We start from the raw sequence: 57,274 nt of genomic DNA on the forward strand, positions 1-57,274 counted from the left end.
GGCGATGGTGGCGCTCCCGATGACGACGAGCGATAAGCCCTACCCCGGCACGAGCGACCACCATCATCGGATCGGGGTGGCCACCCCGATCCGATACCAGCATTATCACTGCCAGCACGCTATGATTACCAGATTTTAAACAGACAACCCCGGCCCCCTTTTCTTACGTCATCCCGGGCGCAGACCCGGGATCCACTCTTTGCCACGCTCAGCCCTTCACCAGATGGACCCCGGGTCTGCGCCCGGGGTGACGAAAGAGGGGGGGGCCCCGAGCCGGAATTCACTCTTTGGCACGCTGAGCCCTTCACGAGATGGACCCCGGGTCTGCGCCCGGGGTGACGATTCTTGTGGGGTGACGAAAGAAAGGGTCTGGGACGATGAAGGCGACGGCCATCCCCTAATCCCGCGCTATCAAAAGCCGGGCGATTGCTCGTAAAGATCGGGCAGGTTGTTCTCATATAAAATCACATCATCGGCCCGGGCGTGATCCTTGATCCAGCTTTGGGCCTCGTCTTGGGTTGCAAAGCGCAAGAGTTGGGCCTGTTCGCTTTTGCGGCTGTTGAACCCTTCGATGAACGATAAAATCCGATCCGGGGTAACGATGAGGGCGATATCCACATGCTGGCCCGCCAATTCCCCTAAGGTGCGATGCTCTTCATCATGGCGGCTGCCCAATTCAACCATGCCGGGGGTGATCAGCAGGCGTCGCCCACCGGGCTTTTGCAGGATATCGAGCAGTTCCAGCCCCGAGGCAAAGCCCGATGGATTGGAATTATAGGCATCATCGATGATGGTGATGCCCTTTCCTTCAATCACTTCCAATCGATGGCGGCTTTGCGGCACGGTGGCAAGGGCTGCCTTGATCGATGAAATGGGCATCCCCAATTGCAGGGCGGCTGCGGTGGCGCAGGCGATATTTTGCGCCTGATGAAGGCCATAGAGAGGGGCCCTGAGGCTGATCTCGCCAAAATCAGGGCCGCTGATCACAAGGCTGATGCCATCCCGGTCCTGCTTGGCGGATTGTACCGAAAGCCCGGTAATGGTTTCATGCGCAACTTCGGCGTGCGGATTGGTTTTGACAAGGATCAGGCTGTCATCGCGGGACAGGCGCTCATCCAGCTTGTTTTGGGGCACGGCATTGCGATTGACGATGGTTTTGCCGCCATTGGCGCGGGCGGCATCGGCCATTTCAAATTTGGCCTCAAACACCCGATCAACAGTTTTGAAACGTTCATAATGCGCCCAGCCCACAGCCGTGATGATGGCGAGTTTCGGCGGGGCCAAACGGCAGAGCCGGGCGATGGACCCGGGGCCATAGGCCCCCATTTCGACGATGAAATAACGATGCTCGGACTTGAGTTGTTCGCGCACCACCCGGGTGATGCCCATATCGGTATTGATGCTGCCGGGGGTGGCCAAAGTGGGGGCGGCGCTCGACAGAATATGCGCCAGAACAGATTTGGTGGATGTTTTGCCATAGCTGCCGGTGATGGCAATGATATAGGGCTGCAAATGGGCCAGTTTGTCTTTGGCTTCACCCAGATAGCGGGCCTTTACCCGCCGCTCGAACGGGCTTAACAGCCGATTGGCGGCAAGAAGGGCATAAGGCGCGATCTGGGCCGCAATCAGGCTAAATAAAACCAGCATCGCAATCAGCGGTACCGGCTGCCAATGGGCGATGATCAGAAAGCCACTGCCGAGAAAGGCCATAAGGGCGAGATAAACAACAAGGATGCGGCGCGCCCGTTCGGTTGATACCAAAGGTTTTTTCGCGGTCAAAAGCGCCTTTCGGCTGCGGCGGAAGCCCTCATACAAACCCGCGATCAGGATCACCAGCGCCGGCGCATCGAGCCATGAAAGCCCATAGGCAGCGCCAAAGCTAAGGCCCCCTGCCAGAATGGCTGCGAGGCTTGTGAGGCGATCCCGGCCATGGCGATCCTTCAACCAATGGCGAAAGCGGCTGCCATCATATTCTTCCTGCTGGAAATACATCAGATAGGCCCGGCCCCGGTCGAGCATGAAAAACACCATGGCCAGGGTCCAAAGGAAAACCAGCAGAGCTTGAAGGATAAAGGAAATGCTCATTCACAGCCGCTCCAGAAAATGCGCGATGCGCTGCTGACATTGAAAAGCCCCACGGCTGAGAATATCAAGATGCCCAAAGCCATCGAGGCAGTGAAAATCCGCCCCCCTGATCAGCTTTTGATAGTGCTGGCCCATGCTGGGCGGGGTGGCATCATCAAGGGCACCATAAAGCAATAAACAAGGCGCTAAAATCCGCGCCGCCTGCGGGCTTAAATCTTCATTCACCACGGACAGGAGCGTGGGGCGCAAAGCCCCGGCGGCGCGATAATCGGCACTGCCAAAGCGGGCTTTATAGCGATCTTCAAAATGGCTGCCAACCAGCCCATCGATGCGGCGGGCCAGCCGCCCCAATTGTTTCAGGCCCAAAGCCCGCAGGCGGAAAGGCAGGCTGCGCGGGCGTTTCAGCCCGGCCCCGGCAATCAGGATCAGGCCCGCAATATGATCGGGATAGCGGGCCGCAAAGCGCACCGCAATCCGCGCCCCAAAGGAATGACCCACCAGGATCACCGGGCGATTGTGATCAAGCTGTTGATAAAGGACTTCGGCATAATCATCGCTGCCCGCACCGCTTTGGAGCATGGGGGTTTTGCCAAAGCCGGGCAGATCATAAACCCGGTTTTCGGCCTCGGCGGCAAACAGCCGGGCCAAAGGCAAAAGGCTGGCCCCGCTTTGCCCCCAGCCATGCAGCCAGATGATCAGGGGGAGGCGCTTTTGGGAATCGGGCCTATTTTGGGGAACAGGTAAGGGATGGCAATACCATAAAGCCGATGTCGGCTGATCGCTTAGGGCCGCCGCTTTAACCATGGCCAAAAATCCGGGCATTGCCGGTGGCGGTATTGGTATCGGCGCGTTCCTGTTGGCTCAGCGCGAAACCTTCCTCCACCAGATGGCTTAAAAGATCGCTGAAGCTCAGCGCCGGGTTTGCATCCTGCCACAGGAAATAGGCAAAAGAGCCGGGGATGGAATTGATTTCATTGAGCCACAGATCACCGGTTTGGCCATTGCACAGAAAATCGATGCGCACCGTTCCCGCCAGATCGAGCAGATCGAAAGCCGTGCTGGCGGCGCTGCGCAGCAGGCTTTCATTGGCGGGGCTCAGATCCTGCGGATTGATATCCCGGCTCAAGGATGCCATCCCCAGACTGGGGGCATCATCAAGCTTGGGCCCGCCCCCTTCGCCCGCCCGGTATTTGGTGTTGAAATCGAGAAAGTCGCTCGATTTCAAAGGCTTTTCGATGGCCGATGTGCAGATCTCGCCATCCCGGCGCATGACCGCCACATTATATTCCACCAGATGGGGCACCAAAGGTTCGATCAGGGCCCCATGATCCATGCGAAAAATCAGCGACAGGGCGGCCTCAAGATCATCGATAGTCCGGGCGATCTGCACCCCCACACTGGACCCAAGGCGGCGCGGCTTGGCGATCACCGGAAAGGGCTGATCGCCCAATATGGCTTCCAGCCGGGGCAAAAGATCGCTGCGATCGAGAAACTGCCCTTCAGATGGACGATCCAGCAGCAGATGGGGCAAAAGCGGCAGATTACGCAGGCCCAGCATCTGTTTGGTGATGTGCTTATCCATGGTTGCCGCCGATCCCAGCGCCCGCGATCCGGCAAAGGGAATCCCGGCAAAGGCCAAAAGCCCCTGCAGGCTGCCATCTTCGCCATTGCTGCCATGAATGGCCGGCAGCATCAGATCAAAGGGGATGGTTTCCACTTTTTCCCCGAACAGCCCTTTTTTCATGGTCAGCAGATGGGGCCGCCCGTGGGTGGCGGTGCCCAAGGGCAAAGTGATGGCGGAAAGCTGTTTGCGGGTTGCTTCGCTATGGGGATAAAGGCTTCGCTTCAATAAAAGATCGCCGGTCCACCATTGGCCTTCGGGGTCCACATAAACGGGCAGGCCCTGATAGTGGCTTTGATCAAGGGCATCAAGGCACTGTAAACCGGTCAGCACGCTGACATCATGCTCCACACTGCGTCCGCCGAAAATAACGGCAATGATCTTTCTGTTACTGGTCATCAATCCGGCCTGCCTCAAAACTGTTTATGATTGCCTTTAAGACATTGAAAGGCGGCATCATAGGGGCATGTTTTGCAAATGGCGACAAGGAGCTGCAGCGTCTTCACTTTTGGCCGGGATCAACTGGGGGGGTATCGGCGATGGGCAGCCTGAGACAGGCGCAGGCCCCGGCTTTGGGTTCATTATAAAGCTTAAGGCTGCCGCCATGCCTGAGCGCAAGGGATCGGGCAATGGCCAATCCCAGCCCCATGCCGCCGGGATTGCTCAATTGGCTTTGATTGCCCCGCCAAAAGCGATCAAAAACATAGAGAAGCTGGGATTCGGGGATGCCCGGGCCCTGATCGATGATCCTGATGATCACCTCATCGGCCTGTTGTTCCATATAAATTCTGATGCCGCTGTGGGGCGGAGAAAATTTGATCGCATTATCAATCAGATTGAGCAGGATCTGCAAAAGCCGGTGATAATCGGCAAGGGCATGGAGATTTTTTAGAGGGGCAATCAGATCGATGGTGATCTGTTTGGCATCGGCTTTTGGCTGCACCATGCGGCAGGCCTCGCACAGGATATGATGCAGATCATGGGGCTTCATATCCAGCGGCAGATCATCATGATCATCCATCGAGGCGCTATCCAAAAGATCCCCCACCAGGGATAAAAGATGATGCCCCGCCTTGTTGATATCATGGGCATATTCGGCATATTTCCGGTGCCCCAGGGGGCCGAGTTCTTCACGGCGCAGCATTTCGGAAAAGCCGATCACCGCATTGAGCGGGGTGCGCAATTCATGGTTCATATTGTGCAGGAATTGGGATTTGGCATCATTGGCCCGTTCGGCGCGAACAAGGGCATCCTTCAGGGCACTGGTGCGGTCCAGAACGCGCTGTTCCAGCTTTTCATTCATCCGGCGCAGATTATGTTCGGCTTTTTGTCTTTCGCTATTTTCCTTGATCAGGGCGTAGGTGCGGCGTTTGACAGTTTCTTCCAGATTGGATTTTTGCCCTTCGATGATGGCGCGGGCGCGGTCGAGTTCATCCACCGCCATGCCCAGAATGTAGCTGACCAGCACCAGCACCAGCAAAAAAAGCTGAAAGATATGGATTTCCGTGCGGCTGGGCATGATCAGCATGGGATCGACCAGATAAACCGCGATCCCCAGCCCGGCGATGGCCACCAGAGTGGCGCTGATCATTGCCCCCGGAAAGCCATAGCGCAAGGCGGCCCAAATGGGCGGCAGGAAACACAAAAACAGCAGATTTTGGGTTTTCCCGATGGGCGAAAGAAAAACCACATAAAGAATGAGGGCGGTTGCGAAGGTGATCGCCAGCGGGATCATCAGCGGATGCTGGAGCCAGCCGCTTTTGGGGCGGATCAGAGGATGCAGCAGCCCCTGAAGGGAGGCATGGCCCCCTCCGGGGCTTAAAAATCTGGTCATCAGCGGGGCCATCATCACCAAAAGCAATGGGGTGAGGATGAGAATACCGATGACATCCCCCAAAAGCCATTCCGCCATAGCATTGGCAGCACGCCACAATGACATACGGCCCAATCCATACCACAGGCCGATGATGCTGATCCCCGATAGGCTGGCGGCGATCAATGCGCCGCCCAGCAGCCGTGCCAGATGATAAAAGGTCCAATCATGGGGTTTGAGCCGGGCGAGGGGGACGAGAAACCAGGCCGCAAGCGCCACCGCAGCGCTGTTGGCGAATGCGGGCAGCACGGTGATCAGGCTGATTTGCCAATCTTCCCAGATCCCGATATTGCCGATCAAAAAGCCTAAGCACACGATCCAGATCAGCCGCGCCCCAAAACACAGGATAAAGGCAATGGCCAGCCCCATGGCCGGATACCATGTGGTGACCGATAAAGGCGTTTGAAACGCTTTGGCGTGCAGATCAAGCCCATAATGAAAAGCACAATAGGCAATCAGCAGAAACAGGATCAGCGACCATGACAAAGCCAAAGCTTTTTCCCCGGCATAAAAACCGGGTTGGGGCCCGATGCGCGGTTGCGGATTTTGTTCCTTTTGGGGTGCTGACATAAGGGGGCTTTTCATGGGACGTGTTATCAATGGCGATGGGGGGCTGTTTTTTGCTGTTGATCAGGCTTTCGAGGCTTTAAAAGGATCAATGCAAAAGGATGCGGCACCTTCATGCAGGGGCATTTCTTTTACAAATGGTGGTGGAGTATAAAAATCGTGCGGTCAATCCTTTTCAATCTCGCATTTTACACTTTTACCTTGTTATGGGCGACAGGTTTATTGATCACCATTCCTTTACCGGGCAGGCGGGCGATGAGCCGGGGCATCTGGCTCTGGACCCATGCGGTTTTATGGATGGCGCGGGTGATTGCCGGGATCACGGTCGAGGTGCGGGGGGCTGAACATCTGCGCCCCAATGAAGCCTTGATCATTGTTTCAAAGCATATGTCGGATCTGGATGCCATCGTGATTTTCCACCATCTGCCCGATATGACGGCACTGGCCAAAAAAGAATTATTTCGGGTGCCGGTGATCGGTTTGTTGCTGCGTAAGCTGGATATCGTGCGCATCGATCGGCAATCGGGGCAGGCGCATCAGGAAATGCCCCGGGTCATCCGTGCGATCCGCGAAGGCAAACGGCCGCTGGTGGTTTTTCCCGAAGGCACCCGCACATTGCCGGGGCAGCATCGCCCTTTGAAAAGCGGGGCCTATTATCTGCAGGAAGATGGCAGCCTGCCGGTGGTGCCGATGGCCACCAATTCCGGCCTGCACTGGCCCCGGGGCTTGGGCAAAAGGCGGCCGGGGCGGGTGGTTTATATCATTGGTGCCCCGCTGGCCCACAGCACCGATAAAGCCCATTTCATGAAGCAGGTGAATATGCAGGTCATGGATTTATCCGATCAACTGATGCGCGATGATCCCGCCCATCAGCATTATCCTGCGCTTTCGGGCTGATCCCTTGCGCCCTGATTGGCCCGGCTTTCTGGTCACGCTCTTGTGACCATGGCTTTGCTGTGCCTTGCGTATCGCGATCTGGCTCCTTAATAAATGGATGTGCGCTCAGATTGTGATAAGGATTTAGGGCTTATGCCCTTAAAGCAGGATTTTCGCTGATGGATAAGGTCATGCAAAATGCGCCGCCGGATCTTTTGGGTGTGGCCAAAGCGCTCATTGAACGGCATGGCCATTATGGCCAGATCCCCGATATCCATATGGAAGAGGCGGGTCGCCTGCTTGATGATTGCATGGGTCTGATCTTTCCGCATCTATCGCCCAATCGGCCCAAATCAGCGCGCGAGATTGAAGCCCGGATGATCCAGATGATCGGGCGCTTGCGCTATGTGCTGTGCGAAGTGATGCCCGAACAGTGCGCCGAGGCTGCGGGCATTGCCCTGCGGTTTGCCCGCGCTTTGCCCGAAATTGCCGATACGGTGCGCGAAGATGCCGAAGCCGCCTTGGCCGGAGACCCGGCAGCGGGATCCCTGGATGAAGTGATTTTAGCCTATCCCAGCATTTATGCAGTGGCGGCCTATCGGCTGGCCAATCGGCTGGTGCGCGAAAATGTGCCGCTTTTGCCACGTTTGATGAGCGAATATGCCCACCGCCTGACAGGGGTTGATATCAATCCCGGGGCCACCATCGGCCATGGCCTGTTTCTGGATCATGCAACATCGGTGGTCATTGGCCAATCGGCAGTGATTGGCAATCATGTGAAAATTTATCAAGGGGTGACCCTGGGCGCTTTGAGCGTGAAGCGGGATTATCAGAATACCAAGCGGCACCCCACCATCGAGGATGATGTGGTGATCTATGCCAATGCAACGATTTTGGGCGGGGAAACGGTGATTGGCCGGGGATCGGTGATCGGCGGCAATGTCTGGCTCACCAAAAGCGTGCCGCCGGGCAGCCGGGTGATGTATCGCTCGGTGGGCTGGCAGGGTTTGGCCGAGCCCGAACCCGAACGATCCGATGATTTTACCATCTGAACTCTGATCAGCAGACACAACCGCGCGCGCCGCGTGCGGCACCAATGATGACCTTGATTGACAGGAGACGACAGCCATGCGCGCGAAAACGATTTTAGAAACCATCGGCAATACCCCCCATGTGCGGATCAACCGGTTATTCGGCGATAGCCACGAGGTTTGGATCAAGCAGGAGCGGGTCAATCCCGGCGGCTCGATCAAGGATCGGATCGCCCTTGCCATGGTCGAGGCAGCGGAAGAATCGGGGGCGCTCAAAGCTGGCGGGGTGATCATCGAACCCACCTCGGGCAATACCGGCATTGGTTTGGCGATTGTGGCGGCGGTGAAGGGCTATAAGCTCATTTTAGTGATGCCGGAAAGCATGTCGATCGAACGTCGGCGGCTGATGCTGGCTTATGGGGCCGAATTTGTGCTGACCCCACGGGAAAAAGGCATGTCGGGGGCGATTGCCCGCGCCAAGGAGCTGGTTGAAAGTACCCCCGGCGCCTGGATGCCGCAGCAATTCACCAATCCTGCCAATCTGGATGCTCATCGCAAGCACACGGCGCAGGAAATTCTCGCCGATTTCCCCAATGGCCTTGATTATATGATCACCGGCGTGGGCACCGGGGGGCATATTGGCGGCTGCGCGGAAATTTTGAAAAAATCCTATCCCGATCTGCAGGTTCTGGCGGTCGAGCCGGAAGCCTCGCCGGTGCTTTCAGGGGGCAAGCCCGGCCCGCATCCCATTCAGGGCATTGGTGCCGGTTTTGTGCCCGATATTCTCGATGTGTCGCTGCTCGATGGGGTGGTCGAGGTCAATCCGCAGGAATCGATGGAAATGGCCCGCCGGGCCGCCCGTGAAGAAGGGATGCTGATCGGGATTTCATCGGGGGCGACTTTGGCGGCGATTGCCAAAAAACTGCCCTCAATCGATAAGGGCAGCACCATCCTCGGCTTTTGCTATGATACCGGCGAGCGGTATCTGTCCATCGAAGGCTTTTTGCCCACCGAATGAGCCGGGCGCGAACCTAATCGGTATAATAGCTCAGCTGCCAGACCATTTCGTCCTCATCCATCGGATAGTCTTTCCCGTCTTGCGCGGCAATGCGCTGGGCGGGCGAGACGAGGGCGATTTCGGTTTGCATCTGGAAAGCCGTGCGCATGGAAAGCCCGGCCTTCCAAACGAGCGCCGTGACCGCCCGGCCGCTTTTGGAAAACAGAATCTGGCGCACGATGCGTGGTTCCAGTTCGCTCATCACCGCCAGACACTGGATCAAAAGCTCGCGCCGATTGGCGGTGATGCTATCGGCGATGAAGTCATCGGTGAGCATCCCCCGCCGGTGATGATCGCGGGCCTGTTCCGCCAGCCTTTGGGCTTCGCTATCATCCACCCGTTCGGTCATGATCCGCTTGCGCACCTCATCCAAAAGGCCATCGGCGGCCTGATGGTCGAGGCCACTGCTTTCGATCATCTGATGCACCAAAGCGCTGGCGACAAAGCTGGCGATGCGCTTCATCGCCCGGATTGAAAGCGCGGGCTTCAGGGCCAGGGGTTTGTGGAGCGCGCTGACCTTGCGCGCCTGCTCGATGATCTGATCCAAAGTCTCTTCGCGGATCTGGGCGCTGGGATTGGCCAGAAGGGCAGCAACGGCGGGGATTTCAAGGCTTCCGGCAATATCATCGGAGACGTTTTCGCTCAATTGATCGCGCCGGGCGATGGAAACCAGCGCCTGTTGCGATAGCCCGGCAGCGATGATTTCACGCAGATCATCATCATCTAAAAGCGGCGAATATTCCAAAATCGGACAGGAAACGGTTTCCTCAAGATCGCGCGCCAGTTTCAGGATCACCGGTTTCGGCACCAGTGCGGATCGCTTGATTTCCTCGGCCAGAATGGCCCGCACCTTGGGCAGGCTGTCTTTGGCGAGTTGATCGAGCATCGTCAGCACATGATCATGAAGGCGGCCGCTTTCCATAGCATCGAGGCCGGGCACGAGCCGGGCGATCTTGCGCGCCAGTTCCGCCCGCACCCCATCATCATCATCACCAACCAATAAAAGATCGGCCTGATGAGGCGTGTTGGCATTGGCGGCCACATCCCGGCGCACATCGGGGCTTTCATCTTCGGCCAGAAAATAGAGCACCTCGGGCCGGGTTTTGTGATCCTTGGCAAGGGTGATGCGATCTTCCACCTCGCCCTCCACCAGTAGCCTGCGGGCTTTCAGATACTCCTCATCCATGGGGGGAAGATCGGTGCTCATCAGGCGGCGCCTTCCTTTTGGGGATGATCCACATCGTCGGGGGCGATGACAATCGCCGCCCGGCCCTGTTGCTTGGCGGCATAAAGGGCATGATCGGCGCGATCCGCCAAATGTTCGGGGCTATCGGGATGATCGGGGCGGCTGCGGGCAATGCCGATTGACATGGACAGGGGTGAGTCTCGATCCCCCGCGGTTTCCCGCAGAAGGGGCACCAGTTCCAGCAGGTTTTTCGCCTTGATCTCGGCGCCATCAAGGTCGGTATCTTGCAGCCACAGGCCGAATTCATCGCCGCCGATCCGGCCTTCCAGATCGCCCACCCGGCTTTTGTTGCGCAGCAAAGACCCCAGCTTGCGCAGCACGGCATCGCCGGCGGCATGGCCCAAACGATCATTCACCTGCTTGAAATGATCCAGATCGATGAACAAAAAACAGCCCTCCCTGCGGCTGCGTTTCTGATGCCCCAGCCGGGCACTCATCTCTTCAAACAAGGCGCGGCGATTGAGCAGCCCGGTCAGATCATCAACGCGCGACAGGATGCGCAGCTTGTGCACCATATCGGCCTGTTTCAACGCAATCGCCAGATGCCCGCAAATGCCATGCACCAGTTCCACCTCATGAGCGCGCCATGGCTCTGCCGAGGCATCGCGGGTAAAAATGATTGTTGCGGAAATGCCCTGTGCCGGCCCCGCCCAGGCGATCAGGCAGGGGATATCGCCATGGCCCAGTTCAACGCGCGCATCCTCGTCCCCGTTCTGGCCCCCTTCCTGAGCAGATCGATCAAGGGCCGAAAGCGCCATTTCAACCAGTTCTCCGCCTTTATCCAGGGGGCTATGGCGGATCATGGGGGTGTCATCATCTGACGTTTCATGGCGCAGGGCCCAGCCATGATGGGATCGCAGGGCCTGAGCCGCCGCCTCGGCAGCAGAGGCGACGATTTCCGCCGGATCGGCTTCCATGCGGATATCGAGCACGATGCGGGCCAAAAGCGATTGCCGCGCCTGATCGAGCTTCTGGGCGATCTCGCGCTCATTTTCACGGCTGATATCGCGGGCCACGCCGCGCGCCCCGCACCATGCACCTTCAGGATCGGTCACCGGAACGCAGGAGACAGAGAGCAAGACCGGATGGCCCTGATGATCGCAGGCCCGCACTTTTGTCATGCGCTGGGGCAGGCGGGTGGAAAAGACGATGCGGGCATCTTCGGGGCTCAATTGAAACAGGCTTTCCGCGCGGCGGCCATTCATATCCTTGGCGGAAAACCCCAATGCCCCGCTGGGGCTGACATAGCTAAAGGCCCCTTGGGCATCGGTTTCCCAGCCGAAATCCGCCGAGCAATGCATCAGATCCTTGTAAAGATCGCGGCTTTTGAGCAAGGCCCGGGTGAGATTGTTTTCAAAGGTCACCTCGCGTGCGGTGATCAGTAAAGCGCTGCTTTCATAAGGCATCACCTGAATTTCATAAACCAGATGCTGCGCTTCAGGCTCGCCCAGGATCACCCGCCCGGTGGTCGGCGCTCCATTGGCGGCGGCGCTGAAGATGAGACCCCTGAGATCGGGATCGCGATCATCCATCGCCCGGGCCAACGGCTGGGCCTGTTCATTGGATTGGATGACCGCGCCATTGACATGCACCAGCATGGCCGGACATTCGGCGCGGGCGATCAAAAGCGAGGCATTTTCACCTTCGCCCTTGAAGCCTTTGCCGCTCTTATCCATTTTCGATAGATGTCCGGATGTGTTCATAATGCGTGGTTTTAAGGGATTTGATCTTAAAGCGGGCTTAATATCATGCGGCAAGAATGAACGATGAAACGCGCATAAGCGAGCAGATATTGGCAGAAAATATGGTATTTCCCAAAATACAGAATGTTGAAACCTGGGTTTTTGATCTGGATAATACGCTCTATTCACCAAGCTGTGATCTTTTCAGCCAGATCGATGTGAAGATGAGCGCCTTTGTTGCCGATCTTTTGGGCCTTGATCTGGAGGCTGCCCGGGCCTTGCAAAAGAAATATTTTCTGAGCCACGGCACCACTTTGCGCGGTTTGATGGATCATCATGATGTGCACCCCGAAAGCTTTCTTGATCAGGTGCATGATATTGATGTCAGCCCGGTTCCGCCCAACCCTGAGCTGGCGGATGTTTTGTCGGCACTGCCGGGGCGCAAGATCGTGTTCACCAATGGCTCGGTGCCCCATGCCGGGCGGGTGATGGCGCGGTTGGGGATCGATCATCTGATCGAGGATGTTTTCGATATCGCGGCAGCCGATTATCATCCCAAACCGGCGGGCGTGACCTATGATCGCTTTTTAGAGCATTACAAGATCAATCCGCAAAAAGCGGTGATGTTTGAAGATATGGCCCGCAATCTGGTGCCTGCCGCCGCCCGGGGCATGACCACGGTGTGGCTGCGCACCGGCTATGCCTATGGGGCGATGGAGCATGAGCCAAAGGCCGTGCATCATGAAACCGATGATCTGGCGGCTTTTTTGCAAGCCCAGCTTTAAACTCTGGCCCTCCGCTTCCGATTGGCGGTCCATGGGCAACAGGGATGATTGACAGTCGGCCTTCGGTGGCTATGCTCCGGGCTTTAAGGATTGCGTTCAACATCAGCCTTTTACGAGAAGCCCCGACCCATGTCCCATCAAGACCTTTCTTCTCAGGATTTGCGCCACACGATCGAAGAGGCCTTCGAGGCGCGCGACAGCATCGGCCCCCAAACCACAGGGGCGGTGCGCGATGCGGTGGCGGCCTGCCTTGCGGGGCTTGATGAGGGGCGCTTGAGGGTCGCCTCCCGGGAGGGGAATGACGGCCCATGGCTGGTGCATGAATGGCTGAAAAAAGCGGTTTTATTATCCTTTCGCCTCAATGATATGGTTTTGATCGAAGGCGGGCCGGGCACCAATACGGCCTGGTTTGATAAGGTTCCCTCGAAATTCGAGGGCTGGACGGCGGCGCATTTTCGGCGGGCCGGTTTTCGCGCTGTGCCCGGGTCCATCGTTCGTCATTCCGCCTTCATCGGCAAGGGGGCGGTGCTGATGCCGTCCTTTGTCAATCTTGGTGCCCATGTGGGGCCGGGGACCATGGTCGATAGCTGGGCCACTGTTGGCTCCTGCGCGCAGATCGGGGCCAATGTGCATTTATCGGGCGGCGTTGGCATCGGCGGCGTTCTGGAACCTTTGCAGGCCACCCCGGTGATCATCGAGGATGATTGCTTCATCGGGGCCCGCGCCGAAGTGGCGGAAGGGGTGATCGTGGAACGGGGCGCGGTTTTGTCGATGGGCGTTTATCTGGGGGCGTCCACCAAAATCATCGACCGGGAAAGCGGCGAGATTTTCATGGGCCGGGTGCCCGCCTACTCGGTGGTGGTGCCGGGAACCTTGCCGGGCAAACCCCTGGCCGATGGATCGCCGGGGCCGGGGCTTTATTGCGCGGTGATCGTGAAGCGGGTGGATGCCCGTACCCGGGCGAAAACCTCGGTCAATGCCTTGTTGCGCAGTTGATGGCATGATGAACATGTCGGATATCTCGCTTGATGGCGGCGGGCTGGATGCGGTGCGCCTGGCGCAGGCTTTGATCCGCTGCCCATCGGTTACCCCGCGCGATGAGGGGGCGCTCGATCTGGTGCAGGCGGTGCTCACCGATCTGGGATTCGAGTGCACCCGCCTGCCCTTTGAATCGCCGGGCACGGCGCGGGTGGATAATCTCTTTGCCCGGATCGGTACGGGGTCGCCCCATATCTGTTTTGCCGGGCATACCGATGTGGTGCCGGTGGGCCATCCCGAACGCTGGCAGGTCGATCCTTTTGCCGCGATCATTGAAGATGATGTGCTGATGGGCCGGGGGGCTGCCGATATGAAGGGCGCGATTGCCGCCTTTATCTGCGCCGCCCGCGATTATCTGGCCGAGGCGGGGGGCGGCTTTTCCGGCTCGCTCAGCTTTTTGATCACCGGCGATGAAGAAGGCCCGGCGATCAATGGCACGGTGAAGGTGCTGGAGTGGATGGCCGACCATGGCCATATCCCCGATATGTGCCTGGTGGGGGAGCCGACCAATCCCTCGAAATTGGGGGAAATGGTGAAAATCGGTCGGCGGGGCAGTTTCAATGCACGGCTTTTGGTGCAGGGCCAACAGGGCCATGTGGCCTATCCCCATCTGGCCCATAATCCCATCCCCGGTTTGATCCGCCTGCTCGATGCCTTGGGGGCCGAACGGCTCGATGAAGGAACACCCCATTTCCAGCCCTCCAATCTTGAGATTACCAGCATCGAAGTGGGCAATCATGCCACCAATGTGATCCCCGGCATGGCCGAAGCGGCGTTCAATATCCGCTTCAATGATCTCTATACGGGCGAAAGCCTTGAACGCTGGGTGCGCGACCGGCTTGATGCGGTGGGTGTGCCCTATGATCTGACGATTGCCATATCGGGTGAGGCCTTTCTCACCCCGCCCGGGCCTTTTTCCGAAGCCATTTCCCAAGCCATTAAAGCCCGGCTGGGCTACCGCCCGGAGCTTTCTACCACTGGCGGCACATCCGATGCCCGCTTCATCAAAAATTATTGCCCGGTGGCGGAATTTGGTCTGGTGGGGGCCAGTATGCACAAGGCCAATGAATGCGTTTCGTTGTCTGATCTTGCCGCCCTTGGCGATATTTATGGCGATATCCTGCGTCGGTTATTCGCCTCGGGCTGAGCGGAACGCAGGCTCACTCAGGCGATGAGCGACAGGGAGAGGCCGGGAGCCGGGGTCCCGGAAGCGATGGCACCGGGGGCATTGGCGGTGATCGCCTCACCGGATGCGGGATTTTCATTGCGCAATTCGGCGCGCTCAAGGGCTGCGGCTTCGGCGCGGGCGATCTGTAATTGCGCCCGGGCCTGGGCAGCCACCGCCCGATCCTGCGGCGATGGTTCTGCCGGGGCCAAGGCGGCACGCAGAACCTGCTCCATCTTTTCAGCGGTGGCCTCAGGGTCACCGGCCACCGGGCTGGTATCGATGGCCACCTCACCGGCGATGGCATATTGGCGGCCATCGGGGCCGGTGGTGAATTCAAATTGCGGCTGGCCGGCGATCCCCGCACCGGCGGTGGCATGGGCGGCTTCATGGGCGCGCACCTCGCGATCCCGCGCCCGCAGATCATTCACCACGGCGCGTTCTTCATCGCTTAATTGGGTGGGCAGACGCACGGCGGCCGTGTCTGGCTCCGTTGTTTGGGCATCGGCTGCTTGGGCTGCGGGCGTTTCAGGCCCGGCTGCGGGGGGCGAAACCTGCTGGGCAGCGATGGCGGTGGCCCCCGCGATCAGATTGCCCTGATTACCCTGATTGGTTTGATTGAAGGCGCGGGGATTATCCGCAGCATTTTGTTGTTGCGCCGTGGCATCATTGCCTGGCTGTGCGACATCGCCCACCGCCACAGAGCTGGCCACCGGGGCAAAGGCCGCAACAGGAAATGCAGACGCCGCATTGATGATCATGGCGCCATCATAGCCCGGATTGCGTTAAAAATCTCCCCATCATGATGGATATTTGATAAGGGCTGTTAGGCAGAATAACCAAGGGCCGTTTGGCTAGGCCTAATGACGGGGAGACTGGCATGAAAGAGATTCTTCAGGAACTGGAACGTCGGCGTCAGGATGCGCGCCTGGGCGGCGGGCAGAAACGCATCGATGCCCAGCATGCGCGGGGCAAGCTTACGGCGCGGGAACGCCTCGATGTTCTGCTCGATGAAGGATCTTTTGAAGAAACGGATATGTTCGTCACCCATCGCTGCACGGATTTTGGCATGGAAAACCAGAAAGTGCCGGGCGATGGCGTGGTCACCGGATCGGGCACCATCAATGGTCGGCTGGTTTATGTGTTCAGTCAGGATTTTACGGTTTTTGGCGGGGCCTTATCCGAAACCCATGCCCAGAAAATCTGCAAGATCATGGATATGGCCATGAAAACCGGGGCGCCGGTGATCGGCCTCAATGATTCGGGCGGGGCGCGGATTCAGGAAGGCGTGGCCTCATTGGCGGGCTATGCGGATGTGTTTCAGCGCAATGTTCTGGCGTCTGGCGTGGTGCCGCAAATCTCGGTGATTATGGGGCCGTGCGCGGGTGGGGCGGTTTATTCTCCGGCCATGACCGATATGATCTTCATGGTGAAGGATTCGAGCTATATGTTCGTCACCGGCCCCGATGTGGTGAAAACCGTGACCAATGAGGTGGTGACGCAGGAAGAACTGGGGGGCGCGATCACCCACAGCACGAAATCCTCGGTGGCCGATGTGGCCTTTGAAAATGATGTGGAAGCCCTGATCCAGACCCGGCGGGTTTTTGATTTTCTGCCCCTGAGCAATCGGCAGGCGGCCCCGCAGCGGCCCAGCTTCGATGATCCCGATCGGCTGGAAATATCGCTGGATAGTGTGGTGCCATCCAATGCCAATAAGCCCTATGATATGCATGAAGTGATTGAAAAAATCGTCGATGAGGGCGATTTTTTCGAGCTTCAGCCCAATCATGCCCGCAATATGATCATCGGATTTGCCCGCATGGATGGCCAAACTGTGGGGGTGGTGGCCAATCAGCCGATGGTGCTGGCGGGCTGCCTTGATATCGATAGCTCGAAAAAAGCGGCGCGGTTCGTGCGTTTTTGCGATTGCTTTAATATCCCCATCCTCACCTTCGTGGATGTGCCCGGATTTTTGCCCGGCACAGCACAAGAACATGGCGGGATCATCAAGCATGGGGCGAAGCTTTTATTCGCCTTTGGGGAAGCCACGGTGCCGAAAATCACCGTCATCACCCGCAAAGCCTATGGCGGCGCTTATGATGTGATGAGCTCGAAACATCTGCGCGGCGATGTGAATTATGCCTGGCCCACCGCCGAAATCGCGGTGATGGGGGCCAAGGGTGCGGTGGAGATCATTTATCGGGCCGAGCGCGGCAATGCCGATAAAATCGCCGAACACACCCGGGCTTATGAAGATTTGTTCGCCAATCCCTTCGTGGCGGCGTCGAAAGGCTTTATCGACGAGGTGATCATGCCCCATTCCACGCGGAAGCGGATCTGCCGGTCCTTGCGCATTCTGGCCAGTAAAAAGCTCGAAAATCCATGGAAGAAGCACGATAATATCCCGCTTTGAGGGTGCAGTTTTTCTGAGGGCGATCGGGTTTATGGCGCGCCGAAAATCTTTTGCAGCAGAACGCTGCCGCGCTTCAAGGGATCGGCACGGATGGCGGCTTCCTCGATGGCCAGAGTGTGGAACAGGCCATCCATCGCCTTTTCTGTACTATAGGCGATCAGATCGCCCTTCACATCGGGCATGAAGGGGATGTCGCCATAGGTTTCAAGGCTTTTGTCATAAAGGGCGATGGCCCCCACATCGCGCAGGCTGCCTTCGATAATCGGGTGCATTGCTTTTGACAATTCAGGCGACATCTGCGCCTTGAAATAGCGGGTGGCGGCATCATCGGGGCCGGTGATGATCGCTTTGGCATCCTTGATGGAGAGATCGGCGATGGCCTGCATGAAAAGCGCCCGGCCCGCCGGGGCGGCGGCTTCGGCAGCCCGATTGAGGCGGATTTCAAGATCCTGGGTCAGATCATTCTGGCCGATGCGCCCAAGGGCCTTATCCACCTTTCCCAAAAAGCGCGGCAAAGGGATATGCACGCTGGGATTTTCCAGATAGCCCCCAGCGGCCCCAAGCTTTGATACCGTGCGATCAGTGGCGATGGAAAGAGCTTCCAGCAGGCCTTTGGTCATGTCGCTGTCGGTTAAATCCTTAAACGACGAGGTGGATGGGGATTTCTGCATCCATGCTTTTGATCGATCCAGCAGGCTTTGCCCGGCCTCCAGCGCAAAAGCAGGGGTGAAGGCTGGGGCCATAAAGGATAGGGCCAGCACAAAAACCGGCAGAAGCCTTAAAACAATGAAGTTCATTGCGATCATCCTCGCAGCCCATAACCATCCGCATCCTGCGCCTTTAGGGCCGAGGCGTCAAAGCCCAAAAAAGACCTGTTTCACGCATGATTATTGTTATTTCTTTTAGCGACCCTGATTTAATGGAATTGTAAGAATTCCAGCCTAGAAAATAGGGCCTGTCACCACAGCCATATGCTGTGAGTGATCGGTGTTTAACATCTCATAGTTTAAGGATTTATGATGCAGGTCGTTGCTTTTGGCGAAGATAATATTGAAAACAGCCTCGCGAAATTAAAAGAGGGCGAAATTGACAAACTGGCCTTTGGGGCCATTCAACTCGATAAAAATGGCACGGTCATCCAATATAATGCCGCTGAAGGCGAGATTACCGGCCGGGACCCGAGCGCTGTTCTGGGCAAGAATTTTTTCAAGGAAGTGGCCCCTTGCACCGCCACCCCCGAATTTGAAGGCAAATTCAAAAAGGGTGTTGCGGCGGGTGATCTCAATGTGATGTTTGAATATATTTTCGATTATCAGATGCAGCCAACCAAGGTGAAAGTGCATATGAAAAAAGCCCTGATGGGCGATAGCTATTGGGTTTTTGTCAAGCGCCTGTGAGACAACACAGCCGCACAAAACCCGTGCTTTTATCCCAAGGCACTGCGCCGCCTGCTTTGGTCTGGTGGCGCAGGCCCCTGATCCGCCAGCTTTTATGTGATATATTGATCGATGAATTGGCGCATCTCAGGCCCGGCCATCGGGGCCTTGCGGATTTATTTCACGATTGTTTAGCCAAGGGTCAGGGGGCAGCGCTGGATGCTTTGCCCCTTGATGATCGGGCGGCAGATGGCCCCCGGGCTTTGGCCCTTGATTCTATGGAATTATTGAGCATCGCCGGGGCGGTTTCTCAGCGCTTTGGCCTCGATCTTTTGGGGATCGATGATTATCTGCTGGCCCGGCGGCGCTTTGGGGATTGGATCGATCTGATCATCCATGGCCGGGAAAAACTGGCGGGCACGGCTGATGATAGCATGGTTTTCTTCAGCTCGGGCAGCACGGGCACGCCCAAGCCGGTGCGCCATCGCCTCGATGATTTGCGGGTTGAAATCGATGGCCTGATCCAAGGGATGGGTGCACCCCGGCGCATTTTGGCGCTGGTACCATCGCACCATATCTATGGCTTTATTTTCACGATTTTGGGCGCGGCGCGGGCGTTTCCCGCTGCCCCTTCCTCCGATCATGATGGGGATGCGCTGCATCGTCTTGATCTGCGTCGCCAAACCCCTGCGGCTTTGGCGCGGCAGGTGCAGGCCGGGGATTGGATCATCGCCCATCCCGGCTTTTGGCGGCTCGCGGCCCCGCGATTGGGGGCCATGCCGCAGGCTGTGGCGATCAGTTCAACCGCCCCGCTTGATCGGGATGTGGCCGCGCAGATCATGGCCAGCGGCCTGAGGGGCTATGAAATCTATGGCTCCACCGAAACGGCGGGCCTTGGCCTGCGGCGGATGGATGAACCCTCTTTTCGCCTGATGGCCGGATGGCAGCGATCCGCTGGCGAGGACGATATCCGCCGCGCCGATGGCCGGGTGGCGGATGTGCAGGATCATCTCATCTGGGATGAGGATGGCCGTTTCCGCCCCAATGGCCGCCGGGATGAAGCCATTCAGGTGCTGGGGATCAATGTTTATCCTGTTGAAATCGCCAGGTTTATCGAAACCCATCCCAGGGTTTCAAAAGCCGCCGTGCGTCTGATGCGGCCCGATGAAGGGGATCGGCTCAAAGCCTTTGTGGTGCCGGTCGATGATCCTGATCCGCGATCCGCTGAAAATCTGGGCGAAGATCTGATGCATTGGTGTGCCCAAAAGCTTGCCCCGGCGCAATGCCCGCGATCCTTTAAAATGGGACCGGCCTTGCCCCGCACCGGGATGGGAAAAATAATGGATTGGGTGATTTGATGGTGTCGCGCGCGATCGATCTGGGGGGCGCCCCAAATCCAGCCGATATCGAGGCTATTGCCCTAGGTGCAAAGGCTATCGTTTCGGATGCGGCACGATTGCGGATAAAGCAGGCCTCAGACCTGTTGGATGATCTGATCGCCCAAAGGCGGCGGGTTTATGGGGTGACCACCGGCTTTGGCCCCCTGGCCCAGCATTATATCGCCCCGGATCAAACCGCATTGCTGCAACGGCAGTTGATTTATCATCTGGCAAGCGGGGTGGGCCAGCCGCTGCCGCCCGTGCAGGTGCGCGCCATCATGGCGGCGCGGATCGCCAGCCTTTCCCAAGGGGGATCGGGGGTCAGCGGATCGGTGATCGATCTGATGCTGGGGTGCCTTGATCATGGGATCATCCCCTGCATTCCCGAAATGGGCACGGTGGGGGCGAGCGGCGATCTCACCCCACTGGCCCATATGGCCCTGTGTTTGATGGGAGAGGGGGAGGTTCTGGCGGATGGCCGGAAAAGGCCGGCGGGCGAGGCGCTGGCGAAGGCCGGGTTGGTCCCTCTTGATCCCGGGCGCAAGGATGGGTTGGCTTTGGTCAATGGCACCTCGGCGATGACCGGGATTGCCGCCCTGAATGATGGCGGTGCGGCCCGGGCTTTCGATCAGGCGCTTCTCATTGCGGCCTTGATCGCAGATGTGAGCAAAGCCCGGATGGAGGCTTATGATGATGCCTTGTCAAGGGCGCGGCCCCATCCCGGTCAGGCCAAGGCGGCCACCCGCTTGCGCCATATTTTGCACGATAGCCAAAGGGTGATGGCCCCGGAATGGCCCAATCCGGTGTTAAAAGCCGGGATCGAAGCCTCAGGCGATGGGGTTCTGGCGGCCCAAACCTGCCCGCAGGATGCTTATAGCCTGCGCTGTTTACCTCAGGAATTGGGTGCGGCTTTCGATCTGTTGCAGTTTCATCATGATGTGGTGACACGGGAATTGGCGGCAGTCAGCGATAATCCTCTGATCGATGTGGCGGCGGGCCATGCCGTTCATGGCGGCAATTTTTATGGCCAGCATGTGGCCTATGTCAGCGATTGCCTGATGCTGGTGCTGATCAAGCTGGCAGTGCATGGGGAAAGGTTGATCAATCGGCTCACCGATCCTGTGCGCAATGGCGGGCTGCCCGCCTTTTTGAGCGCCGGCACGGTGGGAATGTCGAGCGGGCTGATGGGGGCGCAGGTCACCGCCACGGCGCTGGTTGCAGAAATGCGGGGGCTGGCAACCCCAATGTCGATCCAATCCATCGCCACCAATGCCGATAATCAGGATGTGGTGACCATGGGCACCATCGCGGCCCGAAAAGCCGCGCGTCTGCTGGATATTTTATGGCGGCTACTGGCGATCGAGGCGATCACCGCCAGCCATGCCATGGCCCTGTATCGGGCGCGGGGCGAGGATGGCTTTGCCGGCGCCACCGGGGCATTTGGCGAACGGATTTTGGATATCTGCCCGCCTTTATCGCAGGATCGGCCCTTGGGGGCTGAGATCGAGCGGGTGGCAGCGGAACTCAGCCTTCCCCACCCGCCCGACGACGGCTTTCGGTGATGGCGATATTATGTTCCACAACCTGAGCTTCCATGCTGCCGGGGGCCAGATTGGCCAAAGCGATCTGGAAATCATCAAGGGCCAGATCATAGCGCCCCTGCATCAGATAGACATTGGCGCGGGAATTGCGGGCCATCCAATGGCGGGGGCGGATGGCGATGGCTTTTTCGCAGGCTTCTAAAGCGCCATCCCACTGATTATCCTTGCTGCGTGCGGCACAAAGGGCATTCCATGCGGAATATTGGATGGCCGGGGTTTTATCGCGCTCTAAAAGGGTGAGGGCGAGATCAATGGCATCGCCATGCGCCCCTTGTTCCAGTAAGGAACGGATTTCAGCGATTTCCGCAGGCTCATCGAAACGGATAATGTTAAGGGGCCGGTCGGGGGCCTTCTCGATCCGCGTGCCCGTACTTTGCGCCAGAGCATGGGGCATGGTCTGGAGCAGCATCAGGGCGAGGAAGGTGACGATCAGTCCTTTTTGGCGAAGAGGGGGTGAAAACGGGAGCAGCTTGGTCATCGAAGCCTCCACAAAAGAACAAAAGGCTACAGCATAAGGGTCGGGATCATAGCACATTTTGCGGGCCTCGTCCCCTTTCATGAAGGCGTCCCCACATCCTTCAGCAGGATGGATGATCAAAAAGCCAGTGCGATGCGTATGGGATAGGCAGGGTTCAATAAAGGCAGAGGATGCATGCGGATTTTTTATGGATGTTTGGCGCTGGCCATGAGCCTGATCGTTCTGGCGGCTCTGTGGGCTGATCCATTTTTTGCCCATACGGGCGGCTTTCTCGCTACATGGTGGGGGGCCACCTTATTCGCCGATGTGATCGTGGGGTTCATCGTTTTTGGCGGAGTGATCTGGCTTTTCGAGCCGCGCAAGAGCCGGGCGTTTTTGTGGATCGCCGCTCTTTGTATTCTCGGCAATCTGGTGGCGGCCCTTTGGATCGCCCTTAATTGGCAGGGTTTATCCCGCCATTTGAGGGGGCAAAGCTCATCCGGCGCTTGAATACATTGATATCGGCGCGGCGAGCAAACAGCTCCAGCGCCCGCGTTCCGGCCAAAGAATTGCCTGCCGCATTAAGGGGCGGCGACCAGGCGCATAAGCTGCCCACACCGGGGATGATGCACAAAATGCCGCCACCCACGCCCGATTTTCCCGGCAGCCCGACCCGAAAGGCGAAATCGCCCGACATGTCATAATGGCCGCAGGTCATCATCAGGGCATTGATCCGGGTGGCCCGTTCGGCCCGGGTGATTTTTTCATCGCTGTGGGGCAGTTTTCCGGCATTGGCCAGATACAGTCCGGCGCGGGATAATTCGGTGGCCGTTGTCTCTAGTGCGCATTGGCAGAAATAGGTGTTGAGCACCTGATCCACATCATTTTCAATCACCCCGAAGCTTTTCATGAAATGCGCAAGGCTGGTATTGCGATGCCCCCATTGGCGTTCGCTTTGCGCCACATCGGGATTGATGCGCACCCGATCCGATTGGCTGGCCCGTCGCACCAAAGTCAGCAGATCATCAAGGGCACCACGTTCGCCCGCCTTGGAAATCACGGCATCGGTCACCGCCAGCGCCCCGGCATTGATAAAGGGATTGCGCGGCACGCCCTGTTCATATTCCAACTGGGCAATGGAATTGAACGATGATCCCGAAGGTTCCCGGCCCACCCGTTTCCACAGTCGCCCGCCCCAGGCTTCCAGGGCGAGGGTCAGCATGAAAACTTTCGAGATGGATTGGCTTGAAAAGGGGATATCGGCCTGGCCCGTGGCATAGCTTTTGCCATCCAGCGTGGTGAGCACCAAAGCAAAATATTTGGGATCAACAGTGGCCAAAGCAGGGATATAGCTCGCCACCTTGCCCTTGCCCAGAATGGGTTCCACCTCTCGGTGTACCGCTTTTATGATCCGATCCCATCGCATGGCCGCACAGTAACGGGGCCGATCAAGGGCGGCCATGCTTTTCTGTGTCTTTCGCGGCTTTTTTGGCAGGGAGGCGGGAACGGCAGGGGCAATGGCTCTAAGGGGGGTGAAAATGTTCCGTAAAAGCCTTGTTTTTATATCATGCCAATATATTATAGTTCTCAATATACTGAGGGGGCGGCGCATCTCGCCGCTTCATCTTTGTGGGGAGATTAAAGTGATCATCATCAAATCAATGGCCATGGCTCTGCTGTGCACTCTTGCGCTTTTCTCGATGGAGCCATCCGCCTTTGTCCAAACTGCCTTGGCCCAAACCGGGGATTCAGCGCCCCCTCAGCGCCCGGCTGAGGCTGATGGTCCTTTGGCGCAGGCCATTGCCCATGCGGCGGATAACAAGCCTGAGCGCAGCCAGTACAGCTATCAGCATCATCTGGTGATGGTGGCTAAAGACAAAAAGACCGACCGGCGCACCCGCTTTGATCCGCGCCAGCCCGATGGAGCCCATTGGGAATTGCTGGCGGTGGATGGGGCGGCGCCCTCAGCCGAGGATCTGGCGGATTATAAGCAGCCTGATCTGGGGTCTGGCAAGAGTTCGGATAGCTTTGCTTTATATGGCGAGATGATTGCAAAGCTGGATTGGCAGGATGCGACCCTCGTCTCGATCAATGATCGAGAAGCGCATTACCGCATAGAGGGACAGTTGGATCAATGGCTCGATGCGGAGAGCGCCGCATTTGCCGAGCATTTGAAAAGCGATCTGGTTGTTGATCTTTCGAGCGATGCACCTTTTGTCTCATCCATGCGGATTTTTGCCCCGGCCCCTTTTTCAAAGCCGATGGTCGCGAAAATCAAGGCCTTTGAAACTCTGTTCACCTTCAACCGTCATGCAAAAAGCGGCGATATTCTGCCCCAATCCATCGAGATCGGTGTTTCTTTAAAGGCATTGATGTTTTTTTCGGTCGATAGCCAAACCGATATCAGTTTCAGTGATTTCGTTTATTTGGGCAGCGAAATTTTGTAAAAATACGTTATCAGCGGGCGCTGATTAAAAAGGAGAAACGCCATGGGCGTGTTTGAGATGGTTGTTCTGATCGTGCTGATTGCCACTATTGGTGAGGTGCTGAAAAATCGCAACAAGACCAAAAACAGGATGCAGGATCTGGAAAGCCGACTGAAAGAGCTGGGGGTGGCCGATCAATTGCAGCGCATCGATCAATTGGAAGAACGTGTGCGCACATTGGAGCGGATTGCCACCGATAAAGGCGCCCGCTTGAGCGCCGCCATCGATGGGCTGTGATCATTCCCCGGCACGGCTGAGCAGATCAGGCGAAGCACTGGCCAGTTCATCCTGGCTGCTCTGGCTTTTCCGCCCCAGCATCAGCTTGAAGGCGGCGGGCGCAAAATAAAATGAGACGATCATGGTGAAAAGCGCACCGCCCGCAATGGCCACGGCAAAGGGGGGCCAAAAGCTGCTGGGCGACAGGATCAGGGGCATGAACCCGCCCACGGTGGTGAGGGTGGTGGAAATGATATGCCGCCCGGTGGACATCACCGCATGGATGATCGCCTCATCATCGCCATCCATCGCGGCGGGATCATTTTTCAGCTCCGATAAAATAACGATAGAGGCATTGATGGCCAGCCCGATCAGCCCCATCAGGCCCACGATCACCACAAAGCCCAAAGGATAGCCAAAAACCCATAGCGACAAAAGCCCAAGCCCTGCCGCCTGAATGGCCGATGCAAAGGTGATGGCAGCCAGGCGAAAGCTATTGAAGGTGAGGACGATGGCAATCACCCCCAGCACCCCCAGCACGCCTGCTTGTGCCATCAATTTGCCCACGGCTTCATTGCGCTCTTCGCTTTCCCCGCCATAATCGATGCTATAGCCCGGCGGGACCGAGAAATTGGCGGCGTCAAGGCGTCTGTTTATCTCGGCAAAGGCCGTTTCGGGCAGAATATCGGGGGGAATAAAGCCCTGCACCGTGTTGATCCGCTCGCCATTGCGTCGGGGGATCGATCCCACCGAGGGCTTGATTTCGAGCCGGGCCAAAGCGGTGAGCGGCACGCTGGAAAAGCTGCCATCGGCTTCGCGATTGCTGATGCCGGGGACCAGATCCAAAGCCCGCAGCCCTTCAAGGCTGGTGCGGCCTTCATTGCTGGTTCTGATCCGCACCGGCACATCTTCGGTTTCTTCGATGATCGAGCCGCCCGATACCCCATCCACCGCCGCCCGGATCTGATCGGCAATCATCCGAAGATCGATGCCAAGGGTGGCTGCGGCGCGCTCATTGGGAACGATGGTGATTTCCGGCCGCCCCACTTCAAGGCTGGTGCTGCTGTGGATGATGTTGGGAACCGATGCCATCACCCCGCGCACCTGTTCGCCCAATTCACGCAGGGTTTCGATATCCGGCCCATGGATGCGGATTTCCACCGGGGCATTATAGGGCGGGCCCTGTTCCAGCTTGCGCACCAGCGTTTGCACATGGGGATAGGCGCGATCAAGGCGATCCTGATAGCGATCGATCATGCGATCCGCCGCTGCGGGGCTTTTGGCCGTGATCATGGCCTGGGCATAATTGGCCGCGCCATCACGATTGGTCAGCAGATTATAATAAAATTTGGCAGCGCTTTGGCCGATATACCAATGCGCCGACAAAAGATCGGGATCTTCGGCCAGCCGGGCATGGACATCTTCGACCAACTGGCGAGTTTCTTCGATGCTGGCTTGGGCCGGCAGGGTCATTTCAATATGAAATTGATCGCGATCAGCCGGCGGGAAAAATTGTTCATCGAGGGTGCTGGCCAGCAGCAGGCCGGTGAGGGGCAGGGCGCTGGCCACAAGCAATGAGGCGCGGGGATGGTTCATCGACCAGTGCAGCGAGCGGCGAAATGCCAGCCGAATGGGCTTTGCATCCACCCCATCGCGCCACCATGTGCGGCTGTGATGCTTGCCTTGGGTGGCATCCTGCACCGGATCGGATCGGGTGAGCACGCGCCCGGCCATCGCAGCGATGATGGTGAAGCTGATGATATAGCTGGTGATCAGGGCGGCGATGACACTGGCCGAAATGCCGCCCACAAATTCACCGGCATTGCCGGGCATCAGGATGATCGGCATGAAGGCGATCACCGTGGTGATGGTGGAGCCCATCAAAGGCAGCCATAATTTGCGGATGGTACGGGCCACGGCCTGGGATCGCCGCTCGCCCCGCAAAAGGCGGCCCTGCACCTCATCGGTGACGACGATGGCATTATCAACCATGATGCCAAGGGCGACGATCATCCCGGTGACCACCATCTGTTCGATCTGAAAACCCAGCAGATTGAGCACCGCCAATGATGCAAGGGCGGCGAGCGGCAGAATCGATCCGGCAATGAATGACGCTTTCCAGCCCAAAGTGATCAAAAGCACGATGATCACGATAAAGGCGCTGTAGATCAGATTTTGCATCAGATCCGATAGCCTTTGATGGGTATATTGCGCCTGATCGAAAATAATATCGGCGGTGATATTTTCCGGCAGGGTGGCCTGATAGCTATCGAGCATCGATTGCACTTTTTCCATCCAGCCATCGATACGATTGTCTTCCAGCATCCGGGCGGCCACCACCACCCCATAATCGCCGGAAAGATAGGCAAGGCTATCGGGAGGATCGCGGTGCGTGCGCTCGATCTTTGCCACATCGCCCAAAGTGGCGATGCCGGTATCGGCATTGGTGGAAATGGGAATGGTGCGGATGCGCTCTAAGCTGTCAAAGGCCCCATCCACCGAAATCACATAGCGATTATCTTCGCCCGATAATGTGCCGGCGCTGTTTTTGCTATCGGCAGCAAAGACGCGATTGGCCACATCCAATGCCGACATGCCCATGGCCGCCAGCATATCATCATCGATGGTCACCGCGATTTCTTCGCTGGGCAGCCCGAAGGTGCGCACAAAATCGGTGCCGGGAATATTGCTCAGGCGGGTATCAAGCTCGCGCGCATGGCGGCCCAGAATGGCATAATTGGGGGCGCTTTCCCCGTGCCAGACAAGGCCGATGATGGCGGTAAAGGAATAAAGCCGATCATCATCATAAACGGGATCGCCAGCCCCCTCGGGCAGATCGGTCAGTTCGCCGAGCTTGTCGCGCAAAAGGGCGGACACGCGATCCACATCATCCACTTCGTCTTTCATTTCGATGGTGATGAACGACAATCCCACCCGCGAACTTGATGAAATATCATCAACCTCGGCCACTTCGCGCAGCTTGCGTTCGATTTTTTCGGTCACCAGCGCCTCAACCCGGGCGGCACTGGCGCCGGGGAAACGGGTGATCACGAAAGCCACCCGATTTTCCATATGGGGATCTTCCAGGCGCGGCATGGTGGTGATGGCGGCACTGCCTGCCACCATGATCAAAAGCAGCAAAAGAATGATCAGGCGCGGATAGCGATAAAGACTGCCCATCATCCTAGCCTTTTTGTTTGGTTTGGGGGGATTGGGCTTTTGATGGATCGGCTTTTCCGCCATCGAAATGGCTGGTTTTCACCACCTCCACCCGCTTGCCGGGGGCAATGCGGGCAACCCCGCCATCAATCAGCCGATCCCCATCCGATACCGTGCCCGAAACAAAGGCGCGATCATCGGTGCTATGCAGAATCTGGACATTTTCAAAAACGATCCGTTCATCGCCCGCATCGGTCTCGATCACCTTATAAACCCGCCACAGGCCGCGCACATCGGCGGTCAGCGCCCGCAGGGGAACCCAAAAGCCCGGGGTTTCCACCGGCTCTTCTATTTCGGCGGTCACCAGCGATCCATCGGCGATCAGATTGGCAACATCGCCGCTGATATCAAGGGTGACAAGGGCCGTGCGGGTGGACCCCCGCACCAAAGGCACCACGCTTTTCACTCTGGAAAAAACCAGATGGCCATCCTGCGTTTTCAAGGGCACATGATCGCCCGGTTGCAAGCGATGGGAAAAATCGAGGGGCATCCCCACTTCGGCTTCAAGGCTGCCCCCCTCGATCAGATTGAGAACCGGCGTGCCCGCCGCGATGATGCTGCCCTCATCGCGCAGACGGCGGGAAATGATCCCATCGAACGGGGCAAACAACACCGCTTTTTGCAGATCGACCTCGATGGAATTGAGCGCGGCGGCGGCGCTGGTTTTCCGGGCCAGAGCCATATCCGTATCGGCGATGGCATCATCCAGCCTTTGTTCGGTCACATGGCCTTGTTTGAACAGCGCGCGGATGCGCTCCACGGTTTTGCGGCTGAGCAAAAGATTGGCTTCGGCTTCGGCGAGGCTCGCTGCCAATTCCGATTTGCGGGCCATCAGCCGATCCGTATCGAGAAAAGCCAGCGCCTGCCCTTTTTCGATGCGCGCCCCATTATCCACGGTGATCTGATTGATGATGCCGCCATTATCAAAGGCCAGATCCACTGCCCGGCGCGAAACCACCCGCCCGGTAAAGCCCCGGGCGATTTCATAATGCGCTTTCATCTCAACCACCAGAACGGAAACCGGCATGGCCCGTTCTTCCGCCCCTTGATCACCAGAGCCGGCCAAGGGCGATAGCCCCTTGCCCATGCCATCGAGAATGATGAGAAAAGCAAGCCCGATCAGCGCCAAAAGCCCGGCGGCCATCGCCAGCCTTTTCCATATAGAAGGGGAAAATCTGTGCCAAAATGGTGAAGAAGAATCGGTCATGCCGTCGCTATCCAAAAGAGGGGCCTATCAGCCACAGGGTCAGCCTATCCATCGTGCTCGGAAAGAGCCTGTGATCAGAAACGAGACGATCCATCATTTGAGGATTGCACTCTTCCAGGGTCTTGCTCTTCCAACAGTCTCGCTTTATAACAAAACTGGACTTTATAGTCCAATAAATAAATTTTGAGGGTTTTGTCTGGATGAAACAGCAGCCGGAAAAAGCGAAAGGCCGTTGTTTGGCGGTGCGCGGGCGGCCGCGCAGCACGGATAAGCATCAGGCCATATTGGATGCCGCCGGGGATTTGTTTTTGGAAATGGGGTTTGATCGGGCGGCGATGGATCAGATTGCCCAGCGGGCGGGCGTTTCAAAACAAACGGTCTATAGCCATTTTACCAATAAGGAAGGGCTTTTTCGGGCGGTGATCAAGCAACGGGTTTCGGAATTTTTTCCTGATGATCCGGTGGCGGGGGCGGCCCCGCGATCTTTGGAAGATCGGCTGTGCGAGATTGGGCGGCGTTATGTGACCTTGGTGGTGTCTGAAGATGCAGTGGCTTTGTTCCGGCTTTTGGCAGTGAATTGCGAAAGCCATCCAAAGCTTGTGGAGATGTTTTTTGAAGAAGGCCCCGGGCGGCTGGCGGCGGGCATTGAAAAAGTGCTGGCCCATGCGGCGGCGCAGGGGGCTTTTACGTGCGAGGACAGGGCCGAGGCGACCCGGCTTTTTGGAACCCTGATGCGCGGCGACCTGCATCTGCGGCGCACTTTGGGGATCGAACCACCCCTTTCGGCCAGGGCCATCGATGATCATGTGGCCCGGGCGGTGCGGATTTTTCTGGATTGTTATCGCCGGGATAAAGGCCGATCATGAAGGCCGATCGGGGGCCTTATTGCGGGGCGGCTTCAGGGATGGGATGAAGCGCGGGCTGGGCATCGCTGGTGCGCATATGGCGGCTGTTGTCGCGATCACCGGGCAGGCCATCGGGAAATTGCTTTTTGATGCTTTGGCTGTCTGGCCCCATGGGCATATTGGAAAAGATCGGGTCCACTTCCTTGCTGGAAAACCAGCTGCACCCGGCCAGCATCACAGATAGGACGGCAATGCCCAAAAGCCGGATCGCTTTACCCGACATATTTTTATGCGCCTGCGTCATATCGCCAATTCCCTAAAAGATCAAAACAGGGGGGAATTTGCCTCATCTGCTCTGCTGGCGCAAGGCCGCTTTGAGAGCATGGCGATCCCTGGACAGGCGATCCGATGATTTTCGGGACATGGACGGGCGATTGATCTTGATCTCTTTGGCTTTATGGCTCATCTGAGAGGCGCGCCAGATGGCCGGACGGCCGCGCGATCCGCTTAGCGGATTTCGAGGAAAGTCCGGGCTCCACAAAGACACGGTGCCGGGTAACGCCCGGCGAAGGTGACTTCAGGGACAGTGCCACAGAAAGCAAACCGCCCGGCCCCCTGCCTTGCAGGACCATGGTGCCGGGTAAGGGTGAAAGGGTGCGGTAAGAGCGCACCGCCGCGCTGGTAACAGGGCGGGCATGGTAAACCCCACCGGGAGCAAGATCGAATAGGGACGGCATATGGCCTTGTCTTTGGGCCGTCGTCCGGGTTGATCGCTTGAGGCTGTCGGCAACGGCAGCCCTAGAGGAATGGTCGTCGCCCTGTTTGGTTGCGATCAAACAGGGGCACAGAACCCGGCTTACAGGCCATCTGGCGCATTATTCCCAAATATTGATGAATGCATCTGAAGATGTCGGATCGTGTCATCTTCATCAGGGCTGCCGACTCGGTGGCCAGCCGCGCTTTGGCGGCACTTTTTCCAAAATATCACAAGATGTTTCGATAAAGCGCATAATCAGGATGTGATATAGAACATAGAAAGAACGAATACCAAAAAAGGCTTTGATCCCGATGGTTTCGGGCAAGTCTTTGCCATGGTTTCATTTCTTTCAATTTAGCCTGATTTGTCTGCACTCTTAAGACATTGCTGTGAAAGACCGGCCCAAAGCCCTCAAAAGCACTGCAAAAAGGGCTTCATCCCATTGCGAACCATATTGTGGCATGGTATCCCATATAAACCCAAAAAAATCAGGGGCAACAGCAATCACGCATCTTTGGGCTCAGCTTTCGAGATGCACAAACAGGGATGGCAGCGGGGCATGCGCTTCACAGCCAATTACAGCAATAAGGTGGATGCCAAGGGGCGGGTTTCCGTTCCTGCGCGCTATCGTGCCTTGCTGGAACGCAGTGAATTCAGCGGCATCGTCGTTTATGAAAGCTTCAAGCTGCCCTGTCTGGAAGCCAGCTCCCGCGAATATATGGATGAATTGTCCCAAAGGCTGGCCGAAGATTTCGGCGCTTTTGAAGATGAAAAAGAAGCCCTGGCCGCAACGATTCTGGGGGCCGCTTTCGATCTGCCTTTTGATGGCGGCGGGCGGATTTTGCTGCCGCAATCCCTGATGCAGTTTGCCTCGATCACCGATATGGCGGTGTTTGTGGGGGTGGGCGAAAAGATCCTGATCTGGGAGCCTGCGGCCTGGGAAGCCTATCGCGATGCCCAGCGCGAAAAGGCCCGGGCCGCCGCCATGCGCCTTGGGGCCATGCGCCCCCGTGCCCCCAGCACCGGCGGAGACGGGTCATGAGCAAAGCTGCCCGCAAAATTCCGGGCCGTGCCAAGCCCCATCATGGCCATGTGCCGGTGATGTGCGATGCCGTGATCGATGCCCTGGTCCCCACACATCAGCCCTTGCCCGCCCATGCCCGTTTCGTTGATGGAACATTTGGTGCCGGGGGCTATAGCCGGGCTTTGCTCGATCGATCACCCCAGATCACGGTGTATGCCATTGATCGTGATCCCGAGGCGATTGCCCGTGGGGCCGAGATGCTGCGCGCCTATGAAGGGCGGTTCCGTCTTCTGGAGGGTCGCTTTTCCGAGATGGAAGCCCTGTTGCGCGATCTTGATGTGCACAAGCTGGCGGGCATCACCCTCGATATCGGGGTTTCATCCTATCAGCTTGAAACCGCCGCCCGGGGCTTTTCCTTTCAGCTTGATGGGCCTTTGGATATGCGTATGGGGGGTGAGGGGCCATCGGCGGCGGATCTGGTGAATGGCAAAAGCGAGGAAGAGCTTGCCGACATCATCTATCATCTGGGCGAAGACCCCCGCGCCCGGAAAATCGCCCGCGCCCTTGTGGCGGCACGAGCCGAAACGCCGATCACCACCACTTTGCAGCTTGCCGAGATCATTGCGGCTACCGTGGGCCATGGCCCCCATGGCAAAAAGAAAATCCACCCCGCCACCCGCAGTTTTCAGGCTTTGCGCATTGCCGTCAATGATGAGCTGGGCGAGCTTTCCCGCGTGCTGTGTGCTGCCGAGCGGCTTTTGGCGCCGGAGGGGCGGCTTGCCATCGTTGCCTTTCATTCCCTTGAAGATCGGATCGTCAAAGCCTTTCTGGCCGAGCGCGCAGGGCGCCTGCCTGCCGGATCTCGGCATCGCCCGGCTGTACCCGATGATCATCCGGCCCCCAGTTTTTATCTGCCCAAAAAGGGGGCGATCAAACCCACAGCGCAGGAAATCTCGAGCAATCCCCGGGCGCGTTCGGCGCGTTTGCGGGTGGCTGTTCGCACCGATGCGCCCGCTTGGAAGGATGCCGCATGAGACAATTTCTGATCATTCTGGCCCTTTCATTCGTGATTCTTGCGGCGGGTGGCCTTTATAAGGTGAAGCACAGCGTGGAAAACCGTCGCGCGCATCTGGCGGCTTTGGAGCAGCAGATTCTGGACGATTCCGAAGCCGTGCGGGTGCTGGAAGCAGAATGGGCCTATCTCGCCAGCCCGCAGGCGCTTCAGGATGTGTCGGTACGGACCTTGAGCCTGCGCCCGGTCACCCCTGATCAGGTGCTCGCTTCCCTCACGTCCCTGCCTTATCGCATGGAAGGGCGGCTTTTGGCCCAAGTCACGCCTGATAAAAGGGTGGGTGATGATGTTTTCCATGTGCCTTCGCCCCGGCATAAACCTGTGGCCCCCGCTTTGCCCCAACCGGAAGCGCCACAAGTTGAAACGCCGGATCGCTATGCCGCCGCCGATCATCGGCTGATGGCGGCCGATCTGCAGGCCGCCGTCAACAGGGCGGCTTTCAAGGTCCGGGCCCCATCGCCCGCCGAGGTGGAGACGAAACGTGATCCGGTTGATTTTGCCGCGCGAATCCAAAGATCCCTCGATCAAATCGGGGGGCAAAGATGATGTCTTTGCGCGTCAGTTTGGATGGCGCGCGGGCAACAGCCATCGAAAAGGCGCGGCAGCGTCTTGTGGTGGTGGCTGTGATGTTTGGCGTGGTTTTTTCGGTGATGGCCCTGCGGATCGTTGATCTGGGCTTGTTTCAGGCCGTTTCCGAAACCCGCTACGCCGCCCAAAGTTTTTTGACCCCAACGGCCTTGCGGGCGGATATTGTGGATCGCCATGGGGTGGTTTTGGCCACCAATCTCAAGACCGCATCGCTTTATGCCGATCCCATGCGCATTTTGGAACCAGAGGAGGTGGCGGCGAAGCTGTCGCGCCTGTTTCCCGATCTGGTGGAAGCGCAGCTTCTTTTAAAGCTGCAGGGCAATGGCCGCTTTGTGTGGCTGAAGCGCAAGCTCACCCCTAAACAGATGTGGCAGGTGAATGCTTTGGGCTTGCCCGGCCTTGCTTTTCAAGAGGAAGAAGAACGGATTTATCCCCAAGGTCGGCTGGCCGCCCATGTGCTGGGCTTTACCGATCCCGATGGCCGGGGGCTGGCCGGGATCGAGCATTTTTTCGATGCCCGCTTATCGGATATGGATAAGGTGGATGAGCCTTTGGTCCTGTCGGTGGATGTGCGGGTACAGCATGCCCTGATGGATGAGGTTCAGCGCAGCGTTGATCGTTTTTCGGCCATTGGTGGCGCCGGATTGGTGATGGATGTGCGCACGGGGGAATTGCTGGCCATGGCCTCGGTCCCGGATTTCGATCCCAATGAACCGGCGGCATCGCCCAAGGAAGCTTTTTTCAATCGGGCGAGCCAGGGGGTGTATGAACTTGGTTCCACCTTCAAGGCCTTTACCCTTGCCATGGCTTTGGAGGCGGGCACGGCGACGATTGCCAGCCATTATGATGCCAGTGAGCCGATCAAGGTCAGCCGGTTCACCATTCGCGACGATCATCCCCAGAACCGGGTGCTGAGCCTTCCCGAGATTTTTGTTCATTCCTCGAATATCGGGGCGGCCAAAATGGCGCTGGAGGTGGGCACCGAGGCCCAACAGGATTTTTTATCCCGTTTAGGGCTTTTGCGCCCGGCCAGCCTTGAATTGGCGGAAGTGGGGCATCCTTTGGTGCCGGATCGCTGGCGCGATATTGCCACCATGACCATCGCCTATGGCCATGGCATTGCGGTGAGCCCGGTGCAATTGGCCAGTGGCCTGTCGGCCATGGTCAATGGCGGCGATCTTCATCCTGCCACCTTGTTGGTTAAATCTGCCGATCAAAAGATAAAGGGCAGATCGGTGATTTCAGAAAAAACCAGCGCCACCTTGCGCACCCTGATGCGGCTGGTGGTGCAAAAAGGCACGGCCCAGCAGGCCGATGTGCCGGGCTATCGGGTGGGCGGCAAAACCGGCACGGCGGAAAAAGCCGTGGGCGGCGGCTATGCGCGGAAAGCGCTGCTCTCGTCTTTTGCCGGGATTTTTCCCATGGATGATCCGCGCTATCTGGTTTTCGTGATGATCGATGAGCCGCAGGGCATCAAATCCACCTGGAATTATGCCGGTGGCGGGTGGACGGCAGCGCCCACGGTTGCGGATGTGATTTTGCGGATCGCCCCGCTTTTGGGGGTGAGGCCCCATGAAGAAGACAATGGTCCTTTCCAGCAGGCGGCGTTCGTCATCGAAGATTCAAGGAAAAAACCATGAGCGGCGGGCATCCCATTTCCCGCCCGCTGGCCGCCCTTTTGGGGGTGCGGGGCGATGCCGGACACGTCATTACCGGCCTCACCGCCGATAGCCGCAAAGTGCGCCCGGGCGATCTTTTTGCGGCTTTGCCCGGCAGCCGCACCGATGGCCGCCAGTTCATTGATGAAGCGATTGCCCGGGGTGCGGTGGCGATTTTGGCCCCCGCAGAGGATCAGGCAAGCGATCATCAAGCCGGGGCGGCTGTAAGCTTTTTGTTCTCATCCCGGCCCCAGCGTTGCTTTGCCGAGATGGCGGCAGCTTTTTATGGCTCCCAGCCGCAAAATATCGTGTGCATCACCGGCACCAATGGCAAAAGCTCGGTCGCCAGCTTCTGTCGCCAGCTTTGGTGCGCCCTTGATCTGCGCGGGGCCAGCATCGGCACTTTGGGGGTGGAAAGCGAGAGCCTGAACCGCCCCGGTGGTCTGACCAGCCCCGATCCCGTGAGCCTGCATGAAACGCTCTATGATCTGGCGGCCCATGGCATCACCCATGTGGCGTGCGAGGCATCGAGCCATGGACTGGCGCAATATCGGCTGGATGGCGTGCAGCCCAAAGTGGCGGCTTTTACCAATCTCAGCCGGGATCATCTTGATTATCACCATAATATGGAAGCCTATTTCCATGCGAAAGCCCGGCTTTTCAGCGAAGTGCTGGTGGCTGATGGCGTGGCGGTGATCTGGGCCGATAGTCCGGCGGGCCAGCGGATGATCGATCTGGCCAAAGGCCGCGATCTGGCCGTGATCACAGTGGGCCGGGGTGCGGATTGCGATCTGCATGTGCGGGCCATCGATCCCACCGCCGAAGGTCAGCGCCTTTCCATCCGCTATCGAGATCAGGACCATCAGATCGATCTGCCGCTTTTTGGCGGGTTTCAGGCCGAAAATGCCCTGCTGGCAGCGGCCATCCTTTGCGCGCTTTCGGCGTCTCCGGCATTGGTTTTCAAGGCTATGGAAGGTCTGAAGCCGGTTTTGGGGCGGCTGCAATGGGCTGGGGATAAAGCGGGCGGCGGCAGGGTTTTCATTGATTATGCCCATACGCCGGGCGGCCTTGAAACGGTTCTGTCGGCCCTGCGCCCCCATTGCAGCGGGGCTTTATCCGTGGTGTTTGGCGCGGGGGGTGATCGGGATCGCGGCAAGCGGCCAGCCATGGGGGCGGTGGCCCATCGCTATGCGGATCGGGTGATCATCACCGATGATAATCCCCGCACCGAAGATCCAGCCGCGATCCGCAAGGCGATTGTGGAAAGCTGCCCTGATGCTATCGAGATCGCTGATCGCGCCCGGGCAATTTTTGATGCCATCGCCAAGCTCAGGCCCGGCGATATTCTGGTGATTGCGGGCAAGGGTCATGAAAATGGCCAGATCATCGGCGATCACATCCTGCCCTTTTCCGATCTGGAACAGGTGCAAAAAGCCCTATCACAAAGGACCGGCCCATGATCAGGCAGCCTTTATGGACAGCGCAGGAAATTCTGACGGTCACCGGGGGCCGCTGCCATGGCCATGATCAGGGCGGCGCGGCGGGGCGCTGGTTTGTGGATGGCGTGGCGATCGATAGCCGCGAGATCATCCCCGGCGATCTGTTCATCGCCTTGGGTGGAACGCGATCCGATGGCCATGAGCATGTGGCGGCAGCTTTCGAGGCGGGGGCGGTGGCGGCTTTGGTCAGCCGACCGGTAGCCGAACTGGCTCCCAATGATCCACGGCTGGTTTATGTGGATGATGGCCTGGCCGCTCTTGATCGTCTGGCCCGGGCAGCGCGCAAACGCATGGTGGGGCGGGTCTGCGCGGTGACGGGCAGTGCCGGCAAAACCAGCGTGAAAGATATGCTGAGCAAGGCTTTGGGCCGCGACAGGCTGACCCATGCCAGCTTCAAAAGCTTTAATAATCGGGTGGGTGTGCCTTTGTCATTGGCGCGGATGCCCCGGGAAACCGCCTTTGCCGTTTTTGAATTGGGGATGAATGCCCCCGGTGAAATCGCCCCCCTCTCGCGCCTTGTGGCCCCGGATCTGGCGATCATCACCACCATCGGGCTTGCCCATGCCGCCGGGTTTGAGGCGGGCGATGAACACAGCTTTGAATGTGCGGATGACCAGACGATCAGGGCCAAAAGCCTTGATGCCATTGCCGCTGAAAAAGCCGCTATTTTTGCGGGCCTGAAGCCGGGCGGGCAGGCGATTTTGGCCATTGATCACAGCCATGCCGCTTTTTTGATCAAGGCAGCCAAAGCGGCCAAAGCCGCGATCACGACCGTTTCCTTTGATGATCCCGCTGCCGATGTGCATGTGCACCGCCTTCATGAAGATGAAAGGATGAGTTGCCTCACCGCCAATCTTGATGATCTGCGGCTGAGTTTTCGGCTGAACATGCCCGGCCGGCATTGGGTTTTGAATGCCCTGATGGTTCTGGCCGCCGTGCGGGCGCTTGGTGGCGATCTGGGGATGGCGGCTTTGGGGCTGGCGGATTTTCGCCCCGGGCGGGGGCGCGGGCGGGCGCTTTTCATGGATCTGGGCGATGGTCCTTTTTGCCTCATCGATGATGCCTATAATGCCAATCCGGTCTCTTTGGGGGCAAGCCTTGGGGTGCTGGCCCGGCGGCCTGCGGAAAAAGGCGCGCGCCGGATCGCGGTGCTGGCGGATATGGCCGAATTGGGGGGCACCGCCGCCGCCAGTCATCAGGCGCTGATCCCCGATCTGAAGGCGGCCCGCCTCGATGCCGTGATCGCCCTTGGCCCTTTGATGCAGGATGCCGCCCGCAAGGCCGATCTGGCGGTGCAGCGAGCCGATAGCCCCGAACAGGCCCTCAATCTTCTTTTGCCGCTGATTGGCAAGGGCGATGTGGTTTTGGTGAAGGGGTCTCGTGCGGCGGGCCTCGATCGCCTTGTTTCCGGCCTTTTGGCGGTGGCCCAGCAGGTGCACAACCAGCAGATGGAGGATCGCAGATTGCAGGCGAGTCGGCCCGGCGCAGGCCCCCGGATCGCGCCAATGGCCTTTGATCCGGCCGGTTATGGTGGCGGAAAAAGGAACGACATTCATGCTTTATAATCTGTTGCTGCCATTGGCCGATGATTTTGCCCTGTTCAATCTGGTGCGCTATCTCACCTTCAGAACCGGGGCGGCGGTGCTGACAGCGATGCTGATTGCTCTGGTCATCGGGCCGGGCTTCATCCGTTGGCTGAAGAAGAAGCAGAAAAAAGGCCAGCCCATCCGCAGCGATGGCCCGGCGGGCCATATTCTCACCAAAGCGGGCACCCCCACCATGGGGGGGCTGCTCATTCTGATCGGTCTGGTGTTCAGCACGCTTTTATGGGCGGATTTATCGAATCCTTATGTTTGGGCCTGCCTGGCGGTGACCGTTTGTTTCGGGGTGATCGGCTTTCTTGATGATTTTCTCAAAGTCACCAAGGCCAATCCGAAAGGGGTATCGGGGCGGCTGAAATTCATCATTGAAAGCGCCATTGCGATTGCCGTCAGCCTGTGGGTGGCCAGCATCGGTTCGCCGGGGCTGATGCTGCCCTTCATGAAGGATGTGATGATCAATCTGGGGTGGTTTTATCCCATTTTCGGGGTCATGGTCATTGTGGGCGCGGGCAATGCGGTCAATCTCACCGATGGTCTGGATGGTTTGGCGATCATGCCGGTGATCATTGCGGCTTCGGCCTTTGGGCTGATTGCTTATCTGGTGGGGAATGTCATTTATGCCGATTATCTGCAGATCAGCTATATTCGCGGTTCGGGCGAACTGGCTGTTTTTTGCGGGGCGATGATCGGCGCGGGTCTGGGCTTTTTATGGTTCAATGCCCCGCCTGCGATGGTTTTCATGGGCGATACCGGCAGTTTGTCCTTGGGGGGGGCTTTGGGGTCCGTTGCTTTGGTGACCAAGCATGAACTGGTGCTCGTGATCATTGGCGGGCTGTTTGTATTGGAAACCATATCGGTGATCGTGCAGGTGGCGAGCTTCAAGCTGACCGGTCGGCGGGTTTTCCGCATGGCCCCCCTGCATCATCATTTCGAGCATAAAGGCTGGTCGGAGCCGACCATCGTCATCCGCTTCTGGATCATTGCGCTCATTCTGGCCCTGATCGGGCTTGCCACCTTGAAGCTGAGATGAGCCGATGATCCCATTGCGCACATATGAAGGTAAAACCATCGGGGTTTTTGGATTGGCCCGCACCGGGCTTGCGGCGCTATCGGCGCTTTTCGCATCCAAAGCCCGGGTTTTGGCCTATGATGATGCGCTGGCGCACAATCCCGGTGATCTTCGGATGAAAAGCCTGCCGGTGCCCCTCAATAATCTTTATGAGGCGGATTTCAGCCAACTCGATGCCCTGATGCTGGCCCCCGGTGTGCCGCTCACCCATCCGGCCCCGCATCCGCTGGTTTTAAAGGCCCGTGCGGCCCATGTGCCGGTGATCGGCGATATCGAAATCTTTGCCAAAGCCCAAAGCGATCTGCCGCCCCATGGGCTGATCGCGGTCACCGGCACGAATGGCAAATCCACCACCGCCGCGCTTTTGTCGCACATGTTTGCCGCCTGTGGCCGCGATGTGGCCTTGGCGGGCAATATCGGCATCCCGGTTCTGGGCTTAGAGGCTTTGGATGCGGGCGGTGTTTATGTTTTCGAGATGTCATCCTTCCAGATCGATCTCACCCACAGCCTTGATGCCGATGTGGCGATCCTTTTGAATATCAGCCCCGATCATCTGGATCGCCATGGGGATATGGCGGGCTATGTGGCGGCGAAAGCGCGGTTGTTTATGATGCAGGGGCCGCAGCATCTGGCGGTGATTTCGGTGGATGATCCCTGGAGCGCAGAGCTTGCCCGGCGCCTGCCCCAAAGAACAGTGCCGATCTCGGTGCGCCAGCCCCTTGATGATGGGGTTTATGTGACGGATGGGGGCGATCTGATCGATGCCCGCTCCTTAGCCGAAGGGGCAAGGCTCATCGGCTCCTTGGGCGATCTTCCCACCTTGCGCGGGCGGCATAATTGGCAGAATGCGGCAGCGGCTTATGTGGCGGGGCTGGAATTGGGGCTGGATGCTGCCGGGATCATGGCATCTTTTGCCAGCTTTCCCGGCCTTGCCCATCGCTGCGAGCGGGTGGGCGTGGCCGATGATGTGGTTTATATCAATGATTCCAAAGCCACCAATATCGATGCCGCCGCCACGGCTCTGGCTGCTTTTGATCAGATCCGCTGGATTGCCGGGGGGCGGGCGAAATCCACCGATCTGGCGCCCTTGGAACCCTTTTTCGGCAGGATCAAAAAAGCCTATCTGCTGGGGGAAGCCGCCCCGGATTTTGCCAAAGCCCTTGATGGCAAGCTTGATCATGTGGTGTGCGGCACGATGGCGGCGGCGGTAGCAGCGGCCATTCATGATGCCCGCCCCGGCGAAACCGTGCTGCTGTCGCCGGCTTGTGCAAGCTTTGATCATTATCGCGATTTTGAAGCCCGGGGCGATGATTTTCGAGCCATCGTGCGGCGGCTTTTGCCTCATGTTACCGGCCCTGACGAGGTGCGGTCATGACCCTCCTTTCGCGCGCCGATGAAAGCCTGCTGGCCCGCTGGTGGTGGACCGTGGATCGCAAGCTTTTATTGATCCTTTTGAGCCTGTTATCGGCGGGGCTGATCTTAAGCTTCGGGGCATCGACCCCGGTTGCCGAACGCCTTCATCTGCCGATTTTCTATTTTGCCAAGCGCCAGCTCGTTTTCCTGCTGGCGGGGATCGCGATCATGATCGGGGTGTCGTTATTATCGCCACGGATGATCCGGCGCACCGGGATCATCATGTTTTTCATCAGCCTTATTCTGGTGATGCTCACTTTGATCATGGGGGCCGAATATAATGGGGCGAAGCGCTGGATCAGCCTTGGCAGTTTCAGCTTGCAACCATCGGAATTTTTAAAGCCATCCTTCATCATCCTGTCGGCGTGGCTTTGTGCCGGGGCGATGAATGATCAAAGCTTTCCCGGTCGGCGGATCGCTTTGGGGCTGTTTATCCTCAGCGCCGGGCTTTTGGTGGCGCAGCCCGATATGGGGCAAACGGTTCTTTTGGGGCTGATCTGGTCGATGCAGCTTGTGCTTGCGGGATTGCCGCTTTTTTGGATCGGGCTTTTGATCCTTGGCGGTTGCGCCGGGCTCGCGCTGGCTTATCTGCTGATCCCCCATGTGACATCGCGCATCGACCGGTTTTTCAATCCCGCGAGCGGCGATACCTATCAGATCGATACGGCCCTCAATGCCTTTCGGGCGGGCGGGCTTTTTGGTCGCGGGCCGGGGGAAGGGGCGGTGAAAAAGGTGCTGCCCGATGCCCATACCGATTATATTTTCGCGGTGGCGGGCGAAGAATTCGGCACCTTTGCCTGCCTGATTATTCTGGGGCTGTTCTCGGCCATCGTGCTGCGCAGCCTGATGCGCCTCACCGAAGAAGATGATCCCTTCACCATTCTGGCGGTGAGCGGGCTGATTGCCCTGTTCGGCTTGCAGGCGATGATCAATATCGGTGTCAATCTTGCCCTGCTGCCCGCCAAAGGCATGACCTTGCCGTTCATTTCCTATGGCGGATCATCGATGCTGGCCCTCACATGGGGGATGGGCATGGTGCTGGCCCTCACCCGGCAAAATCGGTTCGAGCGTCGCTCAAGCCTTGGTCCGGGGGTTTGGACATGAGCCCGGCCCGTTCATCATTGCGCAGAAAAGAGCCCTTGAAGGTGGCGATTGCCGCCGGGGGCACCGGGGGGCATATGATGCCCGCTTATGCCTTGGCTTTGGAACTGGCCAGACGCGGCCATGAAACAGTGCTTTTTTCCGATGCGCGGGGGGTGGATGTGCCCGGCATTTTCCGCAATCAGCAACCGGTTTTGCTGGAATGCGGGCGGATGACCGGGGGGATTATGATCCGCCTGCGGGCACTTTATCGGGTTATCGCCAATATCGGGGCGGCGCGGCGGGCCTTGCGCCATCATGCCCCGGATCTGGTGATCGGCTTTGGCGGCTATCCCGCTTTGTCGGCCCTGTTGGCGGCGCGCAGCCTTGGCATTGCTTTATGCCTCCATGAACAAAATGCCATTATGGGGCGGGTCAATCGGCTGATGGCGCGCTTTGCCTGTGTTGTTGCCTTGTCTTATGAACCCACGAAAAGGCTCAAGGCAGCAGGGCGCAAAAAGGCGGTGCTGACCGGCAATCCGGTCCGCGATCAGGTGGCGGCTTTGGCGCAAAAGCCTTTTCCGCCCCTTGATACCGATCATATGCTGCGGCTTTTGGTGGTGGGGGGCAGCCAGGGCGCGCGGGTTTTATCAGATAGGGTGCCTGATGCCCTGTCGCTTTTGCCGCCGCATTTAAAAAACAGATTGCAGGTGACCCAGCAATGCCGGGCTGAAGATATCGAACGGGTGCGCGGCCGCTATCAGGAGGCAGGCATTGCCGCCGAACTGGCCAGCTTCATCGAAGATCTGCCCGAGCGTTTATTCTGGTGCCATCTGGTCATTAGCCGGGCCGGGGCCACCACTTTGGCGGAATTAACGGCAGCCGGGCGACCGGCGATATTGGTGCCTTTGCCCGGGGCCACCGATGATCATCAAACCGCCAATGCCCATCATCTGGTGGAGGCAGGGGGCGCGTGGCTGATGCCGGAATCCGCATTGAGCGCCAAGGCGCTGGCCCGGCAGATCCAGAAGCTGGCCCTTGATCCCCCTTCCTTACGCAAAGCCGCCGCCGCTGCCAAAAGTCAGGGCGTGCCGGATGCCGCCCTGCGGCTTGCCGATCTGATCGAAACCACTGCTGCTCAAAAGGGAGAGCCTCATGAATAAGAACATTCCCTTTGATATCGGGCTCATCCATTTCATCGGCATTGGCGGGATCGGCATGTCGGGCATTGCCGAGGTGATGCATAATCTGGGCTATCAGGTGCAGGGCAGCGATATTGCCAGCAATGCCAATGTGGATCGCCTGCGCGCCTTTGGTATTGCCATTTTCATCGGCCATGATGCCGATCATCTGGGCGAGGCCGGTGTGGTTGTGGTGTCATCGGCAATCCGGGCCGATAATCCTGAATTGCGCGAAGCCCGCGAACGCCAGATCCCGGTGGTGCGGCGGGCGGAAATGCTGGCCGAACTGATGCGCCTTAAATGGTGCGTTTCGGTGGCGGGCACCCATGGCAAAACCACCACCACATCGCTTTGTGCGGCGGTACTGGATGCGGGCGGCTTTGATCCCACGGTGATCAATGGCGGGATCATCAATGCCTATGGCACCAATGCCCGTTTGGGTGAAGGCGATTGGATGGTGGTGGAAGCCGATGAATCCGATGGCACCTTTGTGAAGCTTCCGGCCACCTTGGCGGTTGTTACCAATATCGATCCGGAACATCTTGATTTCTATGGTGATTTCGATACCGAGCGGGCGGCTTTCCGCACCTTTGCCGAGAATATCCCCTTTTATGGTGCGGCGATCTTGTGCATCGATCATCCCGAGGTGCAATCCCTGATGGCGGCCATCAATGATCGGCGGATCATCACCTATGGCTTTTCAAAACAGGCGGATGTGCGGGCTATCGAGCTGAATTTCAGCGCGGGCGGGGCGGATTTCGCCGTGGAAATTGCTGATCGCCACAATGAAACGACACGCCGCATCCCGGATCTGCGCCTGCCGATGCCGGGGCATCATAATGTGCAAAATGCTTTGGCGGCGATTGCGGTGGGCCTTGAAATGGGGCTTGATGATGCCAGCCTGCGCCGGGCGCTGTCAGATTTTCGCGGGGTAAAGCGCCGCTTCAGTCTGATCGATGCGGTGGATGGCATCACCATCGTTGATGATTATGGCCATCATCCGGTTGAAATCGCCGCTGTCTTGGGCGCGGCCCGGCAGGCCTATGCCGGACGGATCGTGGCGGTGGTGCAGCCCCATCGCTATTCCCGGCTGCATAATCTGTTCGATGATTTCTGCACCTGTTTCAATCAGGCGGATCATGTGCTGGTCACCCCGGTTTATGAAGCCGGAGAAACCCCGATCGAGGGGGCCCATGCCGAAGATCTGGTGCGTGGATTGAAGGCGCATGGCCATCGTTCGGTGATGGCGGTGGCCGATGAGGCGGCCTTGGCGCCGATGCTGGCCGATCTTTTCGCCGATCAGCCCGCGCTATCGGGCCATCGCGATGAAGATCGGGAGGATGTGGTGATCTGCTTAGGCGCCGGATCGATCACCCGCTGGGCCCATGCGCTTCCCCAAAGCCTGCGGGCGGCTTTGGCTGATCGCCGGAGGACCAGCCCATGATGACCGCGCCGCAGGGGGATTTGATGGATCGCCTGCCGCAGGTTAGGGGCAGGTTGCAAAGCCATGTTTCTTTGGCCCGCTATAGCTGGTTTCGCACGGGCGGCCCGGCGGAGGTTTTTTATGAACCCGCCGATGAGGTCGATCTGTGCGCATTTCTGAAGGGCTTGCCCTCCGATGTGCCGCTGACCGTGTTGGGTTTGGGATCGAATATTCTGATCCGCGATGGCGGTATCGATGGGGTGGTGATCCGTTTGGGCAAATCCCTTGGGGATATCCGCTGCGATGGCGTGGATCTGGTGGCGGGCGCGGGGGCTTCTGATTTTGCGGTGGCCAATCTGGCCCGGGATCAGGGCGTGGCTGGCCTTGAATTTTTGCGTGGGGTGCCCGGCTCCATCGGTGGTTCGGTGCGGATGAATGCCGGGGCTTATGGCCGCAATATGGCCGATGTGCTGGTGGCGGCGCGGATCGCGGATCGCTTTGGCACGGTGCGGCAGGTTTTGGCCGCAGACCTGGGTTTCTCCTATCGCCATAGCGCTTTGCACGCGGGGGAAATCGTTTTATCCGCCCATCTGCGCGGGGTGCCCGGTGCCCCCGATGCGATAGCCCGGCGCATGGCCGAAATCTCTGCTGAACGCGATCTGGCCCAGCCCCTGCGCACCCGCACGGGCGGATCGAGTTTTAAAAATCCGCCGGGGGAAAAGGCATGGCGCCTGATCGATCAGGCCGGCTGCCGGGGTTTGACATTGGGCGGCGCGCAGATTTCTGAAAAACACACCAATTTCCTGATCAATACTGGAACGGCCAGTGCCGATGATCTGGAAAAGCTGGGGGAAGCGGTGCGCGCCCGGGTGAAAGCCATGTGCGGCATCGATCTGGAGTGGGAAATCCGCATCATCGGCAAAGCGGCAGGGGGGATGCGATGAGCCTGTCGCGCCCCATTTCGGCCCGCGTGAAGGCGATCGTCATGATCGGCTTGGGGCTGGCTGTTTTTCTGGCCTTGCACAGCTATGGCCCCCAATTGCAGAGCCAGATGATGCAGAATTTTGTGCGACTGCAAAATGATATGGGGCTGGTCATCAGATCGGTGGATGTGGAAGGCGCGGTTCATACCCCCGATAGCGCCCTGCAGGAAGCCTTGCGCGATGTGCATGGTCAAACCTTTGATGCCGTTTCTTTGGGTGCCTTGAAGGCCCGGCTGGAAGCCATCAGTTGGGTGCGTCGGGCCATGGTGGAACGCCGCCTGCCGGATCGGCTGGTTATTCATCTTGATGAGCGGGTGCCCTTCGCCCTGTGGCAGAAAGATCGCATTCTGGGGCTGGTGGATCGGGATGGCGTTGTTTTGAGTCATGATGATCTCGCCCGCTGGCGCGATCTGCCCCTGATCGTGGGGGACGGAGCCCCCCGTGCTGCCGGAGAGATTCTTGAGATCATCGCCCACACGCCCGAACTGGCCCGCCGGGTTGCGGCCCTTATCCGGGTGGGGGATCGCCGCTGGGATATCAAGATGAGCGATGGCATCCTGCTGCGCCTGCCCGCCGAACCGGGGCCTGATGATCGTCAGAATGGCTGGACGCCGGAACAGGCATGGCTGCGCTTTGCGGTGCTGGAAAAGCAATATGATCTGCTGAAGCGGGCGATCAGCCTTGTGGATTTGCGCCTCGAGGATCGTTTGGCGGTGCGGCTCGATGCCGAAGGCAGGCTTTTGGGTTTGGCCGAGGGGGAAAGCCTATGAGCGCCGACCGGCAGGGGCTGATCGCCGCCCTTGATGTGGGCAGCAGCAAGGTGGGGTGTTTCATCGCCCGGATGGACCCCCAACAGGGGCTTACGATTCTGGGGGTTGGCCATCGTTTATGTGTGGGGGTGAAGGGCGGTGCGGTCGTCGATATCATCGAAGCCGAGCGCGCCATCCGCGCCGCCGTGCAGCAGGCCGAGACGCTGGCCGGGGAAACGGTGGAATCGGTGATCGTGAGTTTCAGCGCCGGGCAATTGCACAGTCAGGTGATCGAAGTGGATGTGGCCATCGATGGCCATCGGGTGGAAGAGGCCGATATCGCCCGGGTGCTGGCCGAAGCCCGGGCCGCCATTGATCCCGGTGATCGGGTGGTGATCCATGCCTTTCCGGCCTGTTTTGGTATTGATGGCTCTTATGGCGTGCGGGCGCCGGTGGGGATGTATGGGGATCGTCTGGCGGTGACCATGCATGTGGTGTCGGCGGCGGCGGGGCCGGTGCGCAATCTGGAAAGCGCCATTCAGAAAGCGCATCTCACGGTCTCGCGCTTTGTGGCCGGGCCTTATGCATCGGGGCTTGCCACCCTTGTAGAGGATGAGCGCGATCTGGGCGCTGCGGTGGTGGATCTGGGGGCGGGGTCCACACAGATCGCGGTTTTTGCGGCGGGGGCGATGGTGCATCTGGATATCGTGCCTTTGGGTGCGGGCCATGTGACTCAGGATATCGCCCGGGGCCTCATCACCCCCCTTGATCATGCCGAGCGATTGAAAACCGTTCATGGCAATGCCATCCAATCGGCACAGGATGATCGTGAAGTGATCACGGTGCCGCAGATGGGCGAAACCGAATTCGATGAGGATGGGGCGAGCCAGATCAGCCGATCCGCCCTGACCGGGATCATTCAGCCCAGACTTGAGGAAATTCTTGAATTTGTGCGGGATCGTCTGGTGGCTTCGGGCTTTGAAGGCACCGGCGCGCGACGGGTGGTGCTGACGGGGGGCGGCGCACAGATGCCGGGCATCAGGGATCTGGCCCAAACCATTCTGGATAAGCAGGTGCGGATCGGCAAGCCGGTGCGGATTGCCGGATCGCCCGATGCCACATCCGGCCCGGCCTTTGCCACCTGCACAGGGCTGCTGTTGTTTTCAACACTGGCGCCAAGGGAAGCTTTGGAGATGCGAGCAGACCAAAGCCGGGCAGAGCCGCAGGGGCCATGGGCCCGCATGGGACGATGGTTGAAAGATAATTTTTGAAATCAGCGCGACCGGGCAGGGCAGGCCGGCGCACAATGCCCCGAAAGGGGAGCCATAGCAGGAAAGGAGAAGCCCAATGTCGATCGAACTGACAATGCCGGAATTGACCGAGCTTCAGCCACGGATCACCGTCATGGGGGTGGGTGGCGCTGGCGGCAATGCCGTCAATAACATGATCCGATCCGATCTTCAGGGCGTGAGCTTTGTGGTCGCCAATACCGATGCGCAATCCTTGTCCAACAGCCAGTGTGAAGCGCGCATTCAGCTTGGCGTTGAAAGCACGCGCGGCCTTGGGGCCGGATCGAAACCCGAAGTGGGCGAACGGGCGGCGGAAGAAACCCTGTCGCAGATCGAGCAATATCTCGATGGTTGCCATATGCTGTTTTTGGCGGCAGGCATGGGGGGCGGCACCGGCACCGGGGCGACGCCGGTGATTGCCCGGGCGGCCCGTGAGCGCGGTATTCTCACGGTTGGGGTGGTCACCAAACCCTTCAGCTTTGAAGGCAATCGGCGAATGAAATCGGCCGAAGCAGGGATCGCCGAACTGCAAAAGCATGTGGATACGCTGATCGTTATCCCCAATCAGAATCTGTTTCGCATCGCCACCGAAAAAACCACCTTCCAGGATGCCTTTGGCATGGCGGATGAGGTGCTGAATTCCGGCGTGCGGGGGATCACCGATCTGATGGTTATGCCCGGCCTGATCAATCTGGATTTCGCCGATGTGCGCACGGTGATGAGCGAAATGGGCAAGGCGATGATGGGCACCGGCGAAGCCGATGGCGAGCGCCGGGCCATCGATGCCGCCGAGGCCGCCATTTCCAATCCCCTGCTCGATGAAGTCTCCCTTAAAGGCGCCAAGGGGGTGATCATCAATATCACCGGCGGCATGGATCTCACCTTGTTCGAGGTGGACGAAGCGGCCCGGCATATCCGCGAGCAGGTGGATGAGGATGCCAATATCATCGTTGGCTCGGCCTTCAATGAAGCCCTGAATGGGCAGATCCGCGTTTCGGTGGTGGCCACTGGGATCGAAAGCGATGCCGCTCAGTTGGCCGTTGCTACGCCAGCTTCGGCGCATGTGGTTAATTTCTCGCGCCCGCAGCGCCAAGGGGGCGCGATGGGCACCGCCGCCTCAACCCAGCTTCGCCATGAAGGGGCGGCGGCCCGGGCCATCGAAGATCAAAACACCCCCCATGAAGACGAGGCGGTCCTGTTGGCGGCGGAAGAGATGGCGGCCGATGAAAGCCGGTCGCAGGTCGCCGATGATGCGCTGGTGTCCGAGCCGGAAATGGCAGCAAATGCCATGGATTGCGCGGAAGATCAGGCAGTCCTTAATGATGCCATGAATGCCTCGGAACCCGCGCCATTGGATGAGGATGTGTTTATCGCTCCGCCGCCACAGGTGCCTCATTCCCTGTCGGAACCCCATGGCACGCCCGATGTGTTCGCCCAGGCGGCTTTTGAAAATGGGGCACGGGAAAAGGCGCGGGATATCCCGGCCGAAGCGCCGCAATCCGATGAACCGCGCATGGAACGCGGGCGCGGGCTGTTTCGTCGGATGGCCGCCTTCGGCAGCCGTCAGCCTTCAGCCGATCAGGCGGATGGTGCGCCGGGCGGGGATGCTGGCGCTTTAAAGGATGGGGCAAAAGACGGAGAAAAAAGCCGCCTCGGCAGGCTTCAGCCCGAAGATCGCCCCGTGCCCAGCAAGCGCGGGGATGAACAGCTTGAAATCCCGGCTTTTTTGCGGCGTCAGATCAACTGATTCCGATCCGCTTTGATCCGTAAAGATCATAAAGGCCGCAGCCGTTTTTCATTGGCTGTGGCCTTTATCATGAACAGGCTTTTGGCCTAGAGCATTTTCCGATCAAAGTGGATCGGATAAAATGCTCTCAATATCTGTTTGACCGCGATTTCCTTGCCGCGTCGTGATCCCACTCCGCTCGAAATCGCTCTAACGCGGGCCATGGGGTTCGGTGCTGAGAATGCGCACCAATGAGCGGATGGAATTGCGCACCCGGGGATCGCGCAGGGCGTTGATCTCTTTCGCGGTTAGAACCACATCTTCCGATGTGATGGGCAGGGCCTGATGGCTTGTGGATTGATCGATGCTGGAGAAAAATTCTGCAACCTCAAGCCCCAGCGCCCGGGCCAGAATATAAAGGCGGCCAGCGGTGATTCGATTGGTGCCATTTTCATATTTCTGTACCTGCTGATAGGAAATGCCCAAAGCCTGCGCCAGTTCCTGCTGGGTTACCCCACGCTGCTGGCGCTTTGTCTTGATACAAAGCCCCACCTGATGATCAACACGATTGGCAAGGCTGGTCAGGTTGTTTTTATCCGATGGATCATCGTTTTTGTTCGCATGTCTCATGATCATGTCGTCCTCATACGCATAGAGCGGCTTTACAAGTTTATGGGGCCCCGGCCTTTTGTGCTTTGCGTAAAAAGCGCCCCGATGTTATGGCTATTTCAATTAAACATTTGCCCCGCGCTACGGTGCGATATGTTATAAGCGGGTGCACATAGCTGCCTGCGGGATGTTTAATATTACCAATGGTAGTGCAGCCAAGGTTATGACAACTCGGTGGATATGTATAGATGAGATTTTCAGGAAAAGACATTCAGCCAAAAAGTGTAGCCTTATGGATGCCCATGGCGCGTGCCTCCCGGCTTTCTCCCCCTCTGTTTCTGGTGGCGGGTTTGCTGCTGCTATTTGGGCTATCGGCTTGTTCCAGCAAAGATAAAGATACCTATGTCGCGCGCGATGTGGAAACGCTGTATAATCTTGGCTATATGAGCCTTGAGAAAAAGCGCTGGAAGTTAGCGGCGGGCGCTTTCGACGAGGTGGAACGCCAACACCCCTATTCCGTGTGGGCGCGCCAATCCCAGCTTATGGGTGCTTATGCGCTTTATATGGATGATGAATATGACAGCGCCATTCTGGCGGCTGAGCGGTTCCTCTCCTTGCATCCCGGTAATAGCCATGCCGCTTATGCCCATTATCTGATTGGCATCAGCTATTATGAGCAGATTTCCGATGTTTATCGCGATCAGCGGATCACCGAACAGGCGGCTCAGGCGCTCACCGAAGTGGTGCGGCGCTATCCTGAAAGCGAATATGCCCGCGATGCGGCTTTAAAGCTTGATCTGGTTTATGATCAATTGGCGGCCAAGGATATGGATGTGGGTCGCTTTTATCTGAAGCAGGAACAATATCTGGCGGCGATGGGTCGTTTTCAGCATGTGCTCGATGCCTTTGGCACCACCAGCCATGTGCCCGAAGCGCTGCACCGGATGGTGGAATGCTTTACCGCTTTGGGTGTAACCACAGAAGCTCAGAAATATGCTGCGGTGCTGGGCCATAATGCTCCCAATAGCCAATGGTACAAGCGTTCTTATGCCATGGTTACCGGCGAAGATCCCAATGTGCCTACAGAAAACCGCAGCTTTTTTGCCCGCATTTTCGGTAATTGAGCATGTTCCCCGGCCTTTGTTTCCTGTTGTCACCGGCCTGGAAATGGGCGCGTTAAGGGGCTGGGGTCATGCTGCTCAGCCTTGTCATTCGCGATATCGTGCTTATCGAGCACTTGGAGCTTGGTTTTAATGAAGGTTTGACCGTGCTGACCGGTGAAACCGGCGCGGGCAAATCGATCCTCCTTGATTCCTTAGGGCTGGCCATCGGTGCCCGGGCGGAAACGTCTTTGGTGCGCCAGGGCGCCAAACGCGGATCGGTCACCGCCAGCTTTGCGGTGCACGCATCCCATCCGGCCCGGCGTTATCTGGATGATCAGGATTTCATTCTTGAAGATGATCTATTGATCCTGCGCCGGGTGATCAATGCCGATGGCGGCAGCCGGGCTTTTGTCAATGATCAGCCCACTTCGGTGGCGGTATTGCGGGCTTTGGGCGATCTGCTGATCGAAGTGCATGGCCAGCATGATGATCGGGGCCTGCTTGATGCCGCCGGTCATCGCGATCTGCTCGATGCTTTTGGCGGCCATGGGGCGGTGTTGAAGGCTGTGGCGGCGTCTTATGATGCTTTGAGCCGGGCTGAAGCGGCCTTGTCGGATGCCGAAGCCCAACATGCCGCCTTGCGCGCGGATGAAGATTTTATGCGCCATGCCTTGGCCGAATTGCAAGCCTTGGCCCCCGAGCCGGGCGAGGAAGAGCGGCTGGCCATGGCCCGGGCACAGATGATGCAGGGCGAAAAGCTTGCGGTTTTATTGGCTGAAATCCGTGAAGAGCTATCAGCCGACAGTGGCTTTGAAGCCCAATTGCGCGGGGCCTTGCGGCGGCTGGAACGTCTTGATGTTGAGGCGCAGGCCCTATTGGAGCCGGTGCTGGCCCCCCTTAATCGGGCTGCTTTGGAAGCTGCCGAGGGCATGGCCGCCCTTGGTCGGGTTGAGGCGGATCTCGATTTTGATCCCCATTGGCTTGAACAAACCGAAGAGCGGCTGTTTGCTCTGCGGGCAGCGGGGCGCAAGCATAAATGCCCGCCCGATGATCTGCCCGATCTGCAAAACCGATTGGCGGCTGCAATCGCATCTCTTGATGATAATGCGCATGATCTGGCGGATCGCCGCCGGGCGCGGGATGCGGCCCGGGCCGATTTTGCTGATCAGGTGGCCGCCCTTCATGCTGCCCGCCGCGAAGCCGCTGCCCGGCTTGATCAGGCGGTGATGGCGGAATTGCCGCCCTTAAAGCTTGAAAAGGCCCGATTTCAAACCGAAATCACCGCGCTGGCCCCGGATCATTGGGCGCGCCATGGCGGCGATCATGTGGCCTTTGCCATTTCCACCAATCCCGGCGCGCCTTTCGGGCCTTTGATCAAGATCGCCTCCGGGGGCGAATTGGCACGCTTCATTCTGGCTTTGAAGGTGGCTTTGGCCAGCCGGATGAGCGCCGATAGCCTTGTTTTTGATGAGGTGGATCGTGGTATTGGCGGGGCCACCGCCGATGCCGTGGGCGAACGGCTGGCCCGGCTGGCGGCCCGGGCACAGGTGCTGGTGGTGACCCATTCCCCGCAGGTGGCGGCGCGGGGCGATACCCATTTCCAGATCAGCAAATCCGAGATCAGGGAATCTTTAGCGGGCACGGCGGACGACGGTCAGATGCGGACCGATGTGCGCGCCCTTGACCCCGAGAGCCGGCGCGAGGAAATCGCCCGGATGCTGTCTGGCGCGGCCATCACCGATGAGGCGCGGGCCGCCGCCAGCAGCCTGATGAAACGATCCGCCTGAAGAGATGCCCATCACATGACTGAAGACACCTACGCCCATATCCCGGTTGAAAAGCTGGATGAAAACCAGGCCCGGCATGAACTGGCGCGTCTGGCGGATGAGATCGCGCGCCATGATGTGCTTTATCACGAACATAGACCTGAGATAATAGATGCTGACTATGATGAGTTACGGAAGCGTAATGAAAAGATCGAGGCCCGCTTTCCCGATCTGATCCGCGATGATAGCCCCTCAAAGCGGGTTGGGGCGGCGCCATCAGATGCCTTTTCCAAAGTCATCCATGCCGTGCCCATGTTGTCATTGGCCAATGCCTTTGACAGCGGCGACATTGAGGATTTCATCGCCCGGATCCGCCGTTTTCTGATGTTCGATGCGGGCGATGCGCTGGTTTTTACCGGCGAGCCGAAGATCGATGGCTTATCGGCCAGCCTGCGCTATGAAGCTGGCGTTCTGGTGCAGGGGGCTACCCGGGGCGATGGCGCTGTGGGTGAGGATATTACCCGCAATGTTCATGAAATCACGGCCATCCCCAAAAAACTGCTAGGCGATCACATCCCTGAGATCCTTGAGATCCGGGGCGAAATCTATATGGGCAAGGCAGATTTTCTGGCCCTGAACGACCGGCAGATCAAAGAGGGGAAGCCCGCCTTTGCCAATCCGCGCAATGCGGCGGCGGGCTCCGTGCGGCAATTGGACCCGAGCGTGACCAAAGCCCGGCCTTTGGGCTTTTTCGCCTATGGCTGGGGCGAACTCTCCGATCGGCCCTTTGCCACCCAATCCGAGGCTTTGACGCAGTTTAAGGCCTGGGGCTTTGCGGTGTGCGAACAGAGCGAAACCCTGCCCGATCTCCAGGCGATCATGGCCCATTATGGGCGATTGGCGGCCCTGCGCGCCGATCTTGATTATGATATCGATGGCGTTGTCTATAAGGTGGATCGCCTTGATCTGCAAAGCCGTTTGGGCTTTATCAGCCGCAGCCCGCGCTGGGCGATTGCCTATAAATTCCCGGCGGAAGAAGCGCAAACCATCCTTTTGGCGGTGGAATGGCAGGTGGGGCGCACCGGGGCGCTGACCCCGGTGGCAAAGCTGCAACCGGTGACGGTGGGCGGTGTGATGGTCCGCAATGCCAGCCTTCATAATAGCGATGAAATCCAAAGATTGGGCCTGCGGATCGGGGATCGGGTCACGATCCAAAGGGCGGGGGATGTGATCCCCAAAGTCATCGCCGTGGTGGAGGGCGGCCCCCGCGATGAAACGCAGGCCATCCCCATCCCCACATATTGCCCGATCTGCCATGCCGAAGCCCGGCGCGAAGGCGATGATGTGGTGATCCGCTGCACCGGCGGATTGACCTGCCCCGCCCAAAGGGTGGAGCGATTGCGCCATTTCGTTTCCCGCGATGCGATGGATATCGAAGGCTTGGGAAAAAAGCAGATCAAGGCCTTTTTCGATGGGGGATTGATCGAAACCCCGGCGGATATTTATACGCTGGAAACCCGCAATGTAACCTTGAAGATCGAAGCCATGCCGGGCTGGGGCGCGCAATCGGCGGCCAATCTGTTTGCTGCCATCAAGGCGCGGCGCACGGTTGTTCTGGATCGCTTCATCTATGCCTTGGGCATTCATCATGTGGGGCAGAGCACGGCCCGGCTGCTGGCCCGCCATTGGCCGGATTTTGGCGATATGCGCAGCCTTTTGGAAGGCGAGCGGGCATCGGCCATGGAAGCCCTCATGACACTTGATGGCGTGGGGGAGAAAATGGCGACGGCAATCATCGATTTTTTCCATGAAAAGCATAATCAGGAGGTGATCGATGCTCTGCTCGCTCAGATTACGCTAGAGCTCCTGAAGGAACAGGCGGGCCACAGCCCGCTCAAGGGAAAGCTGCTGGTGTTCACGGGATCGCTGACCCAAATGAGCCGGGCGGAATGCAAGGCCCGGGCAGAAAGCCTGGGTGCGAAGGTGGTGGAGTCTGTATCTAAAAATACCGATCTGGTGATCGCCGGAACGGCTGCGGGCTCGAAATTGAAAAAGGCCCAAAGCTTGGGCATTGACATCAAGGATGAACAGGGTTGGCTCGATCTTTTAGAGGCGATTGCGCCCTAAGCTTTATGCCCTCATCGGGATGATGCCCCCCATGACATATGCGTTAAACGCATAGCTGAAATGCTTTGAATTGACCTACTCAAGGCCGGGACAAAGGCACATATGTGCGGTGCAACATCACAGTTTCACCCGATGAAAGGACCGCACATGTTTAACACCGTTTCTGAAAATGTCCGCCTTGTGGTCAATGGCCTGTTTGGCCGTTCCTATGGTTTTTTTGATTATCTGATCGAAAATGGCCAGTTGAGCGCGACCCCTTCGGCCGACATTCATCTGTTCGCAAAGCCCGCCAAAGCCGCCGTGCCCGTAAGCCCGGTGGTGATCGAACAGCAGGCCGCCTAAGCCCTTAACGTCAAAATCTATCTTGATTTTCTGAGCAGCAGGCTCGGCCAGTCGGCGATTTGCAGGCGGCCCTCCAACCGAAAACCCCGGGCGCGATAGGCCGCCAAAACGGCTTTTTCCTGCGATTGCAACAATCCCGCTAAAATCAATCGCCCGTCGGGGGCGATCCCCGCACTGATGGCGGCGGCCATGCTGATCAGGGGGCCTGCCAGAATATTGGCGGTCACCAGATCAAAGGGCCCCGCCCGGCGCAGGCTGCGATGCTTCATTCCCGGCGCGGTGATGACCTGAAGCCCATGCCCGGCGCGGCGATGCCGGGTTTGGCGCAGGTGATTGATCGCGCCATTCTCTGCTGCGGTGCGGCTGGCGATGGGATCGATATCGCTGGCCATCACCCCTTTGCGCCAAAGCTGCGCCATGGCCATCGCCAGAACCCCCGATCCACAGCCCAGATCAAGCAGGGCGCGGGGGTGGCCCGCTTGATTTCGGCGGCTGCGGCGGGCCAGTTGATCCAGCATCAAAAGGCAGCCTTTGGTGGTGGCATGCTGACCGGTGCCGAACGCCTGACCCGCTTCGATCTGCAGATTGATGCCAAAGGCCCGGCGTTTGGCGCGATCATGGCTGCCATGCACCAAAACTCGCCCGGCAATCACCGGCGCCAGCAGTTTCTGGCTTTCGCTCACCCAATCCCGATCTTCCAAAGCCTCGAGTACCAAGGGGCCGAGCCCCAAGCCTTCATCCTCGGCCCATTGGTTGAGCGTGGCCTCCAAGGATGCCGGATCGGGCTTTTTTTGCAGGCAGGCTTCAATCTGCCACAGGCGATCTTCGGTGATTTCAAAGGTGGAAAGGGTCGCTTCTTCATCAAAGGGAATGAGGGCATCCTCAAAAAGCCCTTCAATCGCGGCCACGGCATGGGGCGGGGCGGTGATCCATACTCTCCAGCCGCTCATGATGATGTCACAAAACTGTCGAGCACATGCTTTACCCCGGAATGTTCAAAATCGATGTGCAGCTTGTGGCCCGAAATCTCGATGATCTCGCCATAGCCGAATTTTTCGTGAAACACCCGCTCGCCTATGGTGAAGGCGGGTGCGGCAGCCTGATCGGCTGATGGATGGCCGGATTTTCGCGAGTTTATGCCCTGCAAGCCCATGCCCTGCAAGCCATGGGCCCGGCGCGAGGATCGGCGCACCCGGTCGCCCCGGCCATCCACATTTTGGCGCGCGCCATGGGCCTGCGCCCGCGCCCAGCCCGGCCCCCGGGCGGGTTCGGTATCATAGCCCTGAAAGCCGCCCCAGGCCTTGCCCCCGTCCCAGCTTTGATCCCCCACCATGCGCGGGGATCGCGATTGGCCATAAAGCCCCTGTTGCAGATGCTCTTCGATATGCTGGGGGTCGAGATCTTCGATGAAGCGGGATGGCAGGCTCGATTGCCACTGGCCAAAAATCTGGCGATTGGCGGCAAAAAGGATGATCGCGCGCTTTTTGGCGCGGGTGATCCCCACATAGCCAAGGCGGCGTTCTTCCTCAAGGGCGCTCAGCCCGCCTTCATCCATGGCGCGTTGATTGGGAAAAACCCCTTCTTCCCAGCCGGGCAGGAACACGGTGTCAAATTCCAGCCCCTTGGCGGCATGAAGGGTCATGATCGTCAGCTTTTCAAGGCCTGAAGCCTCCTGATTGTCCATCACCAGGCTGATATGTTCCAAAAATCCGTTGAGGCTGTCGAATTCGCGCATCGCCCCCACCAGTTCGCGCAGGTTTTCAAGGCGGCCGCTGGCATCGGGGGATTTATCCTTCTGCCACATCTCCACAATGCCCGATTCCTCCAAGATTAGTTCGGTCAGGCCCGGATGATCAAGCTGATCGATCTGTTCGCGCCAGCGCTTGAAATCCTCAAGGAAATGCGCCAGCGCCCGCCGCGCCTGTGGCCGCAGATCCTCGCTGCCGATAAGCTGAGCGGCGGCCCGGCTCATCGATGTGCCCTCGGCCCG

The 57,274-nt window shown here is 58.4% G+C and carries 50 protein-coding genes and 1 other RNA gene (1 of these 51 cut by a window edge); 35 read left to right on the forward strand and 16 right to left on the reverse strand.

The window, feature by feature from the left end:
- Window positions 1–411 precede the first annotated feature (411 nt).
- From murF (QK300_RS03050) to QK300_RS03065, 4 genes are all read right to left on the reverse strand, one after another.
- Entirely contained in the window at window positions 412–2,085 is a 1,674-nt protein-coding gene (murF, locus tag QK300_RS03050) for a UDP-N-acetylmuramoyl-tripeptide--D-alanyl-D-alanine ligase (protein ID WP_281300473.1), read from the reverse strand.
- A complete protein-coding gene (locus tag QK300_RS03055) occupies window positions 2,086–2,889 on the reverse strand; it encodes an alpha/beta fold hydrolase (protein WP_281300472.1) in 804 nt (267 codons plus the stop codon). It lies immediately after the preceding gene.
- Entirely contained in the window at window positions 2,882–4,105 is a 1,224-nt protein-coding gene (locus tag QK300_RS03060) for a hypothetical protein (RefSeq protein WP_281300471.1), read from the reverse strand. Before QK300_RS03060 ends, QK300_RS03055 begins: the two co-directional genes overlap by 8 nt.
- A 103-nt stretch (window positions 4,106–4,208) precedes the next feature.
- On the reverse strand, window positions 4,209–6,149 hold the full coding sequence (locus QK300_RS03065; protein ID WP_281300470.1) for an ATP-binding protein: 1,941 nt from the start codon (window positions 6,147–6,149) through the stop codon (window positions 4,209–4,211).
- 13 nt (window positions 6,150–6,162) lie between these two features.
- Between QK300_RS03065 and QK300_RS03070 the strand changes: the two genes are divergently transcribed.
- The 4 genes from QK300_RS03070 to cysK all read left to right on the forward strand — a co-directional run bounded on the left by QK300_RS03070 (window position 6,163) and on the right by cysK (window position 9,071).
- Window positions 6,163–6,300 carry a hypothetical protein gene (locus QK300_RS03070; RefSeq protein WP_281300469.1) on the forward strand — a complete coding sequence of 46 codons (138 nt, stop codon included), beginning with the start codon at window positions 6,163–6,165 and terminating at the stop codon, window positions 6,298–6,300.
- A gap of 101 nt (window positions 6,301–6,401) precedes the next feature.
- Entirely contained in the window at window positions 6,402–7,043 is a 642-nt protein-coding gene (locus QK300_RS03075; protein ID WP_281300468.1) for a lysophospholipid acyltransferase family protein, read from the forward strand.
- Window positions 7,044–7,201: 158 nt separating this feature from the next.
- Complete coding sequence (locus QK300_RS03080) at window positions 7,202–8,074, forward strand: hypothetical protein (protein ID WP_281300467.1); 873 nt, start codon at window positions 7,202–7,204, stop codon at window positions 8,072–8,074.
- A gap of 76 nt (window positions 8,075–8,150) precedes the next feature.
- The gene (gene cysK / locus QK300_RS03085; RefSeq protein ID WP_042087491.1) at window positions 8,151–9,071 is read left to right on the forward strand and encodes a cysteine synthase A; all 921 of its coding nucleotides are present in this window, start codon (window positions 8,151–8,153) and stop codon (window positions 9,069–9,071) included.
- 13 nt (window positions 9,072–9,084) lie between these two features.
- Here the strand turns inward: cysK and QK300_RS03090 are convergent, their stop codons facing one another.
- Both QK300_RS03090 and QK300_RS03095 read right to left on the reverse strand, forming a co-directional pair.
- Window positions 9,085–10,317, reverse strand: coding sequence for a DUF2336 domain-containing protein (locus QK300_RS03090; protein WP_281300466.1), 1,233 nt, complete (start codon window positions 10,315–10,317; stop codon window positions 9,085–9,087).
- A complete protein-coding gene (locus QK300_RS03095; protein WP_281300465.1) occupies window positions 10,317–12,032 on the reverse strand; it encodes a GGDEF domain-containing protein in 1,716 nt (571 codons plus the stop codon). The genes QK300_RS03090 and QK300_RS03095 overlap by 1 nt, the downstream gene beginning before the upstream one ends.
- 83 nt (window positions 12,033–12,115) lie before the next feature.
- Between QK300_RS03095 and QK300_RS03100 the strand changes: the two genes are divergently transcribed.
- The 3 genes from QK300_RS03100 to dapE all read left to right on the forward strand — a co-directional run bounded on the left by QK300_RS03100 (window position 12,116) and on the right by dapE (window position 15,008).
- Entirely contained in the window at window positions 12,116–12,823 is a 708-nt protein-coding gene (locus QK300_RS03100) for a pyrimidine 5'-nucleotidase (RefSeq protein ID WP_281300464.1), read from the forward strand.
- Window positions 12,824–12,952: 129 nt separating this feature from the next.
- Entirely contained in the window at window positions 12,953–13,819 is an 867-nt protein-coding gene (gene dapD, locus QK300_RS03105) for a 2,3,4,5-tetrahydropyridine-2,6-dicarboxylate N-succinyltransferase (protein ID WP_281300463.1), read from the forward strand.
- A gap of 13 nt (window positions 13,820–13,832) precedes the next feature.
- Window positions 13,833–15,008, forward strand: coding sequence for a succinyl-diaminopimelate desuccinylase (gene dapE / locus QK300_RS03110; RefSeq protein ID WP_281300462.1), 1,176 nt, complete (start codon window positions 13,833–13,835; stop codon window positions 15,006–15,008).
- Between the two features lie 17 nt (window positions 15,009–15,025).
- On the opposite strand, the gene QK300_RS03115 is transcribed toward dapE, so the two are convergent.
- A complete protein-coding gene (locus tag QK300_RS03115) occupies window positions 15,026–15,787 on the reverse strand; it encodes a putative metalloprotease CJM1_0395 family protein (protein WP_281300461.1) in 762 nt (253 codons plus the stop codon).
- Between the two features lie 119 nt (window positions 15,788–15,906).
- Here QK300_RS03115 and QK300_RS03120 point away from each other — a divergent pair, with 119 nt between their 5' ends.
- Window positions 15,907–17,439 carry an acyl-CoA carboxylase subunit beta gene (locus tag QK300_RS03120; protein ID WP_042087505.1) on the forward strand — a complete coding sequence of 511 codons (1,533 nt, stop codon included), beginning with the start codon at window positions 15,907–15,909 and terminating at the stop codon, window positions 17,437–17,439.
- Window positions 17,440–17,468: 29 nt separating this feature from the next.
- Here QK300_RS03120 and QK300_RS03125 read toward each other — a convergent pair whose 3' ends face one another.
- The gene (locus tag QK300_RS03125) at window positions 17,469–18,236 is read right to left on the reverse strand and encodes a DUF4197 domain-containing protein (protein WP_281300460.1); all 768 of its coding nucleotides are present in this window, start codon (window positions 18,234–18,236) and stop codon (window positions 17,469–17,471) included.
- A gap of 222 nt (window positions 18,237–18,458) precedes the next feature.
- Between QK300_RS03125 and pyp the strand changes: the two genes are divergently transcribed.
- The 3 genes from pyp to QK300_RS03140 are packed head-to-tail and all read left to right on the forward strand — an operon-like array spanning window position 18,459 to window position 21,756.
- Complete coding sequence (pyp, locus tag QK300_RS03130; protein ID WP_281320810.1) at window positions 18,459–18,836, forward strand: photoactive yellow protein; 378 nt, start codon at window positions 18,459–18,461, stop codon at window positions 18,834–18,836.
- The gene (locus tag QK300_RS03135) at window positions 18,833–20,173 is read left to right on the forward strand and encodes an AMP-binding protein (RefSeq protein WP_281300458.1); all 1,341 of its coding nucleotides are present in this window, start codon (window positions 18,833–18,835) and stop codon (window positions 20,171–20,173) included. Before pyp ends, QK300_RS03135 begins: the two co-directional genes overlap by 4 nt.
- Window positions 20,173–21,756 (forward strand): aromatic amino acid ammonia-lyase, encoded by a 1,584-nt coding sequence (locus QK300_RS03140; RefSeq protein WP_281300457.1) that lies wholly within the window; start codon window positions 20,173–20,175, stop codon window positions 21,754–21,756. Before QK300_RS03135 ends, QK300_RS03140 begins: the two co-directional genes overlap by 1 nt.
- Here QK300_RS03140 and QK300_RS03145 read toward each other — a convergent pair.
- On the reverse strand, window positions 21,719–22,273 hold the full coding sequence (locus QK300_RS03145) for a tetratricopeptide repeat protein (RefSeq protein ID WP_281300456.1): 555 nt from the start codon (window positions 22,271–22,273) through the stop codon (window positions 21,719–21,721). The genes QK300_RS03140 and QK300_RS03145 overlap by 38 nt on opposite strands.
- 174 nt (window positions 22,274–22,447) lie before the next feature.
- Between QK300_RS03145 and QK300_RS03150 the strand changes: the two genes are divergently transcribed.
- Window positions 22,448–22,762 (forward strand): hypothetical protein, encoded by a 315-nt coding sequence (locus QK300_RS03150; protein WP_281300455.1) that lies wholly within the window; start codon window positions 22,448–22,450, stop codon window positions 22,760–22,762.
- On the opposite strand, the gene QK300_RS03155 is transcribed toward QK300_RS03150, so the two are convergent.
- The gene (locus QK300_RS03155) at window positions 22,707–23,714 is read right to left on the reverse strand and encodes a glutaminase (protein WP_281300454.1); all 1,008 of its coding nucleotides are present in this window, start codon (window positions 23,712–23,714) and stop codon (window positions 22,707–22,709) included. The two genes, QK300_RS03150 and QK300_RS03155, sit on opposite strands and share 56 nt — an antisense overlap.
- Window positions 23,715–23,895: 181 nt before the next feature.
- On the opposite strand from QK300_RS03155, the gene QK300_RS03160 reads away from it, so the two are divergent.
- Entirely contained in the window at window positions 23,896–24,699 is an 804-nt protein-coding gene (locus tag QK300_RS03160) for a hypothetical protein (RefSeq protein ID WP_281300453.1), read from the forward strand.
- A gap of 42 nt (window positions 24,700–24,741) precedes the next feature.
- Window positions 24,742–24,975 carry a hypothetical protein gene (locus QK300_RS03165; RefSeq protein WP_052371251.1) on the forward strand — a complete coding sequence of 78 codons (234 nt, stop codon included), beginning with the start codon at window positions 24,742–24,744 and terminating at the stop codon, window positions 24,973–24,975.
- On the opposite strand, the gene QK300_RS03170 is transcribed toward QK300_RS03165, so the two are convergent.
- Together QK300_RS03170 and QK300_RS03175 are read right to left on the reverse strand one after the other, a co-directional pair.
- Complete coding sequence (locus QK300_RS03170; RefSeq protein WP_281320811.1) at window positions 24,976–28,134, reverse strand: efflux RND transporter permease subunit; 3,159 nt, start codon at window positions 28,132–28,134, stop codon at window positions 24,976–24,978.
- Window positions 28,135–28,138: 4 nt separating this feature from the next.
- A complete protein-coding gene (locus QK300_RS03175; protein ID WP_281300451.1) occupies window positions 28,139–29,317 on the reverse strand; it encodes an efflux RND transporter periplasmic adaptor subunit in 1,179 nt (392 codons plus the stop codon).
- Window positions 29,318–29,580: 263 nt separating this feature from the next.
- Here QK300_RS03175 and QK300_RS03180 point away from each other — a divergent pair, with 263 nt between their 5' ends.
- Window positions 29,581–30,246, forward strand: a complete 666-nt coding sequence (locus QK300_RS03180; RefSeq protein ID WP_281300450.1) for a TetR/AcrR family transcriptional regulator — start codon at window positions 29,581–29,583, stop codon at window positions 30,244–30,246.
- Window positions 30,247–30,262: 16 nt separating this feature from the next.
- Here the strand turns inward: QK300_RS03180 and QK300_RS03185 are convergent, their stop codons facing one another.
- Entirely contained in the window at window positions 30,263–30,529 is a 267-nt protein-coding gene (locus QK300_RS03185) for a hypothetical protein (RefSeq protein WP_281300449.1), read from the reverse strand.
- A gap of 174 nt (window positions 30,530–30,703) precedes the next feature.
- Here QK300_RS03185 and rnpB point away from each other — a divergent pair.
- The 16 genes from rnpB (at window position 30,704) to ftsZ (ending at window position 49,358) form a co-directional block, all read left to right on the forward strand.
- An RNA gene (gene rnpB, locus QK300_RS03190) (RNase P RNA component class A) lies at window positions 30,704–31,100 on the forward strand.
- Between the two features lie 441 nt (window positions 31,101–31,541).
- The gene (locus QK300_RS03195) at window positions 31,542–32,024 is read left to right on the forward strand and encodes a hypothetical protein (RefSeq protein WP_281300448.1); all 483 of its coding nucleotides are present in this window, start codon (window positions 31,542–31,544) and stop codon (window positions 32,022–32,024) included.
- The gene (gene rsmH, locus QK300_RS03200; protein WP_281300447.1) at window positions 32,021–33,040 is read left to right on the forward strand and encodes a 16S rRNA (cytosine(1402)-N(4))-methyltransferase RsmH; all 1,020 of its coding nucleotides are present in this window, start codon (window positions 32,021–32,023) and stop codon (window positions 33,038–33,040) included. Before QK300_RS03195 ends, rsmH begins: the two co-directional genes overlap by 4 nt.
- A complete protein-coding gene (locus QK300_RS03205; protein ID WP_281300446.1) occupies window positions 33,037–33,624 on the forward strand; it encodes a hypothetical protein in 588 nt (195 codons plus the stop codon). The genes rsmH and QK300_RS03205 overlap by 4 nt, the downstream gene beginning before the upstream one ends.
- A complete protein-coding gene (locus tag QK300_RS03210) occupies window positions 33,621–35,306 on the forward strand; it encodes a penicillin-binding protein 2 (protein WP_281300445.1) in 1,686 nt (561 codons plus the stop codon). Before QK300_RS03205 ends, QK300_RS03210 begins: the two co-directional genes overlap by 4 nt.
- A complete protein-coding gene (locus QK300_RS03215; protein WP_281300444.1) occupies window positions 35,303–36,784 on the forward strand; it encodes a UDP-N-acetylmuramoyl-L-alanyl-D-glutamate--2,6-diaminopimelate ligase in 1,482 nt (493 codons plus the stop codon). Before QK300_RS03210 ends, QK300_RS03215 begins: the two co-directional genes overlap by 4 nt.
- A complete protein-coding gene (gene murF / locus QK300_RS03220) occupies window positions 36,781–38,388 on the forward strand; it encodes a UDP-N-acetylmuramoyl-tripeptide--D-alanyl-D-alanine ligase (protein ID WP_281300443.1) in 1,608 nt (535 codons plus the stop codon). The genes QK300_RS03215 and murF (QK300_RS03220) overlap by 4 nt, the downstream gene beginning before the upstream one ends.
- On the forward strand, window positions 38,378–39,454 hold the full coding sequence (mraY, locus tag QK300_RS03225) for a phospho-N-acetylmuramoyl-pentapeptide-transferase (protein WP_042086187.1): 1,077 nt from the start codon (window positions 38,378–38,380) through the stop codon (window positions 39,452–39,454). The genes murF (QK300_RS03220) and mraY overlap by 11 nt, the downstream gene beginning before the upstream one ends.
- Before the next feature lie 4 nt (window positions 39,455–39,458).
- Complete coding sequence (murD, locus tag QK300_RS03230; protein ID WP_281300442.1) at window positions 39,459–40,868, forward strand: UDP-N-acetylmuramoyl-L-alanine--D-glutamate ligase; 1,410 nt, start codon at window positions 39,459–39,461, stop codon at window positions 40,866–40,868.
- Complete coding sequence (ftsW, locus tag QK300_RS03235; RefSeq protein WP_281300441.1) at window positions 40,865–42,010, forward strand: putative lipid II flippase FtsW; 1,146 nt, start codon at window positions 40,865–40,867, stop codon at window positions 42,008–42,010. Before murD ends, ftsW begins: the two co-directional genes overlap by 4 nt.
- Window positions 42,007–43,149: an undecaprenyldiphospho-muramoylpentapeptide beta-N-acetylglucosaminyltransferase gene (gene murG / locus QK300_RS03240; RefSeq protein ID WP_281300440.1), complete on the forward strand. Its 1,143-nt coding sequence runs from the start codon at window positions 42,007–42,009 to the stop codon at window positions 43,147–43,149. The genes ftsW and murG overlap by 4 nt, the downstream gene beginning before the upstream one ends.
- Window positions 43,142–44,611 carry a UDP-N-acetylmuramate--L-alanine ligase gene (murC, locus tag QK300_RS03245; RefSeq protein WP_281300439.1) on the forward strand — a complete coding sequence of 490 codons (1,470 nt, stop codon included), beginning with the start codon at window positions 43,142–43,144 and terminating at the stop codon, window positions 44,609–44,611. Before murG ends, murC begins: the two co-directional genes overlap by 8 nt.
- Window positions 44,608–45,534, forward strand: coding sequence for a UDP-N-acetylmuramate dehydrogenase (gene murB, locus QK300_RS03250; protein ID WP_281300438.1), 927 nt, complete (start codon window positions 44,608–44,610; stop codon window positions 45,532–45,534). The genes murC and murB overlap by 4 nt, the downstream gene beginning before the upstream one ends.
- Complete coding sequence (locus QK300_RS03255) at window positions 45,531–46,343, forward strand: cell division protein FtsQ/DivIB (protein ID WP_281300437.1); 813 nt, start codon at window positions 45,531–45,533, stop codon at window positions 46,341–46,343. Before murB ends, QK300_RS03255 begins: the two co-directional genes overlap by 4 nt.
- The gene (ftsA, locus tag QK300_RS03260; protein ID WP_281300436.1) at window positions 46,340–47,593 is read left to right on the forward strand and encodes a cell division protein FtsA; all 1,254 of its coding nucleotides are present in this window, start codon (window positions 46,340–46,342) and stop codon (window positions 47,591–47,593) included. The genes QK300_RS03255 and ftsA overlap by 4 nt, the downstream gene beginning before the upstream one ends.
- 76 nt (window positions 47,594–47,669) lie before the next feature.
- Window positions 47,670–49,358, forward strand: coding sequence for a cell division protein FtsZ (gene ftsZ, locus QK300_RS03265; protein WP_281300435.1), 1,689 nt, complete (start codon window positions 47,670–47,672; stop codon window positions 49,356–49,358).
- Window positions 49,359–49,547: 189 nt separating this feature from the next.
- Here ftsZ and QK300_RS03270 read toward each other — a convergent pair whose 3' ends face one another.
- Window positions 49,548–49,967 (reverse strand): helix-turn-helix transcriptional regulator, encoded by a 420-nt coding sequence (locus tag QK300_RS03270; RefSeq protein ID WP_281300434.1) that lies wholly within the window; start codon window positions 49,965–49,967, stop codon window positions 49,548–49,550.
- 281 nt (window positions 49,968–50,248) lie between these two features.
- Here QK300_RS03270 and QK300_RS03275 point away from each other — a divergent pair, with 281 nt between their 5' ends.
- The 4 genes from QK300_RS03275 (at window position 50,249) to QK300_RS03290 (ending at window position 55,284) form a co-directional block, all read left to right on the forward strand.
- Window positions 50,249–51,070: an outer membrane protein assembly factor BamD gene (locus QK300_RS03275; protein WP_281300433.1), complete on the forward strand. Its 822-nt coding sequence runs from the start codon at window positions 50,249–50,251 to the stop codon at window positions 51,068–51,070.
- Window positions 51,071–51,138: 68 nt separating this feature from the next.
- Window positions 51,139–52,836: a DNA repair protein RecN gene (gene recN, locus QK300_RS03280; protein ID WP_281300432.1), complete on the forward strand. Its 1,698-nt coding sequence runs from the start codon at window positions 51,139–51,141 to the stop codon at window positions 52,834–52,836.
- A gap of 15 nt (window positions 52,837–52,851) precedes the next feature.
- Entirely contained in the window at window positions 52,852–54,942 is a 2,091-nt protein-coding gene (ligA, locus tag QK300_RS03285; protein ID WP_281300431.1) for an NAD-dependent DNA ligase LigA, read from the forward strand.
- Window positions 54,943–55,089: 147 nt separating this feature from the next.
- Entirely contained in the window at window positions 55,090–55,284 is a 195-nt protein-coding gene (locus QK300_RS03290; RefSeq protein WP_281300430.1) for a hypothetical protein, read from the forward strand.
- Window positions 55,285–55,301: 17 nt separating this feature from the next.
- On the opposite strand, the gene QK300_RS03295 is transcribed toward QK300_RS03290, so the two are convergent.
- Together QK300_RS03295 and QK300_RS03300 are read right to left on the reverse strand one after the other, a co-directional pair.
- On the reverse strand, window positions 55,302–56,234 hold the full coding sequence (locus tag QK300_RS03295; protein WP_281300429.1) for a 50S ribosomal protein L11 methyltransferase: 933 nt from the start codon (window positions 56,232–56,234) through the stop codon (window positions 55,302–55,304).
- Window positions 56,231–57,274 carry the 3' portion of a UvrD-helicase domain-containing protein gene (locus QK300_RS03300; protein ID WP_281300428.1) on the reverse strand. The gene runs 1,395 nt beyond the window's last position, so only the last 1,044 of its 2,439 coding nucleotides appear in the window; its start codon lies off the right edge, out of view; its stop codon occupies window positions 56,231–56,233. The genes QK300_RS03295 and QK300_RS03300 overlap by 4 nt, the downstream gene beginning before the upstream one ends.

It is taken from the genome of Iodidimonas sp. MBR-22, assembly GCF_029946565.1.
GTDB classification, from domain to species: Bacteria; Pseudomonadota; Alphaproteobacteria; order Sphingomonadales; family Rhodothalassiaceae; genus Iodidimonas; species Iodidimonas nitroreducens.

Excerpts from the sequence above, each read along its gene's own strand:
- QK300_RS03145 (WP_281300456.1), bottom strand. The coding sequence starts at position 22,273 with ATGACCAAGCTGCTCCCGTTTTCACCCCCTCTTCGCCAAAAAGGACTG.
- murF (WP_281300443.1), top strand. The coding sequence starts at position 36,781 with ATGATCAGGCAGCCTTTATGGACAGCGCAGGAAATTCTGACGGTCACC.
- ligA (WP_281300431.1), top strand. The coding sequence starts at position 52,852 with ATGACTGAAGACACCTACGCCCATATCCCGGTTGAAAAGCTGGATGAA.
- QK300_RS03060 (WP_281300471.1), bottom strand. The coding sequence starts at position 4,105 with ATGACCAGTAACAGAAAGATCATTGCCGTTATTTTCGGCGGACGCAGT.
- dapD (WP_281300463.1), top strand. The coding sequence starts at position 12,953 with ATGTCCCATCAAGACCTTTCTTCTCAGGATTTGCGCCACACGATCGAA.
- QK300_RS03150 (WP_281300455.1), top strand. The coding sequence starts at position 22,448 with ATGCGGATTTTTTATGGATGTTTGGCGCTGGCCATGAGCCTGATCGTT.
- ftsW (WP_281300441.1), top strand. The coding sequence starts at position 40,865 with ATGACCCTCCTTTCGCGCGCCGATGAAAGCCTGCTGGCCCGCTGGTGG.
- QK300_RS03205 (WP_281300446.1), top strand. The coding sequence starts at position 33,037 with ATGAGACAATTTCTGATCATTCTGGCCCTTTCATTCGTGATTCTTGCG.
- QK300_RS03185 (WP_281300449.1), bottom strand. The coding sequence starts at position 30,529 with ATGACGCAGGCGCATAAAAATATGTCGGGTAAAGCGATCCGGCTTTTG.
- QK300_RS03275 (WP_281300433.1), top strand. The coding sequence starts at position 50,249 with ATGGCGCGTGCCTCCCGGCTTTCTCCCCCTCTGTTTCTGGTGGCGGGT.
- murC (WP_281300439.1), top strand. The coding sequence starts at position 43,142 with ATGAATAAGAACATTCCCTTTGATATCGGGCTCATCCATTTCATCGGC.
- QK300_RS03170 (WP_281320811.1), bottom strand. The coding sequence starts at position 28,134 with ATGGGCAGTCTTTATCGCTATCCGCGCCTGATCATTCTTTTGCTGCTT.
- QK300_RS03195 (WP_281300448.1), top strand. The coding sequence starts at position 31,542 with ATGCGCTTCACAGCCAATTACAGCAATAAGGTGGATGCCAAGGGGCGG.
- murD (WP_281300442.1), top strand. The coding sequence starts at position 39,459 with ATGATCCCATTGCGCACATATGAAGGTAAAACCATCGGGGTTTTTGGA.
- QK300_RS03125 (WP_281300460.1), bottom strand. The coding sequence starts at position 18,236 with ATGAACTTCATTGTTTTAAGGCTTCTGCCGGTTTTTGTGCTGGCCCTA.
- QK300_RS03175 (WP_281300451.1), bottom strand. The coding sequence starts at position 29,317 with ATGGCCGCCGGGCTTTTGGCGCTGATCGGGCTTGCTTTTCTCATCATT.
- mraY (WP_042086187.1), top strand. The coding sequence starts at position 38,378 with ATGCTTTATAATCTGTTGCTGCCATTGGCCGATGATTTTGCCCTGTTC.
- cysK (WP_042087491.1), top strand. The coding sequence starts at position 8,151 with ATGCGCGCGAAAACGATTTTAGAAACCATCGGCAATACCCCCCATGTG.
- QK300_RS03075 (WP_281300468.1), top strand. The coding sequence starts at position 6,402 with ATGAGCCGGGGCATCTGGCTCTGGACCCATGCGGTTTTATGGATGGCG.
- QK300_RS03210 (WP_281300445.1), top strand. The coding sequence starts at position 33,621 with ATGATGTCTTTGCGCGTCAGTTTGGATGGCGCGCGGGCAACAGCCATC.
- QK300_RS03165 (WP_052371251.1), top strand. The coding sequence starts at position 24,742 with ATGGGCGTGTTTGAGATGGTTGTTCTGATCGTGCTGATTGCCACTATT.
- QK300_RS03055 (WP_281300472.1), bottom strand. The coding sequence starts at position 2,889 with ATGGTTAAAGCGGCGGCCCTAAGCGATCAGCCGACATCGGCTTTATGG.
- recN (WP_281300432.1), top strand. The coding sequence starts at position 51,139 with ATGCTGCTCAGCCTTGTCATTCGCGATATCGTGCTTATCGAGCACTTG.
- ftsA (WP_281300436.1), top strand. The coding sequence starts at position 46,340 with ATGAGCGCCGACCGGCAGGGGCTGATCGCCGCCCTTGATGTGGGCAGC.
- murB (WP_281300438.1), top strand. The coding sequence starts at position 44,608 with ATGATGACCGCGCCGCAGGGGGATTTGATGGATCGCCTGCCGCAGGTT.
- QK300_RS03090 (WP_281300466.1), bottom strand. The coding sequence starts at position 10,317 with ATGAGCACCGATCTTCCCCCCATGGATGAGGAGTATCTGAAAGCCCGC.
- QK300_RS03120 (WP_042087505.1), top strand. The coding sequence starts at position 15,907 with ATGAAAGAGATTCTTCAGGAACTGGAACGTCGGCGTCAGGATGCGCGC.
- QK300_RS03295 (WP_281300429.1), bottom strand. The coding sequence starts at position 56,234 with ATGAGCGGCTGGAGAGTATGGATCACCGCCCCGCCCCATGCCGTGGCC.
- dapE (WP_281300462.1), top strand. The coding sequence starts at position 13,833 with ATGTCGGATATCTCGCTTGATGGCGGCGGGCTGGATGCGGTGCGCCTG.
- QK300_RS03100 (WP_281300464.1), top strand. The coding sequence starts at position 12,116 with ATGAACGATGAAACGCGCATAAGCGAGCAGATATTGGCAGAAAATATG.
- pyp (WP_281320810.1), top strand. The coding sequence starts at position 18,459 with ATGCAGGTCGTTGCTTTTGGCGAAGATAATATTGAAAACAGCCTCGCG.
- QK300_RS03065 (WP_281300470.1), bottom strand. The coding sequence starts at position 6,149 with ATGTCAGCACCCCAAAAGGAACAAAATCCGCAACCGCGCATCGGGCCC.
- QK300_RS03140 (WP_281300457.1), top strand. The coding sequence starts at position 20,173 with ATGGTGTCGCGCGCGATCGATCTGGGGGGCGCCCCAAATCCAGCCGAT.
- QK300_RS03115 (WP_281300461.1), bottom strand. The coding sequence starts at position 15,787 with ATGATCATCAATGCGGCGTCTGCATTTCCTGTTGCGGCCTTTGCCCCG.
- QK300_RS03095 (WP_281300465.1), bottom strand. The coding sequence starts at position 12,032 with ATGGATAAGAGCGGCAAAGGCTTCAAGGGCGAAGGTGAAAATGCCTCG.
- QK300_RS03270 (WP_281300434.1), bottom strand. The coding sequence starts at position 49,967 with ATGAGACATGCGAACAAAAACGATGATCCATCGGATAAAAACAACCTG.
- QK300_RS03070 (WP_281300469.1), top strand. The coding sequence starts at position 6,163 with ATGGGACGTGTTATCAATGGCGATGGGGGGCTGTTTTTTGCTGTTGAT.
- murG (WP_281300440.1), top strand. The coding sequence starts at position 42,007 with ATGAGCCCGGCCCGTTCATCATTGCGCAGAAAAGAGCCCTTGAAGGTG.
- QK300_RS03290 (WP_281300430.1), top strand. The coding sequence starts at position 55,090 with ATGTTTAACACCGTTTCTGAAAATGTCCGCCTTGTGGTCAATGGCCTG.
- QK300_RS03215 (WP_281300444.1), top strand. The coding sequence starts at position 35,303 with ATGAGCGGCGGGCATCCCATTTCCCGCCCGCTGGCCGCCCTTTTGGGG.
- QK300_RS03155 (WP_281300454.1), bottom strand. The coding sequence starts at position 23,714 with ATGGCCGCCCTTGATCGGCCCCGTTACTGTGCGGCCATGCGATGGGAT.
- QK300_RS03255 (WP_281300437.1), top strand. The coding sequence starts at position 45,531 with ATGAGCCTGTCGCGCCCCATTTCGGCCCGCGTGAAGGCGATCGTCATG.
- murF (WP_281300473.1), bottom strand. The coding sequence starts at position 2,085 with ATGAGCATTTCCTTTATCCTTCAAGCTCTGCTGGTTTTCCTTTGGACC.
- ftsZ (WP_281300435.1), top strand. The coding sequence starts at position 47,670 with ATGTCGATCGAACTGACAATGCCGGAATTGACCGAGCTTCAGCCACGG.
- rsmH (WP_281300447.1), top strand. The coding sequence starts at position 32,021 with ATGAGCAAAGCTGCCCGCAAAATTCCGGGCCGTGCCAAGCCCCATCAT.
- QK300_RS03080 (WP_281300467.1), top strand. The coding sequence starts at position 7,202 with ATGGATAAGGTCATGCAAAATGCGCCGCCGGATCTTTTGGGTGTGGCC.
- QK300_RS03180 (WP_281300450.1), top strand. The coding sequence starts at position 29,581 with ATGAAACAGCAGCCGGAAAAAGCGAAAGGCCGTTGTTTGGCGGTGCGC.